The organism is Serratia sp. M24T3, assembly GCF_000257645.1.
In the GTDB taxonomy this organism is placed as follows: Bacteria; Pseudomonadota; Gammaproteobacteria; order Enterobacterales; family Enterobacteriaceae; genus Rouxiella.
The window spans coordinates 1-47,965 of record NZ_AJHJ01000038.1 but is presented as its reverse complement, the minus strand read 5'-3'; the positions used below and the strand labels follow the sequence as shown (position 1 = coordinate 47,965).

General features: G+C 49.0%; 41 protein-coding genes and 1 pseudogene. 21 read left to right on the top strand and 21 right to left on the bottom strand.

The features are described from left to right. Positions 1–160 precede the first annotated feature (160 nt). Together mobB and mobA are read right to left on the bottom strand one after the other, a co-directional pair. Entirely contained in the window at positions 161–676 is a 516-nt protein-coding gene (gene mobB, locus SPM24T3_RS20640) for a molybdopterin-guanine dinucleotide biosynthesis protein MobB (RefSeq protein WP_009638764.1), read from the bottom strand. Next, complete coding sequence (gene mobA, locus SPM24T3_RS20635; protein ID WP_009638763.1) at positions 673–1,257, bottom strand: molybdenum cofactor guanylyltransferase MobA; 585 nt, start codon at positions 1,255–1,257, stop codon at positions 673–675. The genes mobB and mobA overlap by 4 nt, the downstream gene beginning before the upstream one ends. A 180-nt stretch (positions 1,258–1,437) precedes the next feature. Between mobA and SPM24T3_RS20630 the strand changes: the two genes are divergently transcribed. The 4 genes from SPM24T3_RS20630 to polA all read left to right on the top strand — a co-directional run bounded on the left by SPM24T3_RS20630 (position 1,438) and on the right by polA (position 6,782). Then, positions 1,438–1,707: a YihD family protein gene (locus SPM24T3_RS20630; RefSeq protein ID WP_009638762.1), complete on the top strand. Its 270-nt coding sequence runs from the start codon at positions 1,438–1,440 to the stop codon at positions 1,705–1,707. Positions 1,708–1,799: 92 nt separating this feature from the next. After that, the gene (locus SPM24T3_RS20625; protein WP_009638761.1) at positions 1,800–2,786 is read left to right on the top strand and encodes a serine/threonine protein kinase; all 987 of its coding nucleotides are present in this window, start codon (positions 1,800–1,802) and stop codon (positions 2,784–2,786) included. Between the two features lie 47 nt (positions 2,787–2,833). Continuing rightward, the gene (dsbA, locus tag SPM24T3_RS20620) at positions 2,834–3,475 is read left to right on the top strand and encodes a thiol:disulfide interchange protein DsbA (RefSeq protein ID WP_009638760.1); all 642 of its coding nucleotides are present in this window, start codon (positions 2,834–2,836) and stop codon (positions 3,473–3,475) included. Positions 3,476–3,983: 508 nt separating this feature from the next. Next, complete coding sequence (gene polA / locus SPM24T3_RS20615; RefSeq protein WP_009638759.1) at positions 3,984–6,782, top strand: DNA polymerase I; 2,799 nt, start codon at positions 3,984–3,986, stop codon at positions 6,780–6,782. 397 nt (positions 6,783–7,179) lie between these two features. Here the strand turns inward: polA and yihA are convergent, their stop codons facing one another. Continuing rightward, a complete protein-coding gene (gene yihA, locus SPM24T3_RS20610) occupies positions 7,180–7,824 on the bottom strand; it encodes a ribosome biogenesis GTP-binding protein YihA/YsxC (protein ID WP_009638758.1) in 645 nt (214 codons plus the stop codon). Positions 7,825–8,147: 323 nt separating this feature from the next. On the opposite strand from yihA, the gene yihI reads away from it, so the two are divergent. The 3 genes from yihI to hemN all read left to right on the top strand — a co-directional run bounded on the left by yihI (position 8,148) and on the right by hemN (position 11,506). Continuing rightward, positions 8,148–8,678 carry a Der GTPase-activating protein YihI gene (yihI, locus tag SPM24T3_RS20605; protein WP_009638757.1) on the top strand — a complete coding sequence of 177 codons (531 nt, stop codon included), beginning with the start codon at positions 8,148–8,150 and terminating at the stop codon, positions 8,676–8,678. A 525-nt stretch (positions 8,679–9,203) separates the two neighbouring features. Next, positions 9,204–9,887 carry a response regulator transcription factor gene (locus tag SPM24T3_RS20600; protein ID WP_009638756.1) on the top strand — a complete coding sequence of 228 codons (684 nt, stop codon included), beginning with the start codon at positions 9,204–9,206 and terminating at the stop codon, positions 9,885–9,887. 245 nt (positions 9,888–10,132) lie between these two features. Further along, entirely contained in the window at positions 10,133–11,506 is a 1,374-nt protein-coding gene (gene hemN / locus SPM24T3_RS20595; protein WP_009638755.1) for an oxygen-independent coproporphyrinogen III oxidase, read from the top strand. Positions 11,507–11,557: 51 nt separating this feature from the next. Here the strand turns inward: hemN and SPM24T3_RS20590 are convergent, their stop codons facing one another. From SPM24T3_RS20590 to SPM24T3_RS20580, 3 genes are all read right to left on the bottom strand, one after another. Further along, positions 11,558–12,691, bottom strand: a complete 1,134-nt coding sequence (locus SPM24T3_RS20590) for an L-dopachrome tautomerase-related protein (protein ID WP_009638754.1) — start codon at positions 12,689–12,691, stop codon at positions 11,558–11,560. A 168-nt stretch (positions 12,692–12,859) separates the two neighbouring features. Next, positions 12,860–13,552, bottom strand: a complete 693-nt coding sequence (locus SPM24T3_RS20585; RefSeq protein ID WP_009638753.1) for an RraA family protein — start codon at positions 13,550–13,552, stop codon at positions 12,860–12,862. Between the two features lie 16 nt (positions 13,553–13,568). Continuing rightward, entirely contained in the window at positions 13,569–14,537 is a 969-nt protein-coding gene (locus tag SPM24T3_RS20580; RefSeq protein WP_009638752.1) for a hydroxyacid dehydrogenase, read from the bottom strand. Positions 14,538–14,631: 94 nt separating this feature from the next. Here SPM24T3_RS20580 and SPM24T3_RS20575 point away from each other — a divergent pair, with 94 nt between their 5' ends. The 4 genes from SPM24T3_RS20575 to SPM24T3_RS20560 all read left to right on the top strand — a co-directional run bounded on the left by SPM24T3_RS20575 (position 14,632) and on the right by SPM24T3_RS20560 (position 17,543). Further along, positions 14,632–15,522, top strand: a complete 891-nt coding sequence (locus SPM24T3_RS20575; protein WP_009638751.1) for a LysR family transcriptional regulator — start codon at positions 14,632–14,634, stop codon at positions 15,520–15,522. 433 nt (positions 15,523–15,955) lie between these two features. After that, entirely contained in the window at positions 15,956–16,384 is a 429-nt protein-coding gene (locus tag SPM24T3_RS20570; protein ID WP_009638750.1) for a DoxX family protein, read from the top strand. Positions 16,385–16,461: 77 nt separating this feature from the next. Further along, entirely contained in the window at positions 16,462–16,938 is a 477-nt protein-coding gene (locus tag SPM24T3_RS20565) for a heme-binding protein (protein WP_009638749.1), read from the top strand. A gap of 134 nt (positions 16,939–17,072) precedes the next feature. Next, on the top strand, positions 17,073–17,543 hold the full coding sequence (locus SPM24T3_RS20560; protein ID WP_009638748.1) for a heme-binding protein: 471 nt from the start codon (positions 17,073–17,075) through the stop codon (positions 17,541–17,543). An 81-nt stretch (positions 17,544–17,624) separates the two neighbouring features. Here the strand turns inward: SPM24T3_RS20560 and SPM24T3_RS20555 are convergent, their stop codons facing one another. Both SPM24T3_RS20555 and SPM24T3_RS20550 read right to left on the bottom strand, forming a co-directional pair. Then, positions 17,625–18,311 carry a TerC family protein gene (locus tag SPM24T3_RS20555; protein ID WP_009638747.1) on the bottom strand — a complete coding sequence of 229 codons (687 nt, stop codon included), beginning with the start codon at positions 18,309–18,311 and terminating at the stop codon, positions 17,625–17,627. A gap of 8 nt (positions 18,312–18,319) precedes the next feature. Next, complete coding sequence (locus tag SPM24T3_RS20550) at positions 18,320–19,609, bottom strand: CitMHS family transporter (RefSeq protein WP_009638746.1); 1,290 nt, start codon at positions 19,607–19,609, stop codon at positions 18,320–18,322. Between the two features lie 804 nt (positions 19,610–20,413). On the opposite strand from SPM24T3_RS20550, the gene SPM24T3_RS20545 reads away from it, so the two are divergent. After that, the gene (locus tag SPM24T3_RS20545; protein WP_009638745.1) at positions 20,414–21,160 is read left to right on the top strand and encodes a LuxR family transcriptional regulator; all 747 of its coding nucleotides are present in this window, start codon (positions 20,414–20,416) and stop codon (positions 21,158–21,160) included. On the opposite strand, the pseudogene SPM24T3_RS20540 reads toward SPM24T3_RS20545, so the two are convergent. The 4 genes and pseudogenes from SPM24T3_RS20540 to glnA form a co-directional block, all read right to left on the bottom strand. Further along, positions 21,132–21,763, bottom strand: a pseudogene (locus SPM24T3_RS20540) (acyl-homoserine-lactone synthase). The gene SPM24T3_RS20545 and the pseudogene SPM24T3_RS20540 overlap by 29 nt on opposite strands. Positions 21,764–22,063: 300 nt before the next feature. Continuing rightward, positions 22,064–23,476, bottom strand: a complete 1,413-nt coding sequence (glnG, locus tag SPM24T3_RS20535; RefSeq protein ID WP_009638743.1) for a nitrogen regulation protein NR(I) — start codon at positions 23,474–23,476, stop codon at positions 22,064–22,066. Between the two features lie 7 nt (positions 23,477–23,483). After that, entirely contained in the window at positions 23,484–24,533 is a 1,050-nt protein-coding gene (gene glnL / locus SPM24T3_RS20530) for a nitrogen regulation protein NR(II) (protein ID WP_009638742.1), read from the bottom strand. 250 nt (positions 24,534–24,783) lie between these two features. Beyond that, on the bottom strand, positions 24,784–26,193 hold the full coding sequence (gene glnA / locus SPM24T3_RS20525) for a glutamate--ammonia ligase (protein WP_009638741.1): 1,410 nt from the start codon (positions 26,191–26,193) through the stop codon (positions 24,784–24,786). Positions 26,194–26,627: 434 nt separating this feature from the next. On the opposite strand from glnA, the gene typA reads away from it, so the two are divergent. The 5 genes from typA to fabY all read left to right on the top strand — a co-directional run bounded on the left by typA (position 26,628) and on the right by fabY (position 31,570). Next, on the top strand, positions 26,628–28,451 hold the full coding sequence (gene typA / locus SPM24T3_RS20520) for a ribosome-dependent GTPase TypA (RefSeq protein ID WP_009638740.1): 1,824 nt from the start codon (positions 26,628–26,630) through the stop codon (positions 28,449–28,451). A 213-nt stretch (positions 28,452–28,664) separates the two neighbouring features. Further along, complete coding sequence (gene yihX / locus SPM24T3_RS20515; protein ID WP_009638739.1) at positions 28,665–29,267, top strand: glucose-1-phosphatase; 603 nt, start codon at positions 28,665–28,667, stop codon at positions 29,265–29,267. A gap of 18 nt (positions 29,268–29,285) precedes the next feature. Beyond that, positions 29,286–30,158 carry a virulence factor BrkB family protein gene (locus SPM24T3_RS20510; RefSeq protein WP_037379315.1) on the top strand — a complete coding sequence of 291 codons (873 nt, stop codon included), beginning with the start codon at positions 29,286–29,288 and terminating at the stop codon, positions 30,156–30,158. 7 nt (positions 30,159–30,165) lie between these two features. After that, on the top strand, positions 30,166–30,603 hold the full coding sequence (gene dtd, locus SPM24T3_RS20505; protein WP_009638737.1) for a D-aminoacyl-tRNA deacylase: 438 nt from the start codon (positions 30,166–30,168) through the stop codon (positions 30,601–30,603). 34 nt (positions 30,604–30,637) lie between these two features. After that, positions 30,638–31,570: a fatty acid biosynthesis protein FabY gene (fabY, locus tag SPM24T3_RS20500; RefSeq protein WP_009638736.1), complete on the top strand. Its 933-nt coding sequence runs from the start codon at positions 30,638–30,640 to the stop codon at positions 31,568–31,570. Positions 31,571–31,705: 135 nt separating this feature from the next. Here fabY and SPM24T3_RS20495 read toward each other — a convergent pair whose 3' ends face one another. The 7 genes from SPM24T3_RS20495 to gmk form a co-directional block, all read right to left on the bottom strand. Beyond that, complete coding sequence (locus tag SPM24T3_RS20495; RefSeq protein ID WP_009638735.1) at positions 31,706–33,391, bottom strand: AsmA family protein; 1,686 nt, start codon at positions 33,389–33,391, stop codon at positions 31,706–31,708. Between the two features lie 157 nt (positions 33,392–33,548). Then, positions 33,549–34,940 (bottom strand): NCS2 family protein, encoded by a 1,392-nt coding sequence (locus tag SPM24T3_RS20490; protein WP_009638734.1) that lies wholly within the window; start codon positions 34,938–34,940, stop codon positions 33,549–33,551. A 162-nt stretch (positions 34,941–35,102) separates the two neighbouring features. After that, complete coding sequence (gene recG, locus SPM24T3_RS20485) at positions 35,103–37,184, bottom strand: ATP-dependent DNA helicase RecG (protein WP_009638732.1); 2,082 nt, start codon at positions 37,182–37,184, stop codon at positions 35,103–35,105. Further along, positions 37,181–37,876 (bottom strand): tRNA (guanosine(18)-2'-O)-methyltransferase TrmH, encoded by a 696-nt coding sequence (trmH, locus tag SPM24T3_RS20480; protein ID WP_009638731.1) that lies wholly within the window; start codon positions 37,874–37,876, stop codon positions 37,181–37,183. Before trmH ends, recG begins: the two co-directional genes overlap by 4 nt. A gap of 4 nt (positions 37,877–37,880) precedes the next feature. Then, positions 37,881–39,989, bottom strand: a complete 2,109-nt coding sequence (gene spoT, locus SPM24T3_RS20475; RefSeq protein ID WP_009638730.1) for a bifunctional GTP diphosphokinase/guanosine-3',5'-bis pyrophosphate 3'-pyrophosphohydrolase — start codon at positions 39,987–39,989, stop codon at positions 37,881–37,883. Between the two features lie 14 nt (positions 39,990–40,003). Further along, positions 40,004–40,285 carry a DNA-directed RNA polymerase subunit omega gene (rpoZ, locus tag SPM24T3_RS20470; RefSeq protein ID WP_009638729.1) on the bottom strand — a complete coding sequence of 94 codons (282 nt, stop codon included), beginning with the start codon at positions 40,283–40,285 and terminating at the stop codon, positions 40,004–40,006. Between the two features lie 54 nt (positions 40,286–40,339). Next, the gene (gene gmk / locus SPM24T3_RS20465; RefSeq protein ID WP_009638728.1) at positions 40,340–40,963 is read right to left on the bottom strand and encodes a guanylate kinase; all 624 of its coding nucleotides are present in this window, start codon (positions 40,961–40,963) and stop codon (positions 40,340–40,342) included. Positions 40,964–41,242: 279 nt separating this feature from the next. On the opposite strand from gmk, the gene ligB reads away from it, so the two are divergent. Further along, the gene (ligB, locus tag SPM24T3_RS20460) at positions 41,243–42,964 is read left to right on the top strand and encodes an NAD-dependent DNA ligase LigB (RefSeq protein ID WP_009638727.1); all 1,722 of its coding nucleotides are present in this window, start codon (positions 41,243–41,245) and stop codon (positions 42,962–42,964) included. Positions 42,965–42,968: 4 nt separating this feature from the next. On the opposite strand, the gene SPM24T3_RS20455 is transcribed toward ligB, so the two are convergent. Beyond that, positions 42,969–43,586, bottom strand: a complete 618-nt coding sequence (locus SPM24T3_RS20455; RefSeq protein ID WP_009638726.1) for a trimeric intracellular cation channel family protein — start codon at positions 43,584–43,586, stop codon at positions 42,969–42,971. Positions 43,587–43,917: 331 nt separating this feature from the next. On the opposite strand from SPM24T3_RS20455, the gene SPM24T3_RS20450 reads away from it, so the two are divergent. The 3 genes from SPM24T3_RS20450 to SPM24T3_RS20440 all read left to right on the top strand — a co-directional run bounded on the left by SPM24T3_RS20450 (position 43,918) and on the right by SPM24T3_RS20440 (position 47,191). After that, positions 43,918–44,538 (top strand): TetR/AcrR family transcriptional regulator, encoded by a 621-nt coding sequence (locus SPM24T3_RS20450; protein ID WP_009638724.1) that lies wholly within the window; start codon positions 43,918–43,920, stop codon positions 44,536–44,538. Positions 44,539–44,606: 68 nt separating this feature from the next. Next, complete coding sequence (fabF, locus tag SPM24T3_RS20445) at positions 44,607–45,881, top strand: beta-ketoacyl-ACP synthase II (protein WP_009638723.1); 1,275 nt, start codon at positions 44,607–44,609, stop codon at positions 45,879–45,881. A gap of 134 nt (positions 45,882–46,015) precedes the next feature. Continuing rightward, complete coding sequence (locus tag SPM24T3_RS20440) at positions 46,016–47,191, top strand: L-dopachrome tautomerase-related protein (RefSeq protein WP_009638722.1); 1,176 nt, start codon at positions 46,016–46,018, stop codon at positions 47,189–47,191. Between the two features lie 64 nt (positions 47,192–47,255). Here SPM24T3_RS20440 and SPM24T3_RS20435 read toward each other — a convergent pair whose 3' ends face one another. After that, positions 47,256–47,681: a hypothetical protein gene (locus SPM24T3_RS20435; protein ID WP_009638721.1), complete on the bottom strand. Its 426-nt coding sequence runs from the start codon at positions 47,679–47,681 to the stop codon at positions 47,256–47,258. Positions 47,682–47,965 lie beyond the last annotated feature (284 nt).

The window sequence follows — 47,965 nt, the reverse complement described above, 5'->3', positions numbered from 1 at the left end:
TGACGACAGGGGCCCTTTTGCTGTTGCGGAGGGCACAAATTCCGGTCAGCGGCTTCCCGCAGGGTGATAAAAAGCGCTGAAAACAGTCGCGTCAGCCATTATCGCTAAGCAAGCGGGCCGCTATGGAAGCTATTTCACCTGGAGAACAGAGGATTAGAAGCTAGCTTGATGACCGATCACTCAACCAGTTAACGATAAACTCGCCTATTTCGGCAATATTATTAAGATCCAACAGCGGCACGGACCACTTGAAAAATGTATCAGTGGCGATAGCAATGACAAAATCGTCTAAGATATCGTCTATTTCTCTGCCGCTTGCTGCTCTGAATAACGCGATTTTAGCTATCTTCTCACGCTTAAAGCCCTCAACCAGAATTAGATCCAATGTTGAATCATCGAATCTGCTGGCTAAAAAGTGCAAATCTAACTCTTCAGCCTCTGGTGTTTCCGTCATAAGCGCCCATCGATTACTGCTTGCCACCATAGTTTGATCGGCTCCGGCTTTTCTCAGCTCATAGCTGTCTTTTCCTGGCGTGTCGATATCTACAGAGTGATGACTATGTTTAATCAAACCTACACGAATCTGGCGATCGCGCAGATAAGGAATCAACTGCTTTAGTAGAGTGGTTTTCCCACTGCCGCTGTGTGCTACGATCCCCAATATTGGCGTCGTCATGGTGTTTTCCCTAAAGCACTTTGCCACTGAGCAAGGTCCTCGGGCGTATTCAGATTGGCAAAGTCTGCAGGATTAGCAAATATCGCCTTACTAGCTCTGCACTGGGTCAGGAAAAGCATCACTTTTCTCTCACCTTGTTCAAGATATTCCCGAAGGCTGGGTATTAGGCTTTTGTTAAGCAAACATACTGCAGGATGTGCGCGGTCTGTATCGCAGGCGTAGACCGCTTGGGCCTGATCTCTGGCTTGCCACAACCGCGCGACCAAATCATCAGGCAAACTTGGCTCGTCGCAGGGAACACATACGACCCATTCAGTTTCACTGGAGACTAGCGCAGAAAGCATCCCCGCTAACGGACCGGCAAAGCCGGGAATAAGGTCACCGATCACCGGATAATGCTCAGCGTATTGTTGCTGATTCTGGTTACTGTTCACCAAGATAGTACTGACCTGCGGGGCTAACCGCCGGGCAATGTGAACAAACAGTGGCAAGCCATCAGAATTCAGCAATCCCTTATCCTGCCCCATTCTTGAAGAGCGCCCTCCCGCAAGGATGACCCCCGTTATTGCATCCGCAATCATGTTATTCGACCTTAATTTGCATGACTTTATTATAGTGTGAAGGTTTAAGGGATAAAGCGGAAGCAAGACTGATGAAAGTTGTTCTAGATCATGCTCTGTTTTATTTCCCTGAGCCACTGCTGTTCAGCAACAAATAACCCTGTTAGCTTGAAGGATACTTCATAACTTCGAGACTTTACTATGGAAGATCATCGGGTCAATGAGCTGATAGAACTGTTGCATCCAGCCTGGAAACAGCAGCCTGATTTAAGCTTGTTACAGTTTCTCAAACAACTGGCTGGGGAGTGTGGCTTTAAGGATAAACTCGAAAATCTAAGTGATGACGCCTTGATTTATCAGCTTAAAATGCGAGACAGTGCCAGTACGGATGAAATTCCCGGTTTAAAAAAAGACTATGAAGAGGATTTTAAAACCGCGCTTTTGCGAGCCAGGGGCGTTATTAACGATTGATGTAAACTTATGTGAACTTCATGCGTCAGGCCAAAAATTGATGGTACTATTTCAGACTATCGTTTTGCTTTCTGGCCAATCTGAATGAAGTTATGAATAATTCTGCTTTTAATTTTCAGGCACTGTCTCCAGACCTTATCCTTGATGCGCTGGAAAGTGTTGGCTTGATTGCTGAGTCAGGGTTAACTGCGCTCAATAGCTACGAAAATCGGGTGTATCAGTTTCTTGATGAAAATCGCCAGCGTTACGTCGTTAAGTTTTATCGCCCTGAGCGTTGGAGCGCCGAGCAAATAGAAGAAGAGCATCGTTTCTCCTTCGATCTCTCTGCTGCTGAAATTCCCGCAGTGGCTCCCGTTTCTATTATGGGGAACACCTTGCATCACCATCAGGGATATATGTTTACCGTTTTCCCAAGCATCGGTGGCAGGCAGTACGAAATTGATAATCTGGATCAGATGGAATGGGTTGGCCGTTTTCTTGGCAGGATCCATCAGGTCGGCAGTGAAAACTTGTTTACTCATCGTCCTACGATAGATCTATTAGAATATCTTACTGAACCAAGATCGGTACTGGCCAATAGTGAATTAATTCCTGCCAAACAACGCAGCACATTTATATCTGTTCTAGATGATTTAATCGCCACTATTACAGAATATTGGCACCACGATTGGCAACCGCGTCGTTTACACGGTGATTGTCACCCAGGAAATATTCTTTGGCGCGATGGTCCTATATTTGTTGATTTAGACGATGCGCGAAATGGTCCTGCTGTTCAGGATTTATGGATGTTATTGCATGGCGATCGTTCTGAGCAACTCATTCAATTAGATATTTTACTTGAGGCTTATGGCGAGTTTGCGGATTTTGACAGCCGCGAACTGGCGCTTATTGAGCCTCTGCGCGCGATGCGTATGGTCTATTATTTGGCCTGGGTAACACGCCGCTGGCAGGATCCCGCTTTCCCTAATAGCTTCCCCTGGATGAAGGATGAAGATTTTTGGCTGGGACAGGCAGCGGCATTTAAAGAGCAAATTAATAAACTGAGGGCACCTCCTTTACAGTTGATGCCAATGTACTGAGAAATAAATAAGCTTTATATAATTATTTAAACGGAGATGGATGAGTTATGAAGAACCTTTTTTCTGCCAGAAAGATAATGTTAGCCGTGTTTGGCATGGTGTTGGCGTTCAGCGCTTCTGCTGCCCAATTCTCTGACGGCACCCAGTACACGACATTAGACAAGCCGCTGGCAAATGAACCGCAGGTTGTAGAGTTTTTTTCTTTCTACTGCCCACACTGCTACGAGTTTGAACGCGTCTGGCATGTTTCCGATAACGTGCGTAAAAACCTGCCACAGGGTGTAAAATATGTGAAGTATCACGTCGAATTCCTGGGTCCATTAGGCAAGCAGTTAACTCAGGCGTGGGCTGTTGCCATGGCGCTGGGTATTGAAGATAAAATTAGCCCACTGATGTTTGATGCTGTTCAGAAATCTCAGACAGTAAAAACTGAAGCAGATATTCGTGACGTATTTATTAAAGCCGGCGTTAGCGGGCAAGATTACGACGCTGCAATGAATAGCTTCGTGGTTAAATCGTTAGTTGTTCAAGAAGAGAAGGCCGCCGCTGACTTTGGCCTGCAAGGTGTGCCATCTGTTTTCGTTAATGGCAAATATCAGGTTAAAAATGACGGACTTGATACCAGCTCTATGGACGCTTACGTAAAACAATTCTCAGACGTAGTTAATTTCCTGACTACCCAGAAATAAGATTCGAGTAGGTCGTTAATGAAACGTCAGCGTGATGCTGGCGTTTTTTTTTGCCTCAGATCTAAACAGCTATAAAACGTTCCGGCTATTAACATTGTCAATTACCTATTACTGCAATTGGTTTGGCTGCGTTTTAAGCTTTGTAATTTTACTTTTCCACAATTCATTTAGATTAAATTTTTACTGCTGTTAATTTGATAACGAATGACAAAAATCCTAAATAATGAGTAAGCATTCTATTTATATCCACAACGATGATTAAATTAACATGACAGCTCGATTGCAGTTAACACACCTATAACTTGATGATTAAACATCGTATATCGATCTGTTCTGCTATATGCAACTCAGATTCACGATCTGGCTGTAAAACTATTCACAAACTTATCCACAGGGACGATCCTGCGAGAAACCTCGCAGGATCAACATCAAATTCCCTTTCGAGGTTCGACTTTACCCTCAGCTATGGCATGCTTAGGGGATGACATGCCACGAATAAAGATGAGTTATGGCCAAGATAGCTGAAAACCCCCTGATCCTGGTAGACGGATCGTCTTACCTTTACCGCGCTTACCACGCCTTCCCACCGCTGACCAACGCAGCCGGGGAGCCGACAGGCGCAATGTACGGCGTGCTGAACATGCTGCGTAGCCTGCTATTGCAGTATCAGCCAAGCCACGTCGCTGTGGTATTTGATGCCAAAGGGAAAACTTTCCGCGACGAACTGTTTACCGAGTATAAATCCCATCGCCCTCCGATGCCTGATGACCTGCGTGCGCAAATTGAGCCGTTGCATCAGATGGTAAAGTCTATGGGGTTGCCGTTGCTGGTCGTGCCTGGCGTTGAGGCCGATGATGTGATCGGCACATTGGCGCTTGAAGCGGAAAAAGCGGGCCACTCTGTACTTATCAGCACCGGTGATAAAGACATGGCGCAGCTAGTCACGCCGGGTGTGACGTTAATTAACACCATGAACAACTCGATTCTTGGTCCTGACGAAGTCGTGACTAAATACGGCGTACCGCCTGAATTGATCATTGATTTCCTTGCACTAATGGGTGACTCCTCGGACAACATTCCTGGCGTGCCGGGTGTGGGTGAAAAAACTGCTCAGGCCTTGCTACAGGGCATCGGCGGATTAGACGCGCTTTACGGCGATCTTGACAAGATTGCAACGCTGAGTTTCCGTGGAGCCAAAACCATGGGCGTAAAATTAGCTGAAAATAAAGAGGTGGCTTACCTCTCCTATAAACTGGCTACGATCAAGACCGACGTTGAGCTGGATATCACCTGCGCAGAGCTGACCGTCAGTGAACCAGACGATAGCGACCTGAAAACGATGTTTGAGCGTTACGAGTTTAAACGCTGGCTGGCCGACGTGGATCAGGGTGGCTGGTTAAACGGTAAGAAAGGTACTCCTGCGGTTAGCAAGAAAGGGGCAACGTCTCAGGCCGAAACCAGTACGCAAACCGCCGTAGACCGCGCTCAGCTCTCTCAGGACGGTTATGTGACTATCCTCGACCAGGCTACGTTTGATGAATGGAAGGTCTTACTCGAAAATGCCGAGGTGTTTGCCTTTGACACCGAGACAGATGGCCTAGACACGCTGACTGCTAATTTGATTGGTTTGTCGTTTGCAGTCGAGCCTGGCAAAGCCGCGTATCTACCGGTTGCCCACGATTATCTCGACTCACCGACGCAGCTTGATCGCAATGAGGTGATCAAACAGCTTAAACCGCTGCTGGAAAACCCTAAAAAAGCTAAAGTCGGGCAGAACCTCAAGTTTGATCGCGGCGTGCTGCTGAAGTATGACATCGACCTTAAAGGCATCGACTTCGATACTATGGTTGAGTCCTATGTACTCGACAGCGTGTCGGGGCGCCACGACATGGACAGCATGGCCGACAGGCTGCTGGGCCACAAAACCGTGACCTTCGAAGAGATTGCAGGTAAAGGTAAAAATCAGCTGACCTTTAACCAGATTGCGCTGGAGCAAGCGGGGCCGTATGCCGCAGAAGATGCCGACGTAACTTTACAGCTGCATCAGGCAATGTGGCCAAAAATAGCCAAAGAGCCGGGACTGAAGACAGTATTTACCGATATCGATATGCCGTTGGTTGCCGTGCTTTCGCACATTGAGCGCACCGGCGTGTTAATCGATCAGAACATTTTGGCCGCGCACTCTAAAGAGCTGACCATTCGTTTGAATGAGCTTGAGACACAGGCCCACGAGCTGGCAGAAGAGCCCTTTAATCTATCTTCAACCAAGCAGCTACAGGCAATTCTGTATGAAAAACAGAAACTGCCGATCCTCAAGAAAACGCCGGGTGGCGCACCTTCAACCAACGAAGAAGTGTTGGCCGAGCTGGCGCTGGATTATCCGTTGCCAAAAGTCATTCTTGAATATCGCGGTTTGGCCAAGCTGAAATCGACCTATACCGATAAGCTGCCGCTGATGATAAGCCCGGTCGATGGACGGGTGCATACTTCGTACCATCAGGCGGTAACGGCGACCGGCCGCCTGTCTTCCAGTGATCCTAACCTGCAAAACATTCCGGTGCGAAATGATGAAGGGCGTCGTATTCGTCAGGCATTTATTGCTCCTGAAGATTATTGCATCGTTGCAGCCGACTATTCACAAATCGAACTGCGTATCATGGCGCATCTGTCGAAAGATGCAGGCCTGTTGAAAGCCTTCTCCGAGGGGCAGGATATCCACCGCGCAACGGCATCCGAAGTGTTCAGCACCGCTCTTGAAAAAGTATCCAATGAGCAGCGTCGTAGCGCCAAAGCGATTAACTTTGGTTTGATCTACGGTATGAGCGCCTTTGGATTGTCGCGTCAGCTAAATATTCCGCGTAAAGAGTCTCAGCGTTATATGGACTTGTACTTTGAGCGTTACCCTGGCGTGCTCGAATATATGGAGCGTACGCGTTTACAGGCTTCCGAGCAGGGGTATGTTGAAACGTTGGATGGCCGTCGTCTGTATCTGCCAGATATTAAATCCAGCAACGCCATGCGTCGTAAGGGAGCTGAGCGTGCGGCGATCAACGCACCAATGCAGGGAACCGCTGCCGATATCATCAAACGTGCCATGATCAAGGTTGCAGGCTGGTTAGAACAGGCCGATGCACCGCGTGCCCGCATTATTATGCAGGTACACGATGAACTGGTCTTTGAGGTGCATAAAGATGACGTCGAGCAGGCAACTGAAACGATTCGTCAATTAATGGAAGAAGCGATGACATTAGAAGTTCCATTAAAAGTAGATGTGGGAGTGGGCAAAAATTGGGATCAAGCTCACTAAGTGACGATAAAATAAGCTGATTTTGTAATTAAGCAACATCATTCGCGGGAAAAAGGATGAGGCTGATCGCATATCCCTCAACTTTTGTGTAAGTAAACTACAAAAAATACTTTTTCCCCGGAAAAAAATGAGGTAAAGTCTGAGTCGTAGGGTACAGAGGTAAGATGTTCTATCTTTCAGACCTTTTACTTCACGTAATCGGATTTGGCTGAATATTTTAGCCGCCCCAGGCATTTATGTCTGGGGCGTTTTTTATTGTATTTTTGGCAGAAAGTTACTGAAATTTGCTCTTTTTCTGAAACAAAAAAGGGCAGCCGAAGCTACCCTGTTTCATTGTGCAAAACTCGTGCTCTGCCAATGCCTTTAATAAAGTTCGAGGCAAATAGCGGCTGATGGCTTATTCCCCGGAGATAATATCTTCCAAGACTTCCGGTGGGATCTCGCTAAACCAGGTATTCAGTTTGGCTGTCAGTTTATCGACACCGATTTTCTTCAGTGAAGAAAAGGCTTCGACCTGAATATCGCCCATAAAGGACTCGACTTCATTGCGAACCATAGTGGTCTGCGCCTTACGCGCACCAGAAGCCAGTTTGTCGGCTTTGGTCAGCAACACCAGCACTGGTGTGCCAACGTCTACGGCCCACTGGATCATCTGTTGGTCGAGATCTTTTAGCGGGTGGCGGATATCCATCAACACTACCAGGCCCTTAAGACAGTTACGCATCTGCAGGTATTCACCCAGTGCGCGCTGCCATTTACGCTTCATTTCTTCAGGAACCTGCGCATAGCCATAACCCGGTAAGTCGACCAGACGAATACCTTCTTCTACCTGAAAGAGGTTGATTAACTGGGTACGGCCCGGCGTCTTACTGGTACGGGCCAGGCTTTTTTGCCCGGTCAGCGTATTGAGCGCACTGGATTTTCCGGCGTTTGAACGACCAGCAAATGCGACCTCAATGCCCTCATCACTCGGTAGATGCCGGATATCAGGGGCACTGATGACGAAATGGGTCATATGATAGTTGTAAGTTTGGCTGGTCAAAACGTGTGTCTCCGTGGGGCTTCAGTAACTGGCTGGCGATTATAGCTGTAAGAGAGGCGAGATGTGGTTCTGTTTTACATAACGCATTCACTGCGGGCGTATATTGAGCCTTTAGCGCGTTAGGGTAAAGTTTTATTACTCGATGAACGAAAGCAGTAAAATAAGAGTATTATTGGCGCATAAGCACAGTAGTGTACAAAAAATCTTCCATGAAGATAAAGAAAAAGGTGCCAAGGTTAGCTTGCTGCCTTTTTTCTTTGCCCGCTTTCTGCTAGATTCCGCCGCAATTCTATACTAAATGAACACACCTAAGAGTACATGCTATGAACCAGTCAGCGAAAGCACCGCGTGCCAAAGCCGCGACGTCTAAAACGAAGAAAAAAAGTCGCGTTGAGCTTGATATCGAAGCGCGCGAACGTAAGCGTGACAACAAACGTCGTGGCCACAAGCCGGGCTCACGCGCCAATCCTGATGCAGATAAGAACCAGTCTGCATCAGCCAAAAAATCTGACCCACGTATCGGCAGCAAAAAAGCCGTTCCGTTGATCGTAGAAACTGTTTTCAACAATGCTCCAAAAGTTGAGAAAGCGCCTAAGCCGAAAATAGAAGCCAAGCCGGTTCTGCCGCCAGAAGAAGAATTGACTCTTCTTGAAAACGATGCGCGCCTGGATTCATTGCTGGATTTGATCGATGACGGCAAAACGCTGAGTGCTGAAGATCAAAGCTATGTTGATCAGACGCTGGATCGTATCGACGTGCTGATGGAGCTGCTTGGTATCGAGCTGGGTGATGAAGATGACGAAGACGAAGAGCAGGGCGAAAATATGTATCGTCTGCTGAAAGGCGGTAACTGATTTTCGTCGCGCCGTAATTATAAAAATTACGGCCAGTAAAATGGCAGTCAGCAATAGTTGCTGGCTGTTTTTTTTCCTAATTTAATCAATTTTAACGCAATCTATCCTTTATACTGCTCGCTTAATAAATCACTATTAATAAACTTCGCTAAGTAGTTCAGTCCTAAATCACTGCAGTCCAAAATATTAACCACTAATAAGTTAAATTATTTAAAATACATCGCTATTTAATTTTAGTGTTTTTAACGTACAACGATTGTAATAAGGCTGATGATTTTTATTGTTGATAATCAAAGTTGATACATTTATAAAAGAAATAGTTTACACTGAATATATATAATTATGATGATCGTTGCTGGTTTTTAAATATTTAATTAATGTGATTACTCTCGCAGATAACTCATTAAGTTGCTAAAACCAATGCAGCCCTGAGCTTTACCTAGTTGGACAACTCGGCTTTGAGAGCTCAGGTGAGATGCCGACAACTGTATGTCTTAAATAAATTTAACCCTATTAAGGGAAACCATGCATATCAATATTGTGGTGGCTGACGAATTCCAACTTGTGCGTAAAGGCGTCATTTCTCTAATCAGCACTATGCGTAGCATTGAGCGGCTAGAAAATACGTCATCATTCAATATTGTTGCTGATGTCTCAACGCCAAATGAATTAATCACTGTTCTGTCTGGCAAACCTGTTGATTTACTTATTCTTGGATATTCGCTAGAGACTTTTCAGAATAATAGCCCGATTGCGGCTCTTGATGGTTACGCATTAATAAAATGGTTGGCTCGGAAGTATCCTGAATTAAAAATAATAGTCATCTCACCGTACAGGCACCCACAATTAATACGCATGGTGCTCGAAATGGGCGTTTTGGGTTATATCAGTTTAAACGTAAGTGAAAAGATCCTCGAGCGGGCGATTGTTTCAGTCATCAATAATGAAGTTTATATTGAAAAAGGTATGATGAAGACCCTGTTCCAAGGCGGAGACCTCAATGGAAAACCTATCTCGTTAAAAGAGTTGGAAGTCCTGCGTTTGCTCTGTAAAGGGCATAATCTCACCAGTATCGCTGGCCGAATGAACTTGAGTATCAAAACCGTCAGCGCTCATAAGTTGCGCGCCATGAGTAAACTTGACGTTAACTCCGACTGTCAGCTGTTTTGCCTACTGGCAGAAACTCGGCTTTTTAATCTCTCTTTTTAATTATTTTTCAGGTCTTCTTGATGAATATCATTGTATTGGTCATAAGCTCTTTCTTCGTGTGTTTTGTCGCCTGCTTGTTATGTAGACTGAAGCGCCTGTCGAGACAGAAGTCACGCCTGCGCAGGGCGAGCCTGGCTCAACCTCTCAGAAAACCTCTTCCATTGCGACGGTCAGCCCGGCATCGTAAAAACGATAGCCGATAACTGCTCGTATCTGCGGGCTTTTTATCCGCAATGGAGACAAGCATGGCGGCACAGCTTATCGAATGGGACAGAGCCCTGATTCAAAAGTACAATTATTCCGGACCGCGCTATACCTCTTATCCTACTGCGTTAGAATTCAGCCCAAGATATCAAAACGACGCTTTTATTCTGGCCACTGCGCGCTATCCTGAGCGCCCGCTTTCCCTGTACGTGCATATTCCTTTTTGCCACAAGCTTTGTTATTTCTGCGGCTGCAATAAGTTAGTCACGCGTCAGCTGCATAAGGCTGAAGAATATCTGAACTGGTTGGAACAGGAGATTATCCAGCGCGCCGAGTTATTCAAAAATCGGCAAGTCAGCCAGTTGCACTGGGGCGGCGGCACACCGACCTATCTTAATAAATCGCAGATCAGTCGATTGGTTAGTGTACTGCGCAATAATTTTGATTTTCTTCCCGACGTAGAGATGTCGCTTGAGATCGATCCTCGAGAAATAGAGTTGGATGTACTGGATCATTTACGCCATGAAGGATTCAATCGCCTAAGCATGGGAGTGCAGGATTTTAATAAACAGGTTCAGCAATTGGTTAACCGTGAACAGGATGAGGAGTTTATCTTCTCGCTGGTTGAACGCGCCAGGGCGCTGGGATTTAGCTCGACTAATATCGACCTAATCTATGGCCTGCCGAAACAAACTCCAGAAAGTTTTGCCCTCACGCTGCAACGTGTTGCACAGCTAAATCCTGATCGCCTGAGCGTATTCAATTATGCCCACATGCCACAGCTTTTTGCCGCTCAGCGTAAGATTAAAGAGGCGGATTTACCCAGCGCCGAAGACAAGCTCAACATCTTGCAGGGCAGCATCGCCTGTCTGACCGATGCCGGATATCGATTAATCGGCATGGACCATTTTGCTCGTCCTGAAGATGAGCTGGCTATCGCGCAGCAGAATGGTGAGTTGCATCGCAATTTCCAAGGCTACACCACTCAGGGCGACACCGACCTGCTTGGGCTTGGGGTCTCGGCCATTAGCATGATCGGGGATACCTATGCCCAGAATGAAAAAGACCTCAAGTCCTATTACTCCAAAATTGAGGACCAGGGCCATGCTCTTTGGCGCGGTCTCACCATGACGCGTGACGATTGTCTACGTCGTGACGTGATTAAAGCGCTGATTTGTCATTTTAAGCTGGATTTCGCGACGATTGAACGCGAGCACGGCGTGATTTTTAAAGACTATTTTGCCGAAGACTTAGCGTTGCTCGAGCCATTGATTGAGGATGAGCTGGTGGAATTAACCGGTCATCAAATAATGGTAACGCCTAAAGGCCGTTTGCTGATCCGCAATATCTGCATGTGTTTTGATAGTTATCTGCGGCAGCAGGTTCGTCAGCGGCAGTTTTCCCGAGTGATCTAAATAAAAACAGCCGCAATGCGGCTGTTGTCAGATTCAAGTCATCAAAGCTTATTAAGGATGATCAATCGGTGAAGGTTTAATTGGCAGAGACAACTTGTAGATTTTGACCGGATATTCAACCGTTGATGGTTTGCCGCCAGTCGTGGCCGGAGTACGGTTAATTTGGCCTGAAGGCATATATAACGCGCCGTCACTGACCCACATCGCATCAATCCAAACCAGTCGCGGATCGGAAACTACGGTCGAAACCTTGCCTTCTGGAGTAATGCGTTTGATGGAACGAGTGTTGATATCCGAAGCGTAGATATTGCCCTCGCTATCAATTGCCGTACCGCCTGTGCTCCAGGTATCAAGGAATTTTTTGGCGTGTTTGTTCACTTCGCCGGCTGGCAGTGAAGCGTCATTCAGATAGCGAGTTTCGATACGTGCAAGAGGGCCAGGAATTGCCTGGTAATACAACCATTTGCCGTCTGGAGAAACCTCCAGTTGGTCGAGACCTACGCGTTTCTCTTTACCATTCGGCAAAATAAGCTTTTTGCCGTCAGCGTAGATAGGTGTGTGGTCAATCGACAGCGGCTGATTATCCAGCACGCGGTGCGCTTTGCCGGTATCAAGATCCAATACCACCAGACCCACGGCACCCGGATCGGTCATGTAAGCGTAATGGCCGTTGAAACGTACGTCATCAATATAGCTGGCAGGTTTAAGGACCGGCGGTTTGATGAGGTAAGTCTTGATGACCTTGTTGGTGGCTAAATCGATTTTCACCAATTTGGCAGCACCGTCGACAGATTTTGCACCAGTGCCGATCCCCGTGTTACCGGAATCCATCGCCCAAAGATTACCATCGGGACCAATGCGCAGTGCGTTGACATGCAGAAAATGGTGTTCAGGATCAGAAGGTTTCCACTGATTCCATTCATTGTCAGGATAAGGCGTGATTTTGCCGTTTTCGCCAACTTCACCCAATTCCAGGCCCGGGCCTTCAGACTGAGTAAATGATGCGAAAATGCGTCCGTCTTTGGTGACCGTGACGCCGTTCCAAACGTGTGAGGAAGTTGCAACTTGCTGTAAGCGCGCATCCTGCTGCGTGGGTAATGTTGGCGGCAAGGTATCCTTTGCCTGTGCTCCTGCAGCCAGTAACAGGCCGATAGTTAAACTTAACGTTTTTACCACGTGTTTCATGCCAGCTCCTTTCAAGAAAATACCCAGAGATTGAGGGGAGTTCGCGTGTAGACAGGGGAATAAGCATCCGTTGCCCAAGCCGCGTTCTTACCGTGCCACATTGCGTAAGTTGTGCGGCAAAATGGGGTGTTGCCACCCCCAAAGATAGTCTAAATTTCAACAGGTTGATTAGAGCGGACAACCTTTTGCACGCAGCAGGCTATTGAAACGCTCTGGATCAGTCGTACCCGAAGCGTTGTGCGCGCGGATTTCTTCTTCGCGCTGGGCATGTTTTTGCACTTTCGGCAGCAGGTGTTCCAGCTCTTCGTAAGGGATAGCAATCACGCCGTCCGCGTCGCCTATAATCAGATCACCCGGATTTACCAGCAGACCTGCGCAAGAGATTGGAATATTAACCTGGCCCGGACCGTCCTTGCTTGGCCCACGCAGCGTATTGCCGCGAGCAAATACGGCAATCCCGCCTTCTGCCCATTCGTTCAAATCGCGAATCGCGCCATCAATCACGAAGCCCGCGATTTTTTTGGTTAAAGCAGAGGTACGCATCAGTCCGCCGATCAGTGCCTGAGTGAGGTCGCCTGAACCGTCCACAACGATAACGTCGCCGGGATTAGCCATCTCAATCGCTTTATGAATCATCAAGTTGTCGCCAGGGCGGACTTTAACGGTAATGGCTGGTCCGCAGAGTACGACTTTGTTGTCAGCATGATAAGGCTGTAATCCTAGCGCGCCCACGCTGCGGCCCATGGTGTCGCCAATGTTTGGTACTGGCAGGCGGCTAAATGCTTCAATAGTGGCTGCATCAGGAACGTTGTCACGTTGACCGATAAAATAGCCAGCTGGCCATTCGCTGCGAGATGTCATTCGTTATTCTCCTTTCTTAAAGAATTTCAGGATTTACGCAGGCACGCGCGTTGATACGCTGCTGTTGCAGGAAATCCAGACACTGTTGAGCGGCCGAACGCGATACGGCATCCAGTGCTTCAGGGGTGGTACCGCCTATGTGCGGAGTCATGACAATATTGCTGAATTGACGGAATGGATGGTCAAGGGGTAACGGCTCTACGGCCACGGTGTCCAGACCGGCAGCGGCGAGTTTTCCGTCAGTCAGAGCTTGCGCAAGTGCAGGTTCATCAATCAGCTCACCGCGAGAGGTATTAATGACGATAGCCCGATCGGGCAGCTGCGCCAGGGTGTCGGCATTCAGCATCTTTTCGGTTGCCTTGTTAACTGGGCAGTGCAGGCTCAGCACGTTACTGTTTTTCAACAGTTCTTGCAGAGAAGCGTACTGCACGGCATCGGTTGAGTCGGTTCCTAATGGAATAGCAGGGTCAAAAAAGGCGGCGCGCATGCCAATGGCTTTGGCAATGTGAGCAACGCGGCGACCAATTTCTCCGTACCCAACCAAGCCTAAGGTTTTGCCAAACAGCTCAATCCCTTCGCTGCTGCGGGTCCAACGTCCTTCGGCAATTTCGTGTTGGAAGAAAGGCAACTGGCGTGCGGCGCTGAGCATCAGGCCTATAGCAAGTTCTGCAACGGACTGAGCATTGGTTGCCGGGGTCGTCAATACTGGAATACCGCGCGCCGTAGCCGCCGCAACATCAATATTGGTGACGCCAACCCCATGTTTGCAGATGATTTTTAGCGAAGGGCAAGACTCGATGGCTTTGGCTGACAAAGTCACGGTACGAGAAATGACGGCATCATAGGCGCGGGTGGACATCAACTGTTCGACTTCCTCAAAATCATTGGCATTTTGCAGGTAATCTAGCTCGCAACCCGCGTCCGCCAATACTTTGCGCCCAGCTGCACCCAAGGCCGGTGCGGTCATTAAAAACTTATAGGTCATACGCTACTCCAGTGCTATTTTTACCCATATTGGCACTGTTAAAAGATAAATCATAACGCCTGAATTTTATTTATTGATTCCTACGAGGAATGGAATGGAACTGAAATACCTACGCTATTTCCTGGCTATTCAGGACACCGGGCATCTGGGACGTGCCGCGATAACCCTTGGTATCACTCAACCTGCGCTTACAAAATGTATTCAGCGACTGGAGAAAATTTATAAAACCAGACTGATATTAAAGGTGGGGAGAGGGATCCGTTTGACCGAAGCGGGATTGCTACTTTGTGAGCGGGCTCAAAAAATCGTGCAGGATATGGAAGTCACTCAGCGCGACATGAGCGCTTTGGCCGATGGCACTGCGGGTTATATTCGTCTCGGTGCTGCGGCTACGGCTGCAGAGTTTATGTTGCCGCAGTTGGCAAAACGCTTATTGGAGGAAGCCCCGAGCGTGCGCCTGGATGTAAAAGTCGGGATGAACGACCTGCTGCAAAATACTCTGCGCGAGAAGCAGCTGGATATTATTCTCGGCTTTTTACCCGACAAGAGTAATGAATTTATTGCCCGGCCTTTACTCGACGATCCGGTGGTGCTGGTAGCGAGCAAAGACCATCCTTTGGCCGGTATTCACCCGACTTCAGAGCAGCTCGATCAATATAACTGGCTGCTGCCTTCAAGAAAGGTCGCGACCCGACAATGGCTTGAGCAGCGCTTGCAGACCGGTGGTTATCCACCCCCGCGTATTCAAATCGAAGCCAATTCAATTGCGACACTGCATTCAGTGATTGTCGAGACCAACCTGTTAAGCTTTATTTCGCGCCGTGCTCTGCAAGAGATCCAACATGCTATTCCGCTGGTGGAGATCCCAATGCCGCTGTTAGTCATGCCGCGTACCTTTGGTTTACAGTTCCACTCCTGGAGCGAGCTATCACCAGTCGCGCGGCAGTTTGTGCTGATCGCCGAGAAGATCTGGAATTATCACTAATCAGCACTGTTTATTAAAAGAGTAATTGTTGATTAATTAATCTATTGATACCTGTCTACTCAAAAAATAAACAACCAGCGCTCTGATCTCTGAATATACCTCTTATATACCTTCTCAAAATTCAAGCCAATACGACTTATTGTTCTCTGGGTTTTATGCCAGAGAACAATAGGCGTGATTATCCTGCTATATTTTTACTTAAGTAATTTCGTCCGGTGATAAATAACCAAACTTACTACTAACTATAACCAATAGGCACTTTTTTTAATGATAATGGCGTGATAGAAATGTATATCAAATGTTATCAATTAGTGAGTAATCGTTTTAGTCAGTATATTTTTATCCTGCGAAACTTCTGATTGCAGCCAAATATACTGTCTTCAGAAAGGGCGAAAGGGTAGCTCAAATTAATTATCACCACGGCGAAACAATTATGAATAAATCTTTAGATCTTGCTTATGTTGTTGCGCGTATTCTGGCGGTTGGATTGTTCTTTACGTCAGGCGCAGAAAAGATATTTCAATACTCGGAAAACGTCTCTGTGATGGCACAGAATGGCGTGCCGAGCTTCTTTCTGCCACTGGTTATCTTGCTTGAAGTCGGTGGCAGCATTGCTATCGCTTTCGGCTTTTTGACCCGTTTTACCTCAGTGTTTATGGCGGCGTTCTCTATCATTGCCGGTTTTCTTTTTTATCAAGGCTTTACCATGCCGCACCTGATTGTATGGTTAAAAAATGCCTCTTGTGCTGCAGGATTCATTTTACTGGTTATCAATGGCCCGGGCCGCTGGAGCATTGACCACCTGATTAGCCTGAAGCTGGGTAACAAGAAAACCGCTGGTGTACAGAAGAGCGTGGCCTGACGTTCAGAATTAAATCTGTAACTGCGGTTCCACGTTTATCGTGTCCGCGTAATGTGTCAAATAAAGTGAGATTTATTATGAAGAAAGTAAGTTGTGCATTATTGGTTTCTGGCCTGCTGGTGGGTTTTGCAGCACAGGCGGCGGACGACGGTATTACTCGCGTTCCAGTCATTACCCACGATCAGGCCAACGAATTAGTTAAAAAGGCCGAAGAAACCATTAAATCGCACCACATTGGTGGCGCAGTGGCTATTGTTGATGCTGCTGGTCAATTAATTACCTTCGATCGTTTAGACGGTTCTACACCTGCTAATATTGCATTAGCTCCTGAGAAAGCAAAAACCTCGGCTTATTTCGGACAGCCGACAGAGGCTTATCAAGACAAAGTTGCTAAAGGAAATATGCTTATTTTGGGTAACCCAAAAATTCTGCCTTTCGCAGGAGGGATCCCAATCAAATTAGACGGCCAGGTCGTTGGCGCTATTGGTGTGAGCACGCCTGATGGCAGCGTTGATGCAGAAGCAGCTAAAGCGGCTCTGACAGTACTGAAATAATAAAATAATAATAAGATTTAACTTTAGGCCGACCTGCCTGATATTGGGTCGGCCCGTATTTGGTGAGTAATGTTAACTATTCATAGTTCCAGCTATCAACAATGCTATTCATTAATCAATACGGGAATATAACAGTGAAAAAAATTCTGATGTTAGCGGCCTTATGTTCACTCGGCAGCCTGAGTGCATTTTCAGCCAATGCCACAATCACGCAAACTATTCTTTCAGCAGAAGATGCAGCAAAACTTATTACAGTGGCAACAGAAAAAGCGCAGAGCCTGCATGCCAATGTTTGTATTGCCATAGTTGACCAGGCTGGCCAGCTGATGTCATTCAAGCGTATGGATAACGCACCGGTAGGCTGCATTGATTCCTCAATTTTAAAAGCACGCGCAGGCGCGCTTTATCATACCCCGACTGACAAATATATGGGGCGTGCCAACGGCGCAGAGCCTGCTATTGCTACATTGCCTGGTATGGTGCCATTGGGTGGCGGTAACCCGATTGTGTACCGCGATGCAGTTATTGGCTCTGTAGGCGTCAGTGGTTCTGCCAATCCGAATGAAATAGAGATTGCCAAGGCAGCCGCCGAAAGCCTGAAGTAAGCGGTAAGTCGGCAGTAAAAAAGCCTCAGGGATGAACTCCACTGAGGCTTTTTTTGATGACGGGATTCGAGTTATCGCAGTTTAGTGGCTGTTCTTCTCGGCCAGTTTGCTTTTACCCATTCCCACAGCCAAAACCAGCAATGCACCCACAATACCGGCAATGGTTGGCAGATGATTAATCGCCGTAATTTGCAGATGGGCTATTGCCGGGTCAGTCACGAACATGCTGCCGGCAATCCAGCCAATTAGCGCGCCACCGAGCATGATAACCACCGGGAACCGGTTGATGATTGCCAACACCAGTTTACTGCCGGCGATAATGATTGGAATGCTGATAACAACGCCGAGTGCAACCAACAGGTAATTTCCCTTACCCGCTGCGGCTACTGCCAATACGTTGTCCAGAGACATCACCACGTCAGCGACCACAATGGTCATCGCGGTTTTCCACAGGCTGGAACCGCCCTTGATATCGCTTTCTTCATCTTCATTGGCAACCAGTTTGATACCGATCCACAGTAGCAATAGCCCGCCGACTAACTTCAGATATGGCAGGTCCAGCAGCTTGACCGCAATGATCAACAAGACCACGCGCGCGACAATCGCCCCAATGGTGCCAATAATAATGGCTTTGTTGCGTTGATGCGGCGGCAATTTCCGGCAGGCCATCGCAATGACTACCGCATTATCACCGCCTAACAGCAGGTCAATTACGATGATTTGTAGCAGGATGACGATGAAGTCCCATTGATCAAATAACCAGGTCATAAAACACTCTATGCAGCGTAAAAAGGGAAAATCCCGGTCAGCAGCGAAACCGCTATCAAAATTAAACTACTGACCAAAGACCATTTAAAGGTGAAGTACTGATTCTCTGAATAATCGAGTTTCAGCATACTGACCACCAAATAAGTTGAAGCAACCAGCGGGCTCAGAATATGAACTGGCTGGCCCATCAACGCGGCTCGCGCCATTTCGATACCACTAATGCCGTGATGTTTTGCGGTATCTGCCAACACGGGCAGCACACCAAAATAGAACACATCGTTGGACACCAGCCAGGTCATCGGAATACTCAGCAAGGCTGTTACAACGGCCATGTATGGCCCTAGCGCGTCAGGGATGACATCCAGCAGCGCGCTACCAACCGCATTGACCATGCCTGTGCCGGTAAACACGCCGGTAAAGACTCCCGCAGCAAAAATTAGGCTGGACACGGCGAGAATCGGTGGCGCGTGTTGTTCCAGCTGTTCTTTTTGGGCTTGCAGGTCCGGGAAGTTAACGATGAGCGCCAGACAGGCGGCAATCATAAACAGATAGCTTAACGGTAACACTTCGACACATAAACCGATAATCAATAAAATGGTCAGTGCCCAGTTAAAATAGAAGGTTTTCGGGCCACGACAACGATGTTGCTCGTCGATTGCGTTCTCGAAATTTAGGTTCAAGTCTGATCCTAAGCGCGCTCGCTCGCGGCGGCCAAAGATATAGGCAAGAACAAAGGTCCATATCGCACTGGCCACCAAGGCAGGTAGCATCGGCACAAACATGGTACCAATATCAACGTGCATTGAAGTGGCCGCACGCGCCGTTGGGCCGCCCCATGGCACCATGTTGCCGAGACCGGATACCTGCAGCAGCAGGCAGCAAACCATCGGCAGAGACAGGCCCAGACGTTTATAAATCGGCAGGAAAGCTGAGAGTACAATGATATAAATAGTTGCCCCATCGCCATCCAGCGCGACAATAAACGCCAGCAGCACTGTGCCGAGAAAGATTTTTACCGGATCGCCTTTTACCGCCTTAATTACCCGTTTAACCAGCGGGTCAAACATGCCTGCTTCGGTCATTACCATAAAATAAAGCATGGCAAAGATAATCATCACCCCATTGGGTGCGACGGTTTTTATCCCATCCATCATAAATTTGCCGATGTGGGCATAGAAACCACCTATCAGCGCGAAAATGGTGGGAATAAGGATCAAGGCGGTCAGGGCTGACAGTCGCTTGGTCATCAAACAAAATATAAAGAAGATGAGCATCAAAACACTCAATATCACCAGCATCGCTTCATTCCTCGGTAGGGTAGAGATAAGTTGTAGGGTGTTGCAACAGTCTGTTAGCTGCTTGTTTCTTTTGGGTTATTTTCAAGGATTATGTCAGTAACAAGAGGTTAATAATGTCATCTGGTTTTATGAATTGATTCCTGTAGGGAATGAGAGGCGCTTAAAATTATGTTGATAAATTAAACTAATAATGTACCAAAGGGTTCGAAATTTGCTGTCGACCTTGATAATAGTGACTTTTAAGAAAATACGAAGCAGTCATTGTGGAGTATTTCAAAGGCAGCTTTAGGGCAAAAGCTTGAGCTGTGCGGGTAAAATGGTGTTTCGAGTTTGTGAGCAAGGACAAATATTTCTATTGGCTTTCTGAAAGAGTTATTGCCAATGAGTATGGAATTAGGCTGTTTCAAGCCTGTTTTCAGTCGCAATCGTCAATTTTTTTGAGCCGAATATCAGCATTGGCCGAGGAGAGTCTCTCCTGGGAATTGAGATTTAGGAAAAGTGATTAAAAAATGGACTTAATGATTTGGCAAACGCGGGTTTGATAGGAAATATAAGCGGTGTTAAAGTAAAAAGATCGGCCAGCAGAGACTTTATCAACGTCCTGTCTGACCGGTATAATTTTTCCCTGGTGTCGGCCAAATCGGCTACCTGACTGAGTCGTCGGGAGTTTTTTCGATTCGCCTAACGAGGTTTATTATATGTTGATCTTCCTAATTTGTAAGTTGTACTTAAGTATGATGCGCACCTGTACTTAAGTGCAGGTTGTCACGCTAAAAGGGAAAGTCTGACTGTAACGGAGCCTGCATGTTTTCTGCATTCAATGAAAATAAGACCATCACGGAAACACTCCGGGATCACATCGATAGAAAATTGTCCTCACTCGGCTGTGTGGAATACGCTTACACGGTCCTCAGCAAGAAAAAACCTTCAGATATGCTTATTATTTCGAGCTATCCTGACGAATGGGTGAATTTATATCGCACCAACAATTTTCAACTGACCGATCCGGTAATATTGACGGCGTTTAAACGCACATCGCCTTTTGCCTGGGATGAAAATATTACCCTGATGTCCGATCTGAAGTTTACCAAGATTTTTTCTCTCTCCAGGAAGTACAACATCGTCAATGGCTTCACCTTTGTGTTGCATGACCATATGAATAATCTGGCGTTGCTGTCGATCATTATTGCCAGCAACCAACAAGAGGAACTAGAAGCCCGGCTCTCTTCCGAGCGGGGAGCCATGCAGATGCTGCTCATCGATATCAATGAGCAGATGTATCACTTGGCTAGCGCTGCTTCATCGGGAAGGCAAAAAAATGCCGATACCAACAAAGCTATTTTCACCCCTCGTGAGAACGAGGTGCTTTATTGGGCAAGCATGGGGAAAACCTATGGCGAGATTGTCGGCATCGTGGGTATTTCCGTGAGCACGGTAAAGTTTCACATGGGTAATATTGTCAGCAAGCTGGGGGTCAGCAACGCCCGCCAGGCAATCCGGCTGGGCGTTGAACTAGAACTCATTACACCGGCAGCGACAGCGGCCAGGTAATCACCGAAGATTCAGCATGGCCAAGGTCGTTAACAAGCCCTGAGGCCATCTGTGACTGGTCTTCGGCAGTGGTTGGCAGATATACAAGATAGATTCGCTCCCGCTCGCTGAGGTAAGCCTCTTTAAGTGGCTCTATCTGCCATCCTGAGCGTTTCAGGATAGTCAGCATCGGTCGGCTTACAATAGTATGGATCCCATCGCGGTTGTTTTGTCGTGCCCAGTTAATCATGGCAACAAACAGAATCTGACTAATCGGGAAGCGTTCGCCAAGCAGTTGTCGCGCACGCGTTTTATCGACAAAAAAACGGCTCGATTCCATGCCACCGAGTGGCAGCGGAACAGAATCAAAACATTCACGAAAAGTGTGAGTAATCATGTTGGGTTGATCGAGATCGGTAAAACGCACGCTACAAATCAGCTGGCCTTTACACAGACCCAGAATATAACGAGTGCTGGGGTTATCGAACTCATCGAACTCCATGTCGACGTTGCAAACCACATCCCATCCCAGCCGATCGCTAAAGGTTTTTTTCTTAGTCGATAAAGCTCATTCGAGTGCGTCATCTTCAGCTCTTCATAGCTGACGTCAAACAGTTCAAGCATCCCGTCGAAAGTGTCTTCTTCCAATACTGTTTTATTCATTTTTTATTGAGCCTCAGTTCCCCATAATCGTGGTGTTAATGATTAATATTATACGCAGGCTATGAATGCTCTCCAAGGCCGGTGAAATTCTCACTACACGGTTACCTAGAAAGAACATAGACTTGAACCCTATTTTGCCAGCAAAAAGGCAAAAAAAAGCCCGGCTTCAAGGGCCGGGACTATTTTGTTCGGGCTTCGCGACACTGCCTGAAACTTTAACATCTCTTAAGTTAACTTACCTTAAATCAAGATGCAGCGAATTTATTCCATGCCCAATTCTTTAAGCTTGCGGGTAAGCGTGTTACGTCCCCAGCCCAGCAGTCTTGCAGCTTCTTGCTTGTGACCTTGCGTATGGCGCAGCGCGGTGGTCAGTAGAGTGCGTTCCATTTCTGGCTGTGCTTCTGAAAGAAGGTTTTGATGACCGGAGCGCAGCGCGCGATCGGCCCACTGTGCCAGCAGGGTTGCCCAGCTGTCAGGCAGACTTTGCCCACCGGTCTCCGGCGCGCTGCTTTCAAACAACTCAGAAGGCAAGTCCTGAATCAATACTTCCTGACCGGCCGCCATCACTGTCAACCAGCGACAGGTGTTCTCTAGCTGGCGCACGTTGCCCTGCCACGGTAAACGCGTCAGTGCCGTTTCAGTCTCTGGATGAAGATTCTTGGCTTCAACACCCAACTCTTTAGCGGCAACTTGCAGGAAATAACGCGCCAGACGTGGAATATCTTCACGGCGTTCACGCAGCGGTGGCAAATGTACGCGAATTACGTTCAGGCGGTGGAACAAGTCCTCACGGAATTTGCCTTCCTGTACGCGCAGCTCCAGGTTCTGGTGGGTTGCGGCAATGATACGCACGTCCACTTTCACTGGCGCATAGCCGCCTACGCGATAGAACTGACCATCAGCCAAAACGCGCAGCAAACGGGTCTGAACATCCATCGGCATATCGCCGATTTCATCCAGAAATAAGGTGCCGTTATCGGCCTGTTCAAAACGTCCCTGGCGGATCTGATTAGCGCCGGTAAAGGCCCCTTTCTCATGACCAAACAGTTCTGACTCGATCAAGTCTTTGGGAATAGCCGCCATGTTCAATGCGATAAACGGCGCTTTGGCTCGTGGACTGTGACGATGCAGGGCGTGAGCGACCAGCTCTTTACCCGTTCCTGATTCGCCGTTGATCAACACACTTATTGATGACCGGGAAAGACGACCAATGATGCGAAACACGTCCTGCATCGCTGGCGCTTCACCGATAATATCCGCCGTTGGGCCACTGGCAGGCTGGCTCCGCGCCGGCTGCTGTTGTTCCTGATAATGGCTGATAGCACGTTCAACCAGGGCAACCGCTTCGTCGATATCAAAAGGTTTCGGCAAATAATCAAATGCGCCCTGTTGGTATGCGCTGACCGCCGCGTCCAAATCAGAATGCGCGGTCATGATAATCACCGGCAACATCGGATGACGTTGTTTGATTTGTTTTAACAGCGCCAACCCATCCATTCCGGGCATGCGAATATCTGATAACAAAACGTCAGGGGTTTGAGTCGCAATGGCTTCCAGCACTTCATTGCCGCTGTCGAACGTGGTGCAGTTTAAACCCGCCCCAGTGAGCGCGCGTTCAAGAACCCAGCGGATGGAGCTATCGTCATCGACGATCCAGACTATCCCTCGTTGCATAAGAACCTCACTGGCGAATAGGCAGGAAGACCGAGAATTCGGTGTGTCCTGGCCAACTGTTAAATTCAACTTTACCCGAATGCTGGTCAATCAAACTGCGCGCGATGGACAGGCCCAGACCTGTTCCCCCTTCGCGGCCACTGACCATAGGGTAAAAAAGTGTATCCTGCAGATGCGCAGGTACGCCGGGACCGTCATCTTCAATATCAATGCGAGCCACCAGGCGATAACGCACACCGTGCAAGGTAATCTGGAAAGCGGTACGCGTTCTTAGCGTAATTGTGCCGCCTTCTTCTCCCAATGCCTGCAAGGCATTCCGGGTAATGTTGAGCAGAATCTGCTCTATTTGATCCGGGTCGTGGGCCAGTTCCGGCAAGCTTGGATCGTAATCACGAACCAGTTGGACGTTGTCAGGTTTTTCCATCGACACCAGTTGGCAAACACGCTCGGCAACCTGATGGATGCTTTGTGTGATGTGCTGACTCGGGCGCTGCGGGCCTAACAGGCGGTCCACCAGATTACGTAATCTGTCGGCCTGCTCGATAATGACCTTGGTATATTCCAGCAGGGCAGGATCGGGAAGCGCTTTTGACAGCAGCTGCGCCGCGCCGCGTAAACCACCCAGCGGATTTTTAATTTCATGTGCCAGTCCGCGGATCAGATCCCTTGCGGCAACCTGCTGCGCGTGCTGAAGCTGTTCCTGACTCAAGCGACGCTGGTTATCCATCGGCGCCAGTTCAATCAAGATAAAACCTTCCGGCAAAGACTGTGCGGTCAGCGACATAATATGCGCACGACCGTCGACCACCAGGGTGACTTCGCTGTCGGTAAACCCTTGCCCAGCCTCGATACTTTCACGCATAAGCTCGATATTGAGCGAAAAGTAGCCCACCAGATCGGGCAGTGGTGTCCCGAAAAGCTTGCGTGAACTCTGCGCTAATAATTGCTGAGCCGCCGGATTGGCGTAATGCACGGCCAATTCGTCGTCCAACAGCAGAACGCTGTTGATAAGAGAATTGAGGATCTGCCCAGCATCGGGCAGCTTGCCAGTTGCCATACAGCAGTCTCCCGCACCTGATTGGTGCATTTAAACCGCTACCCGCCAAACAGTCGGGTCAGAGGTGTCAAACAGGAAAGTAGCGTGGAGAAAAAAGCCCATCCGGAGATGGGCTAGAAATTTCCACGGCAACAAAAATATCTCGATATTTTTTGTTCTGCGCCGTCGTTGCCAGCAAAGGGCGGCGGCGCAGAGTAAAGCTCGGCTCAGGGAGCGAACCCATCCACTCCCGTTGCGCTACAACGTTAAATTAAACGCTGTAGTACAGTTCGAACTCTACTGGGTGTGGCGTCATGCGAATACGATCGTTTTCTTCAACACGCAGTGCGATGTAAGCATCGATAGCGTCGTTGGTGAATACGCCACCACGAGTCAGGAACTCACGGTCTGCATCCAGACAGTTCAATGCTTCTTCCAGAGAGCCTGCAACCTGTGGGATCTCTGCCGCTTCTTCTGGTGGCAGGTGGTACAGGTCTTTGTCCATCGCATCGCCAGGATGGATTTTGTTGATGATGCCGTCGAGGCCAGCCATCAGCAGTGCAGCAAACGCCAGGTATGGGTTAGCCGCTGGATCAGGGAAGCGAGCTTCGATACGCATGGCTTTAGGGCTGGAAACGTGTGGAATACGGATAGAAGCAGAACGGTTACGCGCTGAGTAAGCCAGCATAACAGGGGCTTCGTAGCCTGGGACCAGACGTTTGTAGGAGTTGGTAGTCGGGTTGGCGTACGCGTTGATTGCTTTTGCGTGCTTGATGATACCACCGATGTAGTACAGCGCAGTTTCAGACAGGCCGCCGTATTTGTCGCCAGAGAACAGGTTATTACCGTCTTTGGACAGAGACATGTGGCAGTGCATGCCTGAACCGTTATCGCCAAACATTGGTTTTGGCATAAAGGTCGCAGTTTTGCCAAATGCGTGAGCCACGTTGTGAACCACGTATTTGTAGATTTGGATTTCGTCAGCTTTTTTGGTCAGGGTGTTGAAGCGGGTTGCCACTTCGTTCTGGCCAGCGGTAGCAACTTCATGGTGGTGAGCTTCAACAACCAGGCCCATTTCTTCCATGGTCAGACACATGGTAGAACGCAGATCCTGAGCTGAGTCGACAGGAGGAACCGGGAAGTAACCGCCTTTAACTGCTGGACGGTGGCCTTTGTTGCCGCCTTCGTATTTGGTGCTTGAGTTCCATGCGCCTTCGATATCGTCGATAGCAACATGAGAACCAGAGATGCTGCTGCCGAAGCGAACGTCATCAAACAGGAAGAACTCTGGCTCAGGTCCGAACAGAACGGTGTCCGCGATGCCTGAAGATTTCAGGAAGTCTTCAGCACGTTTTGCAGTTGAACGCGGGTCACGGTCATAACCTTGCAGCGTGTTTGGTTCAACGATGTCGCAACGGATGATCAAGGTTGATTCTTCAAAGAACGGGTCAAGAACCGCAGTGCTTGGATCTGGCATCAGAACCATGTCTGAGTCGTTGATAGTTTTCCAGCCGCCGATAGATGAACCATCGAACATTTTACCATCTTCGAAGAAATCAGGGCTTACCTGATGAGATGGAATGGTTACGTGCTGTTCTTTACCCTTGGTGTCAGTGAAGCGAAGGTCAATGAATTTGACTTCATTTTCCTTGATAATCGCAAAAACGTGTTCAGCGGACATACTAGTTCTCCCGAATTTCTCATTATGTCATCGTCGTGTAACGAAACGAATAAACAAACATTGTTGAAAATGGCGTGTGGCTTAAACAGCTTTTCTAATTGCTCTGATAAGTCTCTTTTCACCCTTGGTTAACGGTTGCGAAATCTGTGCCAACTTTGACAAAGAGGTGTGAAAGCCATTCTATGCGGGTTGCATGGATAGTTAGTATGCACCATAACGGGATTTATGCACCATTTTGGTTCATCGTCACGCCAGTAGTGACCCAAATTGGTGCGCCATTTTGGGTCAGAGAGACTTTTGCACCGTGAAAGGGATCGTTAATTAACCAGACAGAACTTGTTTCGAAGAGAATCTTGTGAACTTGTTTAGAACCTAGCCTAATACGTGTACAATAGCGCGCTATTTCTATATTTCTAAATGCCTGAGGCAAAGCTGTGATCGAAAATTTGCGTAACATCGCCATTATTGCCCACGTTGACCATGGTAAAACTACCCTGGTTGATAAACTGCTGCAGCAATCCGGAACTTTCGGAGAGCGTGTAGAAGCCACCGAGCGCGTAATGGACTCCAACGATTTGGAGAAAGAGCGTGGGATTACCATCCTCGCAAAAAACACCGCCATTAATTGGAAAGACTATCGCATCAACATCGTTGATACCCCAGGACACGCCGACTTCGGCGGTGAGGTAGAGCGTGTGATGTCAATGGTTGACTCGGTGCTGCTGGTTGTGGATGCAATGGATGGCCCTATGCCGCAAACCCGCTTCGTGACCAAGAAAGCATTTGCTAACGGTCTGAAGCCGATCGTGGTAATCAACAAGGTCGACCGCCCTGGCGCGCGTCCTGACTGGGTTGTAGACCAGGTATTCGACCTGTTCGTAAACCTTGATGCTACCGATGAGCAACTTGATTTCCCTATCATCTATGCTTCTGCACTGATGGGTATCGCGGGTACCGACCATAACGATATGGCCGAAGACATGACTCCGCTGTACCAGGCAATCGTTGACCACGTATCTGCTCCACAGGTTGACAGCAATGGCCCACTGCAGATGCAAATCTCCCAGCTGGACTATAACAACTACGTTGGCGTTATCGGCATCGGCCGTATCAAACGCGGTGTAGCTAAAGTTAACCAGCAAGTCACTATCATTGATAGCGAAGGCAAAACTCGCAACGGTAAAGTCGGTAAAGTTCTGACCCACATGGGTCTTGAGCGTATCGAAGCTGCTACCGCCGAAGCGGGCGATATCATCGCAATCACCGGTCTGGGCGAACTGAACATCTCCGACACCATCTGTGATCCACAGAATGTCGAAGCGCTGCCAGCTCTGAGCGTTGATGAACCAACCGTTACCATGTACTTCAACGTAAACACCTCTCCGTTCTGTGGTAAAGAAGGTAAGTATGTGACTTCACGTCAGATCCTTGACCGTCTGAACAAAGAGCTGGTGCACAACGTTGCACTGCGTGTTGAAGAAACCGAAGACTCCGACGCATTCCGCGTTTCAGGCCGTGGTGAACTTCACCTGTCGGTTCTGATCGAAAACATGCGTCGTGAAGGTTTCGAGCTGGCTGTTTCTCGTCCTAAAGTTATCAACCGTAAAATCGATGGCCGCATGCAAGAGCCGTTCGAAAACGTGACTTTGGATATCGAAGAGCAACACCAGGGTTCAGTCATGCAAGCCATGGGTGAGCGTAAAGGCGACGTTAAGGACATGATCCCTGACGGCAAAGGTCGTATTCGTCTCGATTACCTGATCCCGGCTCGTGGCCTGATCGGTTTCCGTACCGAATTCATGACCATGACTTCTGGTACCGGTCTGCTGTACTCAACATTCAGCCACTACGACGACGTTCGTCAGGGTGACATCGGCCAGCGTCAGAACGGCGTGCTTATCTCTAACGGCCAGGGTAAAGCAGTTGCATTTGCTCTGTTCGGTCTGCAAGATCGCGGCAAACTGTTCCTGGGTCACGGTGCGGAAGTGTATGAAGGCCAGGTTATCGGTATTCACTCACGTTCCAACGACCTGACTGTTAACTGCCTGACTGGTAAGAAATTGACCAACATGCGTGCTTCAGGTACTGACGAAGCAACAACTTTGGTTCCTGCTATCAAAATGTCTCTGGAACAAGCCATCGAGTTCCTGGATGATGACGAATTGGTAGAAGTTACTCCTCTGTCTGTGCGTATCCGTAAACGCCACCTGACCGAGAACGACCGTAAACGTGCTAGCCGTGGTCCTAAAGAAGCTTAATCTTCTTCCCGGTTAAACGTTTGTTGTCATAAGGGCACCTTTGGGTGCTCTTTTTTTTACCTATTTTTTCATTAAACAAGCATCAAGCTTCTATCCGTGTCACTGTTCAGAGCCAAGATTTACCGCTAACCTCTATTTACCCATAACCTACTATTTACCAATGAAGTAAGTTATCAATAAAGTAAGCTTCATCTTTGAAATCAGGAGCGTGCAATGCTGTATATATTTGATATGGGCAACGTGTTAATTGATATAGATTTCAAACGTGTGCTGGGCGTATGGAGCAATCTCAGTGGAGCCCCGCTGGCACATCTAATGGAACGATTCACTATGGGTGAGGTGTTTCAGCAGCACGAGCGTGGCGAAATCAGCGATGAACAGTTTGCCGAATCGCTGTGCAACGAGATGGGGATCGCCCTGAGCTTTGAGCAGTTCAGTGCCGGATGGCAATCGATTTTTGTTAGCCTGCGTCCCGATGCTATCGCTGTGATGAAAGACCTTCGCGAGCAGGGTCATCGCGTGGTGGTTTTATCCAACACCAATAACCTGCATCTTGAGCACTGGCCAACTCACTACCCAGAAGTTGAGCAAAATGCCGATGCGTTATACTTGTCTCAAGAGATCGGCCTGCGTAAACCTGATCCGGCAATCTTCCAATATGTGTTGGATAAAGAAGGATTCAGCGCACAGGAAGCCGTGTTCTTTGATGATGTAGCCGAAAACGTCAATGCTGCCAGCTCTCTTGGCATCCAGGCCATTCTGGTTTCAGATGACCAGACACTGCCGCGTCATTTTTCTGGAAACCAAATCACCTAAGTTTGAAAGGATGTAAGAATGCCGAGGCTCCATCCGAGACTGAAGTGTGCTGCCCGTTTTAGTCATATGCTGATCAAGCGCGCCGACAACGATGGACTAACCTTGTTGGCGGGCCATCTGGCCTATGTCTCTTTGCTTTCGCTGGTGCCGCTGATAGCCGTGGTATTCTCGCTATTTGCGCTTTTTCCGGTGTTCTCCGACATCAGTACTCAGCTGAAAGATTTTATCTTTGCCAATTTTTTGCCAGCAACCGGCAATATTATTCAGCACTATCTTGAACAGTTCGTTGCCAACTCAAGCAGAATGACGGCGGTGGGGACTTGCGGACTGATAGTCACCTCGCTGCTGTTGATTGCCTCGGTAGACAGCGTGCTGAACAAAATTTGGAACAGCCACACCAAACGGCCCATCGTTTATTCTTTTGCGGTGTACTGGATGGTGCTGACTTTGGGGCCTATCCTGCTGGTGGCCAGCGTGGCAGTCAGTTCTTACCTTTTATCGCTTAACTGGCTGAGCCTCAACGGCGTTCATTCCCTCGTTGACTGGATGTTGCGTGCACTGCCGCTGTTAATCTCGTGGATAACATTCTTCCTGCTGTATTCGATTGTGCCCAAAGCTCGAGTTCCTTATCACGACGCGCTAATTGGCGCGTTGGTGGCGGGTGCGTTGTTCGAGTTAGGTAAGAAAATTTTTGCCCTTTATGTTCAGCTATTCCCTTCTTATCAGCTGATTTATGGTGTATTGGCGGTGATCCCGATATTATTTTTATGGGTCTACGTGAGCTGGTGTATCGTATTGTTAGGGGCAGAAATCACCATCACACTGGGCGAGTACAGAGCTAAAGAACTCGAGGCGGCCGAAGCACAACAGGCCGCGACGCAGGAGAAATAAGGCAGTTATGATTGCACTAATTCAACGTGTTTTAGAAGCCAGCGTGACGATAGATGGCGAAGTCTGCGGAAAAATTGGCTCGGGATTACTGGTATTGCTGGGCGTTGAACAGGGAGACGACGAGCAAAAAGCCAAAAAGCTGTGTGAAAAAGTGGCGGCCTATCGCGTGTTTGCCGACAGCGACGACAAGATGAATTTAAATGTGACCCAGGCGGGAGGGAGTCTGCTGGTGGTTTCACAGTTTACCCTGGTTGCGGACACCCAGAAGGGCACGCGTCCCGGCTTTTCGCGTGGCGCAGCCCCTGCAGATGCCGACAGGCTTTATCAATATTTTTATGGTCAGTGCCGCGAGAAGGGCATCCATACCGAAACCGGACGTTTTGCAGCGGACATGAAGGTGGCCTTAGTCAATGACGGGCCAGTAACCTTCTGGTTGCAGGTTTAAAGCAACGCCGCACTGCCTGAGAGAGAAAGCATCTATGTATCACCTTAGAGTTCCCGTTACCGAATCAGAATTAGCTGCATATTATAAATTTCGTTGGGAAATGCTGCGCAAGCCTCTTCATCAACCAGAGGGATCGGAGCGTGATGCTTATGATGCCATGGCCCATCACCAGATGGTGGTCGATGAGCAAGGAAGAACAGTCGCCGTAGGGCGCTTGTATATCAATGCTGACAATGAAGCCTCTATTCGCTTTCTGGCGGTAGATCCCGACGTACAGGCGAAAGGGCTTGGAACGCTGGTCGCAATGACGCTGGAATCCGTCGCGCGTCAGGAAGGGGTTAAACGTGTAGTGTGTAGCGCCCGTGAAGATGCCGTCGAGTTCTTTGCTACCTTGGGATTCATTAATCAGGGCGAAATCACTACGCCGCAGACCACGCCGGTGCGTCACTTTTTGATGATCAAACCGGTCGAAACGCTGGATGATATTTTGCATCGCCCAGACTGGTGCGGGCAGCTTCAGCAGGCCTGGTATGATCACATTCCTCTGAGCGAGAAGATGGGCGTGCGGATTAGCCAGTACACCGGCCAGCGTTTTGTGACGACTATGCCGGAAACGGGTAACCAAAATCCGCACCATACACTGTTTGCCGGAAGCCTGTTTTCACTGGCAACCTTAACCGGTTGGGGCCTGATTTGGCTGCTACTGCGCGAACGTCATCTTGGCGGCACCATCGTGCTGGCCGATGCACACATCCGCTATAGTTCGCCGGTCACTGGGCGTCCAAGAGCGATAGCCGATCTCAGTTCAATTAGCGGAGATTTGGATCGTCTGGCGAAAGGGCGCAAGGCGCGGGTGCAATTAGATGTGCAACTGATGGGGGATGAAGGCGAGGGTGCGATATTTGAGGGGACTTATCTGGTTCTCCCGGCCTCCGCCGATGCTCCTCTTGAACCGGCTATAAACTGAAAGCCCCGTCGTACTTGAAGCTGTAGCTACACAGGCGCACCCCAGTTACTTACCTGAGTAAGCTTCTGGGGACTTGCCGCCTTGCTACAACTCCAATGACTTAGGGCGTTTAGCTGTTTAAAGAATAAATTTTATCTACTGAGCCGGGCCAGTCACACCTTGGCTCATCTGCTGCTGTATCTGCTTGCCCTCGTTTGCCGTGGCGTGCAGCGTGCCACTCAACGTTGGTTTGAAATCGACGTTGGCGGGCATCTGCCCTTGCAGAGTCAATTGCATGTTCACATTGCCCTGCAACGGGATCTGCGGCCAGCCCCAGTTTTGCAGTTCATTGGCAGGCACCGCGCGGCCGTTTAGATTCACGGTAAAATTACGCTGCGGCTGCTGGCTAACGGTAGCTGTGGCCTCAAGTAAACCTTCTTTGGTGTACGCGCTAAGCCCGGTAATGTTGAGCTTGTCGGCACTGGCTTCCAGCGCCAGAGAAGGGCGTCGAACGTCATTCTTGTTAAAGGTTGCGTCACCGGCATTAAGATTCAGTTTGCCCGACCAAATCCCCCACTGATGGTTTTCTGCCAGCTTAAGGTCAGTACCATAACCTTCAACACCGGTAATCTGCCACGGGAATTCCGGGGAAATATCGATGATCAGGTTACGGTTGGCCGTGAATTTGCTGACTGTGACGTCTGAAAGCCAATCCGGCAAAGCATCGAGCCACAGCTGACGCCAGTTTTGCGGCAGCGTGTACTCCAAGGCAGCAATGCTTAACTCATCAAGATTCAGATTGTGACTGGCACGCTCCCAGTTGCCCGAGGTGCGCAGTAAACCGCCTTCCCATCGAGTCGAAAACTGCCTGATATTAATGCCTTGCGGCGTCAGGTCGAGATTAATATTAGGATCGTTGAAATGCAGATTACCGTCGATCAAGTCTGTAGCATTCAACGAGAGCTGACCATCAGTGCTTTGCCAGTCTCCTTTTTCGAGAGTCAAATCGGTTACCGTCAAATCCAAATCGTTAAATGCCCAATTATTGCCCTGCAAACGGGCGTCAATAAGGTCAAAGCGTTTGATATCTACTTTCGGCAGTTTGATGAATTCCTGCCAAAAAGCGGAGAGCGGTTGCGAGCTTTGCAGTCGGACGTGGCTCAGGCGCAGGTTGTCCAGAGTCCAGCTACCGTCACTGCCGCGGCTGGCCTTGCCGGTCAGTTGCCCGCGTGACATATCGGCACCAAAATTGCTAAGTGTCAGCTGCTGGTTATCAATTCGCCCTTGAATCAATACGTTGCTGGCCGGAATAGTGTCCAGCGCCAGCGTGTCAGCACTGAGTTGGAATTGCGCGTTATTGCCCAAAACTGCGGTTTTCGTTGGCTGCCAAGGCGTGATGCCGGCATTAACGTTGGTGCCAACGACTTTCCATTGCTCGATGTCACCGTCCAGCGAAATATTATTCAGCTGCAAGGTATTTGCCTGCAACGGAAGAGTCAGCGGATCGGGGGAGAGATTCAGCCTGCCGTTAACTAGCACCACGCGGTCAAAATAGTATGGATTTGTAATTTGACGCCAGCTCAGGTCTAAATCGACCTCACCTGCATCAAGAACATCAGGTTTATTTTTCTCGGCGAATTTCACACCGTTAAGCGTGATGCGCGAAGGAGCAGACCAGGAGTGATCGACTTCATCTATGGACAGGCGATATTGGCTGTTCTCGGTTACCCAACGGCTAATCGAGCCAGCGGCCCAGCGTGTTTGCAATAATAAGTACAGTATGACGATTGCCAGAACCAACAACATAACGAGTGTCAGCAGCAATTTACCGAGAAATTTCATCGTCGCAATCCATATCCGTTGGGTAAGTCGGAAAAACGTACAATTGTTTATGCCGTAATCAGCAATCTTTCTCAATAGGTTACCATGTTACAGGCAAAAAAAACGGCGGGAGGGATAACCCTGCCGCCGTGGTGGTATTTGCGTTAAGTTTTGAATCTCAAGGTTCGCGCGGGAAGATCAAATTCAGCACGATAGCGGTAATACCGCCAGCAGCGATACCGGAAGAGAGCAGCGTTTTCAGCCAGTCAGGAGCGAATTGCAAGATTAATGGCTGCTGCGATACGCCCATGCCGACGGCCAACGACAGCGCCATAATCATGATCGCGCGGCGATTGAGGCGTTCGCGTGAAACGATGCGCACACCCGAGGCTGCGATAGTGCCGAACATTACGATGGTTGCGCCGCCCAGAACCGGCTCAGGAATGTGCTGCACAAAACCCGCCACCGCCGGGAACAAACCGAGCACGATCAGCATCAATGCAACTACGAATCCGACATAACGGCTGGCAACGCCGGTCAGTTGGATCACGCCATTGTTCTGGCCAAAACAGGAGTTGGGGAATGTGTTGAACACGGCGGAAAGCATCGAATTAAGGCCATTGGCCAGCACGCCGCCCTTGATGCGCTTCATATAAATCGGGCCGCTGACCGGTTGCTCCGAAACGTCGGAGGTCGCGGTAATATCGCCAATGGTTTCCAGCGAGGTCACCATAAAGATAAGCATCAACGGAACCAGCAGATTCCAGTCAAACCCGAGTCCGTAATACAGCGGAGTTGGAATGGTGATCAGATGCGTGGCTACGGCTGGTGCAGACACAGGCAACATGCCCATTGCCCAGGCAACGATATAACCGACGGCCATGGCAATCACCAAAGAAGCCACTCGCAGGTAAGCATTACGCTGGCGGTTCAGCAGGATAATCACCACCAAAACGATGGCTGCCAGAATCAGGTTTTTCGGTGAACCAAAGGTGTGGTCACTCATTGCCGAGTAACCACCGCCAATTGAGGTCAGGCCAACTTGAATGAGTGACAGGCCGATGATCATCACCACGATGCCGGATACCAACGGGGTGATGATACGGCGAGCGAGGTGTAACACCCGTGAAAGCAGGATCTCGGTACAGGAGGCGACCATCAGTGTGCCGAACAGCGCCGCCATCATGACAGGAACGGTGGCACCGCCATTTTTCAGCGCCATACCGCCCATGATCAAAGGAGAAACAAAGTTGAAGCTGGTGCCTTGAATCGACAGCAGGCCCGAACCGACGGGTCCCCAGGTTTTAATTTGCAGGATTGACGCTAAACCAGAGGCGAACAGCGACATGCTGATGATGTGCTGAGTATCCTGCGCTGGCAGGCCTAAAGCCTGGCAAATCAACAATGCCGGAGTAATCACCGCAACAAACATGGCCAGTAAATGCTGGCAGGCCGCAAACACTGTCTGTGGCAACGGCGGACGGTCTTCTAAACGATAAATTAATTCACTGCTGCGCGGCGTTTCTGCCGTCTGGCGCTGAGCTTCTGGCTCGGCTGGTTGTGTAGTCACGTTGGGCATTTCCCCGGTTAGCCGCAAAGCGGGCATTTTTCATGATATCGAGGATAAAAGCAATCGGTTGCTATCAGCATTTTTAGTGGATAATTAGAGATAAGCCAGCATGAAGAGGTTCAAAATTATCGCGCTGTGAAGATGTTTGCTATTGAGAGAAGATCAGGCGTTGGTATAGCGGGCACGTTCCGGGAGCCAGCGCTCGATCAACGCTTTGGCATGTTCAGGATACTGTTGCTGAATATGGCGGGCGATACGCTGAACTTCAGGGATCATTGCCTGGTCACGAAGCAGATCGGCAACTTTGAATTCAGCACTGCCGGTTTGGCGTGTGCCAAGCAGTTCACCTGGGCCGCGGATCTCCAAATCCTGCTGAGCAATCACAAAGCCGTCATTACTGTCACGTAAAACTTGCAGCCGCTTTTGTGCCGTTTTGCTTAAAGGCGTTTTATACAACAGCACACAGTGAGAGGCGATAGCACCACGGCCAACGCGGCCGCGAAGCTGGTGCAGCTGTGCTAGTCCGAGTCGCTCGGGGTTTTCAATAATCATCAGACTGGCGTTTGGCACGTCAACACCAACTTCAATTACCGTGGTGGCGACCAGCAGTTGAATTTCACCCTGCTTAAAAGCCTGCATCACTGCCTGCTTTTCCTGAGCTTTCATACGGCCATGAACCAGACCGATTTTCAGCTCCGGCAGGGCGACTTTCAGACCTTCCCAGGTAGCTTCCGCGGCCTGAGCTTCGAGCATTTCTGACTCTTCAATTAGCGTGCAGACCCAATAAGCTTGACGATTTTCTTCCACGCAGGCACTTTTCACCCGCTGGATAATGTCGCTGCGACGGGTGTCAGGAATAGCAACGGTAGTGACCGGCGTTCGCCCTGGCGGTAGTTCGTCGATAACTGAGGTGTCAAGATCTGCATAGGCGGTCATCGCCAGCGTGCGCGGGATTGGAGTGGCGGTCATGATCAGCTGATGCGGATGAAAACCCTGCTGCTTGCCCTTTTCCCAAAGAGCCAGACGTTGGTGTACGCCGAAACGGTGCTGTTCATCGATAATAACCAAGGCCAGCGCCGAAAACTGAATTTGTTCCTGGAAGATGGCGTGCGTGCCGACAACCATTGAAACTTGTCCGCTGGCAATCGCCTCTTGCTGTGCGATACGCGCTTTGCCCTTTTGCTTTCCTGCCAGCCAACCGACCTGAATGCCGAGCGGCTCAAACCATTGACGAAAATTGTTGGCGTGCTGTTCTGCCAGCAGCTCCGTTGGAGCCATTAATCCAACCTGCTTGCCCTGAGCAATTGCGCAAAGTGCGGCGAGAGCGGCAACCAGCGTTTTTCCCGAGCCAACATCGCCCTGTACCAGACGCATCATTGGATAACCTAAAGCTAAGTCATGCTCGATTTCGGCGACCACGCGACTCTGAGCGTTGGTTGGTTTAAACGGCAGAGATGCCAGAAATGCGTCCATCAGCTTGTGGTCTTTGACCAGCGGCAGAGCTTTGTAACTCTGTGTTCCGGCGCGAACCGCCAACATGCTGAGATTATGTGCCAGGAGTTCTTCCATAATCAGCCGACGTTGGGCAGGATGCTGGCCTTTTTCAAGATCGGCAAGCTGCATATCGGGCGGTGGTCGGTGCAGCAGATGCAATGCCTGCGATAGCGGCATCAGCGAACGGCTTAGCTCTTGTGGCAGAAGTTCGGCAATAGGTTGGGTATCAAGCAGTGATAACGCCTGATCGGTCAGTTTACGCAAGGTTGCCTGACGAATGCCTTCAGTAGTCGGATACACCGGCGTCAGCGATTCTTGCAACACTACTTCACTGTTCTCGCCCTGAACGCGATATTCAGGATGAATGATTTCTGCGCCAATCGTTCCGCGTTTGATTTCACCATAAGCAGTTACGCGTCGGCCAGGTGCCAGACTGTTTTTCATAGCTGCGTTAAAATTGAAAAAACGTAGTGTAAGCAGCCCCGTACCGTCGCTAATTTGACAGGTCAGCATGCGGCGACGACCAAAACTAATGTCGGTACGCAACACTTCACCTTCAACGGTGGCGTAAATCGCGGGCAGTAAATCATTGATAGCATAAAGACGTGTGCGATCTTCATAGCGCAAAGGCAGGTGAAGCAGCAGATCCTGAATAGTTTCGAGGCCGATTTTAGCGAGCTTTTCTGCCTGACTTGCGCCAACGCCGGTCAGGGACGTAAGCGGGACGGCATCGAGCAGGCGGCCCTTCATCTGGCAACCGTCATTTGCATAGCGGCCCACCAGGCATCGTCAGCGACAATACTGCCAGTCTCGTCAATAAACGGGCGAGGCAGTTTTTTTCGCTTGGCAACATTGGCCAGCACCGGATAACCCCCTTCGAACAGCAGGCGTTGCTGTTCTTTTTCTTTTAACAGGCTGGTTTCGCGCTGATACATCCCGGCATTTTCCCGTTGGCGCTGGGCCTCATAGAGAATCAGCGCCGAGGCCACCGAAACGTTGAGTGATTGCACCATGCCGACCATAGGGATGATGATATCGCTGTCTGCCAGAGCTAAAGCTTCGGGGGTGATACCCGTTTTTTCCTGACCGAGGAGAATACAGGTCGGGCGGGTATAGTCTATGGCGCGGAAATCTACGGCTTTCTCTGACAAGTTGGTCGCTAAAATCTGCATACCCATTGCCTTCATTTTGGCAACGGCTTCCTGAATTGTTTTATGCGTTTTAACCTGCACCCAGCTATTGGCCCCGGCAGCAAAAGAGCCTTGGGTTTTCATTCTGCTGGTGGGCCAAACGGCGTGGACTTCATTGACGCCTACGGCATCGGCGGTGCGAATCACGGCTGAAACGTTATGCGGTTTATGTACCTGTTCCATACAAACGGTCAGATCAGGTTGTCGGGCTGCCAGCATTTCGCGTATGCGCGCATAACGTTCAGGAGTCATCAGGTCAGTTTCTATTACGGGTAACTTTAATCACATCCGGCATGATACGAATTTTACGCATAATGTTGGCCAGATGTACGCGGTCACGAGTACTCAGGCGAATAATCGCGCTGTAGACGCGACCGTCTTTTTCTTCGCTGCTCAGGCTCTGAATATTTGACTGTGCGGCATTAATCGCGGCGGTCAGATTCGCTAATCCACCCTGATGATTGAACATATCGACTTTAATTTCGGCGATAAATTCTTGCTCAGTTTCCTGGTCATCCCATTCCACGGCCATAAATTTCTCAGGCTCTTTCTGGTAGCCACGGATGTTACGGCACGATTCATGGTGTACTACCAAACCTTTGCCTGGACTGACGTGAGCAATAATCGGGTCACCCGGAATCGGACGGCAACACTTGGCGAAGGTGATAAGTACGCCTTCTGCACCCTTGATTGGCAGATTGCGAGAACCCGAGGTCGCCATTGATGACTGGTCGCCCATTAGGTTTTTAGCCACCACCAGACTCATGGCGTTGCCCAGACCGATTTCGGCCAGCAGGTCGTCCATCTCGCCGAGCTTCATGCGATCAAGCTCTTTGCGGATGTTTTCTGGCGGCAGATCGCTGATTTTACGACCGCTACCAAATGCGTGATTCAACAAACGGCGACCCAGTGAAACGGAATCGTCACGTTTAAGATTTTTCAGCATCTGGCGAATTTTTGCTCGCGCTCTGGAACTGACCACAAAGTTTAGCCACGCCGCATTCGGACGCGCGCCCGGAGCAGTAATGATCTCTATGGTCTGGCCGCTGGTCAGCGGCTGCGAAAGCGGATAAGGCTGTCTGTCGACGCGCGCACCTACACAGGCATGACCTATATCGGTGTGTACTGCATAAGCAAAGTCGACCGGTGTTGCGCCAGCAGGCAGCTCGACAATGCGGCCTTCCGGAGTAAAGACATAGATTTCATCAGGGAAGAGGTCAGATTTAACGCTCTCGATGAATTCAAAGGAGTTACCCGCACTCTGCTGTAACTCAAGCAGGCTCTGCAACCAGCGCTGTGCGCGGATTTGTGCCGTTGTGCCGTTGCTTTCGCCGTTCTCTTTATAAGCCCAGTGCGCTGCCACACCCATTTCTGCCATCTGATCCATATCTTCAGTACGGATCTGTACCTCAACAGGCACGCCGTGCGGGCCTATCAAAGAAGTATGCAGCGATTGATAGCCGTTGGCTTTTGGAATGGCAATATAATCTTTGACTCTGCCCGGACGAGGCTTATAGAGGCTATGGGCCTGTCCGAGAACGCGATAGCAGGTATCGACTTCCTTTACGATCACTCGAAAAGCATAGATATCCATAATGGAATGGAAACGCTGCTCTTTCAGGTGCATCTTGAGGTAAATCGAGTAGAGGTGCTTTTCACGCCCGCTAACACGACATTGAATGCCGGCTTCGGTCAGGCGTCCCTCAATCTCGGAGAGGATTTTCTGGATCATCTCTTTACGGTTACCACGCGCGGCTTTCACCACTTCTTTGATAACGCGATAGCGATTGGGGTAAAGCGCCTCAAAACCTAGCTCTTCAAGCTCGGTTTTAAGGTGATGTATACCCAGCCTGTGCGCCAGAGGACTGTATATCTCCAGCGTTTCACGGGCAATGCGGCGACGTTTGTCCGGGCGAAGAGAACCCAGCGTGCGCATATTATGGGTGCGGTCAGCCAGTTTGATCAAAATGACGCGGATATCTTGCACCATCGCCATGATCATCTTGCGGAAGTTCTCCGCCTGGGCTTCCTTTTTGTCGCGGAATTTCAGCTTGTCTAGCTTTGAAACACCTTCAACCAGTTCGGCCACGCTTTTACCAAATAACTGCTCCATGTCTTGGTAAGTCGCAGGCGTGTCTTCAATGACGTCATGTAATAGCGCCGCCATCAAGGTCTCATGGTCGAGTCTCATTTCAGCTAAGATACAGGCCACGGCTACCGGGTGAGTAATGTACGGCTCACCGCTCGAGCGTGTCTGACCCTCGTGCGCGTCCCGCGCGACGAGGTATGCCTGCACGAGGCGCTTGATCTGGTCCTCTGGCAGGTATTTTTGAATCAGCTGATTCAGGCTTTCAAAGATGTACAAGATAGACCCGCTGATTAGGTTGGACGGCGACCTTCGGCGATAGCAGTAACCGCTTGAATCTCAGTGGCTTCTTGGTCTTTTTGCTCCTGACGATCGCGAGCGTCGAGGATCTGATTGGTGATCAGACCTTCTTCGATTTCACGCAGGGCAATAACGGTGAATTTGTCGTTTTCTTCAGCGACCAGTGGATCTTTACCACCAGATTGCAGCTGGCGAGCGCGACGAGCAGCCACCAACACCAGGTCAAAACGGTTACCAATTTTTTCTACAGCGTCTTGAACAGTTACGCGTGCCATATATGTGCTACTCCACAGGGTGACGAAAGACTGGGCATAATACTGAAAGTGTCTTCAGTCTGCCAATAGTTTGGTGATTAATCCGTCATGACGGAGCTTTTGACGGCTCAGACGAAGACGTTCTGCACGAATAATGGTTTTAAGATCGGATAAAGCCAAATCAAAATCATCATTCACAATTAAATAGTCATATTCAGCAAAGTGCGTCATTTCAGCAACGGCTTGAGCCATGCGTTTAGCGATAACTTCTTCACTGTCTTGATTGCGGCCACGAAGGCGGCGATCGAGTTCATCTTTCGACGGAGGCAGCACGAAAATACTGCGCGCCTGAGGCATGCGCTGGCGAATCTGCTGCGCGCCCTGCCAGTCGATATCTAAAAATACATCAACGCCAGAAGCTAAAACCTGCTCAATGGCTTTGCGGGAAGTGCCGTAATAATTATCGAACACTTGCGCATGTTCTAAAAACTCATCTCTCTCGATCATCTCGCAGAATTCGTCTTTGGAGACAAAATAATAATGCTCGCCGTGATTCTCGCCCGGCCTGACTTGACGGGTTGTGTGAGAAATCGAGACCTGCGTATCGTAGAGCGGTTGAGTTTTTAGGTAAGCCTGAATCAGACTTGATTTACCTGCTCCACTGGGGGCGGAGACAATATATAAAGTGCCTTGGACCATGTTGACGTTTCAGCTGATTGGGTTGAAATGAAAATACAGAAGAGTGATCTTCGGCACAGTATACACGTTCACCGCTTAGGGTGCAGCGTTCCGACACATTTGAACGCAAGTAATCGGCATAAAACAGCCCTGACTCATCTTTTTGCGAGGCTTATTCCATTAATAAATGGCAATTATGTAATTCTGAAATAAGTTTCCGCGACCTCTCGAAAGAATGTTCAATGCCGCTGGTTATGGCAAAGGTAAAGGCATTGAATAAGCGCAACAAGGAGAGTCGCCATGCGCTATTTGAATTTCACTGCTTTGTTTTTGGGATTAATTATTATTCGGAGCGCCTGTGGCGCTTCTGAATCTGCTTGCCCTTCGTGGTCCGAATCAAGATGGGCAAAAGAAATAAACCAACTGTCGGTGCAACTGAAAAACTGGGATGTTCAATATCACCAGCTTGGCGTTAGTGCGGTTGATGATGCTACCTACGATAGCCTGAGTGAGAAGCATCAATTTTGGCTGCACTGTGCAAGCCAGCCTTCTGAGCCACCGTCTTTGCCCAGAGGCACTGCAAAAATAAGTCATCCGTTTGCCCATACGGGTCTCAAGAAACTCCCTGATGCCGCGGCTGTTAGTCGTTGGATGAACAACAGAAACAACCTCTGGGTGCAGCCTAAGGTGGATGGTGTAGCGGTTACCCTCGTTTATGAGCAGGGAAACTTGGTTTCGTTGCTGAGCCGGGGTGATGGCCTTTATGGCCAGGATTGGACTCATAAGGCGATGGACATAGCCGCAATCCCCCAAAAAATTCCTGCTACTTCTGAGCGGCTGGTTTTACAGGGCGAGCTATTTCTGATGATGAGCGGTCATCATCAGAATGCGTCAGGAGGGCTAAATGCCCGTTCGAAAGTTGCAGGAGCGATGATGCGCCGTTCTTCGTCACAGCAAATGCCGCAGATCGGAATTTTTATCTGGGAATGGCCGGACGGCCCGTTGGAAATGCAATCACGATTTCAGCGACTAAAAGAAATGGGGTTTCCATTAACTGCCGAGTTTACGCACCCGGTTGAAAATTTTGAGCAGGCTAAGCAATGGCGAGAAAATTGGTATCAGGCGCCGCTGCCTTTCACCACTGACGGAATAGTTATCCGCCAGCAGGATGAGCCGGAAGGGCGTTTTTGGCGCAACCGCCCCGCCAATTGGGCCGTAGCGTGGAAGTATCCAGTGGTGCGCAAGCTGACGGACGTAACGGGAATTGAAATGACAGTGGGTAGAAGCGGGAAGAGATCGGTAGTTCTGCATTTAAACCCGATCATGCTGGATGATAAACAGGTCTCCAGAGTCAGTTTGGGTTCACCTGCGAGGCTTAAAAAGTGGGACATTATTATTGGTGACCGGGTGGCTATCAGTTTGGCAGGCCAGGGCATTCCGCGTATTGACGAGGTAGTCTGGCGGGTCGCTGTACGAGATGAAAAAAACCTTTCTAAATTCATTCCAGATTCGAAACTCGATGCCTTCACGTGCTTTACACCTTATAACCAGTGCCGCGAGCAGTTCCTGTCACGACTTGCCTGGCTCAGTGGACCACAGGGATTAAATATCACGGGGCTGGGCTTGGCGACCTGGAGTAAATTATTGGATGCTAATCTGTTGCCTGGCTTAGTGAGTTGGCTTGAATTGACACATCGACAGCTGGTAGCCGTTCCGGGTATTAGTGAGAAACAGGCAGGTAAGTTATTGGCTCAAATAGAACTTGCGCGGCAAAAAAGCTTTAAAAAATGGATGGCTGCACTGGGGTTTCCTGCCGCGGGGCTAAATACAGGCAATGCAACGAATTGGCCTGAATTAAGAGCAATCACGCCAGAACAGTGGCAGGCGATGCAGGGTATTGGTGTAAAAAGTACTTCGCTGATCCGTCGGTTTATCGAGCATCCCGAGGTAGTCGCGATGGTTGAAAAACTGATGCAAGAAGGAATACCGGCCTTTAGCCAGGCCAGTAGCCTTGTAGAATAAACTGCTAGTGTTCAGAATCCGGGTAGTTAAACACAGGTAAGCCAAGCTTAAAGCGCAGCGCCAGCAGGCGGGCGGCAAAGCCAATTAACAGCGTTGCGATAACTACCAGATTTTGTGGCACGGACAGATATTGCAAGAAAATGTAGATCCAGGCTGAAGCAAAGGAGATGCCGCCGTAAATCTCTTTTTGAAACACTAAAGGAATTTGATTGCACAGCATGTCGCGAAGCACGCCACCAAAAACGCCTGTGATGACAGCGGCGATAGAGGCAATCAGCGGGCCATGACCGGTATCCAGTGCGATTTGTGTACCTATGATAGAAAACACCACCAAGCCCAGAGCATCGAGCACCAGAAACAGTTTGCGCAGATGCTTCATCAAAGGTGCTAGCCAAGTGGTCACAATAGCTGCAGCAGCAACAATCAGAACATATTGTGGATGTTTCACCCAGCCTAGAGGGTAGTGCCCTAATACCATATCGCGCACAGTACCACCGCCTATTGCTGTGGCGCAGGCAATGATAATGACGCCGAAAACATCCATCTTTCTACGGCCAGCCGCAAGCGCGCCAGTCATCGCTTCGGCAGTTATGCCAATGATATAAAGAACAGTGAGCAACATAGATTTCGCCAGTCAAATACGCGGAAGATTACTCACTATAGAGTAATTAGCTTTGAGGGGAGCCTCGACTGAGTTTTTTTAAAACAGCCACTTCAAATTATTTAATCTAATGTATAAGTATAATAAGATGCTTATTTAATTGGATTTTTTAACAATTAATTTTATATTGGCATTACTTTTTATTGCATAAAAATCCTCTTGAATATCTATTAATCCCTCGCAGTAAATCTCCTTGAATAAAACTTCTAGGGGTTATGGTGACGAATGTGTATATTTATCACCTGTAAACTCAAACTAAACATCTAGCTTTTATAATGCCCTGGAGTGCTGCATGAAACATGAAATCCCGGTTGTGTTGCCGCAGCGTGGTCCTGCGTTGCATGAACGCCGAGAGCAGATAATTCAGGCTGCGCTGGATCATTTTCGCCACTATGGTTATTCGAAGACTTCAGTGGCAGATTTGGCGAAGGCTATTGGTGTTTCAAGCGCTTACGTTTACAAATTTTTTGAATCTAAACAGGCTATTGGTGAGGCCGTTTGCACTCATTGCCTGGGACAAATCGACGATGCACTCAGAGAGATTGCGCAGAGCAAACAATCTGCATCGGACCGGTTGCGAGAGCTATTTGCCTCACTGTTAATCAAGAGTTTGGCGTTGTTTTTCGAAGAGCGGAAACTGCATGATATCGCTGCTGTAGCGGCAGCAAACCATTGGGATTCGGCTAATAATCACCGCGCTGCGCTTTATAGTATTTTGAAACAGGTAATTTTCGAAGGGCGTGAATCAGGCGAATTCGAATCTGAAACGCCGCTGGATGAAGTCTGTATGGCGATTGCCAGCGTGATGACACCATTTTCGCATCCGCTAATGCTTGAGGAAAAGACCCCTGAGCAGTTGGAAGAGCGAGTTGTAGTAATTACAAATTTAGTTTTACGAAGTTTGGTGAAATGACCAGACTTATAAAAACGTGTGCTACTCACATCTAAACTTTTAATGGAATGATCCGTAGAGGAATATTTATGACTCATCGTCGCGTAGTAATTACTGGCATGGGGGCGGTGAGCCCGCTCGGCTGTGATATCGAAACCATTTGGAAACGACTGCTTGCCGGTCAGTCAGGCGTTGGTGTTCTGCCTGCTGAAATTTGCGAGACCCTGACTGTTAAAATTGGTGGCCAGGTATTATCGCTTGAGCAAGACCCTGAGTCTGGGTTCGATCCTGACTTACACGTTTTGCCAAAAGACCAGAAGAAGATGGACCGTTTTATTCTTTTCGCTATGGCTGCTGCAGACAAAGCGCTCGCGCAGTCTGGTTTTAAAGCTGAAACTCCTGAGCAGCAAGAGCGCGCAGCTACAGTTATTGGCTCAGGTATCGGTGGTTTCCCGGCAATTACCAATGCAGTAAGAACCAACGACCAGCGCGGTCCTAAGCGTCTGTCTCCATTTACTATTCCTTCATTCTTGGTCAATCTCGCTGCGGGTCAGGTTTCCATTAAACATCAGTTCAAGGGGCCAATTGGCGCTCCGGTAACTGCGTGTGCGGCTGGCGTGCAGGCAATTGGCGATGCTGTTCGTTTGATTCGCAATGATGAAGCCGACGTTGCCCTGTGTGGCGGCGCTGAAGCGACTATCGATACTGTGACCCTGGGCAGCTTTGCCGCGGCAAAAGCCATGTCTACTGGTCATGAAGATCATCCTGAAAAAGCGTCGCGTCCGTTTGACAGCGCGCGTGATGGTTTCGTGATGGGTGAAGGTGCGGGCATTTTGGTGATTGAAGAGCTGGAACATGCTTTGGCGCGTGGTGCAAAACCATTGGCCGAAATCATCGGTTACGGCACCAGCGGTGATGCTTATCACATGACTTCCGGTGCAGAAGACGGCAACGGTGCAGGCCGTGCAATGAAAATCGCTTTGCGTCAGGGTGGACTTAAGCCTGAGCAGGTCGATCACTTGAACGCTCACGCGACTTCAACTCCAGTTGGCGATCTCGGCGAAATCAATGCCATCAAAAATCTGTTCGGCACTGGTGACAAGCTGGCCATTACTTCTACCAAGTCAGCGACCGGTCATTTGCTGGGCGCGGCAGGTGGTCTGGAAACTATCTTCACCGTTTTGGCCGTCCGCGACCAAATCGTGCCACCAACGCTGAACCTGGATAACAAAGATCCAGCAGCAGAAGGCCTGAATATCATAGGTAATACCGCTCAGCCGCATGAAATTAACTATGCATTATCTAACGGTTTCGGCTTCGGTGGTGTTAATGCCTGCGTACTGTTGAAACGCTGGGAAGCTTGATTTTTTTCATTTAGTGCCATAAAGCCCGATAACTCGGGCTTTTTTATACAAAATTTTCATCTGTACATATAATTATTTCCGTTCGTTAAACTTTTGAAATAAAAATTCGAATTTTTTAACTCAGAGGAAATGGTATGAACAGAAGAGATTTCTTTAAAGCTTCTTTGCTCACAACGGGTTCCATGGCATTACTTGGTACTAATTTGGCGCAGGCATTTGCAGCAACGGATTATGGCCTAAGCAAGGGGCTTGGTTCTGAGCTAAAGCAGGTTGCCAGTCTGCGTTGGCTATCAAATGCTATAGCCGTAACCAGCACCGGTCGCAATTTTGTTGGCTTACCTCGCTGGCCAACCAATGAAAAAACCCCCTCAGTCGCTGAATTACTTCCTGATGGCACTCTCAAACCTTTCCCTGGCGGAAGCTGGAATGAATGGCAGCCCGGCCAACCTGGTGACGACGCTTTTGTTTTAATCAATACGGTTCATATTTTCGATGACGATACACTTTGGGTGGTCGATCAGGGCGATCCAAAACTCGACCGTAAGGCGCAAAAAATCCTGCAATTTGATACCAAAACAGGGAAATTGCTGAAAAAAATCACCTTCGACGAACACGTCCTTCCCAAGGGCGGTAACATCAATGATCTGCGTCTTGATTCTAAATATGCTTATTTCACTGATTCCGGACTGGGCGGTATTATTTATACCGATCTCGAGAGCGGTAAATCATGGCGTCGATTAGGAAATCACCCCTCGATAAAAGCCAAACTGGAACGTCCGGCGATGGATGAGACCGGAACAGTGCTTCAGAAAGATGATGGCAGCCCGAAGGTGGTGAATTCCGATCCCATCGAGCTTAGCCCGGATGGTAAATGGCTCTATTATCAAACATTGTCAGGCCCAATGTATCGGGTTCCCACTGCGTCCCTACGTGATGAAAAGCTTTCTGAACAGGCGTTAGGACAACAGGTTGAGTTTGTTTACGATACTCCGGCACTTTCTGGCACAGCGATTGATAACAAAGGCAATATTTACATGGCTGAGGCCCAGCGACCAAGGGTGATCATGCTGACCCCAGACGGGGATTTAAAAGTAATTGTCGAGGATGACAGGATTTGGGGGCCGGACGCGCTGTTTATTAGCCATCAGCGTGAGCTATATATTCCGTGTCCGCAGACTGCCAGACTTGCTTATAACCGTGGGCCGGGAGGTAAAGATCTGGTGCAGCGGCCTTACAAGATTTATAAAGTTAAACTACCCGACTATGCCGGGGACCGTGAGCCAGTACCGCCGGTTTCTCACAAAGCTTAATCGCAGACGCTTTAGCAGCTAAAAACAGCAGGCCTAGGCCTGCTATTGTTGTTTTTGAAAAACGTTATAGTCCGTCTGGGCGAGGGATTTCAAAATACTGGCCAGATGGATCACGTTTGTAATAATGCCCGTGGCTGACATAGAAACGCTCGCCGTGGAAGTCGATAGGAGAAAGGTCTGGTGGCGCAGAGTCGTACTCTTCTTCCTCTTGAGGTGGCGGCGGGGTGTCATCCTGAGGAGCGGCTTCATCTTGAGAGGGCTCGTAATCCTGAGGAGCAGCTTCACTCTGTGGTGGAGCTTGAACCTGAACATACTGATCACCATTTTTCTGATAATAGTTTCCGTTCAATGCCCAGTAAGTTAAACCGCCAATCACCACGGCCGCTGCGGCATCAGGCAAAATGTTGAATCCATGTCCACCCGGATGCGCCATCGCGAGCGTAGGTGAGAGCAGGCTCAGGGTTAATAGTGATGCAGCAAGCTTTTTCATTTCAGTCCCCTCAGGGGTCAACTACAGACGATTACAAACTTCTTCCGACTGATATAAGACCTAAACCTATCGCCGTCAATCTTGTTACCGTTATTTACATACATGGTTACAACTACCTACGCGATCCTAACGACGCTGCGCCATGCTGACAGAGGTTAACGGAAATTGATCTCGGATAAAGGATAACGAACTCAAGTGACTAGTCGGTTGTAAAAGGACTTAAAGTGAATAAGATGATTATCATTTAGATTTTCTGATTAAGATATCAAAAGAAGCCATCGAAC

Coding starts and splice junctions, on each gene's coding strand:
- mobB (WP_009638764.1), bottom strand. CDS start 676: ATGACGACGCCAATATTGGGGATCGTAGCACACAGCGGCAGTGGGAAA.
- mobA (WP_009638763.1), bottom strand. CDS start 1,257: ATGATTGCGGATGCAATAACGGGGGTCATCCTTGCGGGAGGGCGCTCT.
- SPM24T3_RS20630 (WP_009638762.1), top strand. CDS start 1,438: ATGGAAGATCATCGGGTCAATGAGCTGATAGAACTGTTGCATCCAGCC.
- SPM24T3_RS20625 (WP_009638761.1), top strand. CDS start 1,800: ATGAATAATTCTGCTTTTAATTTTCAGGCACTGTCTCCAGACCTTATC.
- dsbA (WP_009638760.1), top strand. CDS start 2,834: ATGAAGAACCTTTTTTCTGCCAGAAAGATAATGTTAGCCGTGTTTGGC.
- polA (WP_009638759.1), top strand. CDS start 3,984: ATGGCCAAGATAGCTGAAAACCCCCTGATCCTGGTAGACGGATCGTCT.
- yihI (WP_009638757.1), top strand. CDS start 8,148: ATGAACCAGTCAGCGAAAGCACCGCGTGCCAAAGCCGCGACGTCTAAA.
- SPM24T3_RS20600 (WP_009638756.1), top strand. CDS start 9,204: ATGCATATCAATATTGTGGTGGCTGACGAATTCCAACTTGTGCGTAAA.
- hemN (WP_009638755.1), top strand. CDS start 10,133: ATGGCGGCACAGCTTATCGAATGGGACAGAGCCCTGATTCAAAAGTAC.
- SPM24T3_RS20590 (WP_009638754.1), bottom strand. CDS start 12,691: ATGAAACACGTGGTAAAAACGTTAAGTTTAACTATCGGCCTGTTACTG.
- SPM24T3_RS20585 (WP_009638753.1), bottom strand. CDS start 13,552: ATGACATCTCGCAGCGAATGGCCAGCTGGCTATTTTATCGGTCAACGT.
- SPM24T3_RS20580 (WP_009638752.1), bottom strand. CDS start 14,537: ATGACCTATAAGTTTTTAATGACCGCACCGGCCTTGGGTGCAGCTGGG.
- SPM24T3_RS20575 (WP_009638751.1), top strand. CDS start 14,632: ATGGAACTGAAATACCTACGCTATTTCCTGGCTATTCAGGACACCGGG.
- SPM24T3_RS20570 (WP_009638750.1), top strand. CDS start 15,956: ATGAATAAATCTTTAGATCTTGCTTATGTTGTTGCGCGTATTCTGGCG.
- SPM24T3_RS20565 (WP_009638749.1), top strand. CDS start 16,462: ATGAAGAAAGTAAGTTGTGCATTATTGGTTTCTGGCCTGCTGGTGGGT.
- SPM24T3_RS20555 (WP_009638747.1), bottom strand. CDS start 18,311: ATGACCTGGTTATTTGATCAATGGGACTTCATCGTCATCCTGCTACAA.
- SPM24T3_RS20550 (WP_009638746.1), bottom strand. CDS start 19,609: ATGCTGGTGATATTGAGTGTTTTGATGCTCATCTTCTTTATATTTTGT.
- SPM24T3_RS20545 (WP_009638745.1), top strand. CDS start 20,414: ATGTTTTCTGCATTCAATGAAAATAAGACCATCACGGAAACACTCCGG.
- glnG (WP_009638743.1), bottom strand. CDS start 23,476: ATGCAACGAGGGATAGTCTGGATCGTCGATGACGATAGCTCCATCCGC.
- glnL (WP_009638742.1), bottom strand. CDS start 24,533: ATGGCAACTGGCAAGCTGCCCGATGCTGGGCAGATCCTCAATTCTCTT.
- glnA (WP_009638741.1), bottom strand. CDS start 26,193: ATGTCCGCTGAACACGTTTTTGCGATTATCAAGGAAAATGAAGTCAAA.
- yihX (WP_009638739.1), top strand. CDS start 28,665: ATGCTGTATATATTTGATATGGGCAACGTGTTAATTGATATAGATTTC.
- SPM24T3_RS20510 (WP_037379315.1), top strand. CDS start 29,286: ATGCCGAGGCTCCATCCGAGACTGAAGTGTGCTGCCCGTTTTAGTCAT.
- dtd (WP_009638737.1), top strand. CDS start 30,166: ATGATTGCACTAATTCAACGTGTTTTAGAAGCCAGCGTGACGATAGAT.
- fabY (WP_009638736.1), top strand. CDS start 30,638: ATGTATCACCTTAGAGTTCCCGTTACCGAATCAGAATTAGCTGCATAT.
- SPM24T3_RS20495 (WP_009638735.1), bottom strand. CDS start 33,391: ATGAAATTTCTCGGTAAATTGCTGCTGACACTCGTTATGTTGTTGGTT.
- recG (WP_009638732.1), bottom strand. CDS start 37,184: ATGAAGGGCCGCCTGCTCGATGCCGTCCCGCTTACGTCCCTGACCGGC.
- trmH (WP_009638731.1), bottom strand. CDS start 37,876: ATGACTCCTGAACGTTATGCGCGCATACGCGAAATGCTGGCAGCCCGA.
- rpoZ (WP_009638729.1), bottom strand. CDS start 40,285: ATGGCACGCGTAACTGTTCAAGACGCTGTAGAAAAAATTGGTAACCGT.
- gmk (WP_009638728.1), bottom strand. CDS start 40,963: ATGGTCCAAGGCACTTTATATATTGTCTCCGCCCCCAGTGGAGCAGGT.
- ligB (WP_009638727.1), top strand. CDS start 41,243: ATGCGCTATTTGAATTTCACTGCTTTGTTTTTGGGATTAATTATTATT.
- SPM24T3_RS20455 (WP_009638726.1), bottom strand. CDS start 43,586: ATGTTGCTCACTGTTCTTTATATCATTGGCATAACTGCCGAAGCGATG.
- SPM24T3_RS20450 (WP_009638724.1), top strand. CDS start 43,918: ATGAAACATGAAATCCCGGTTGTGTTGCCGCAGCGTGGTCCTGCGTTG.
- fabF (WP_009638723.1), top strand. CDS start 44,607: ATGACTCATCGTCGCGTAGTAATTACTGGCATGGGGGCGGTGAGCCCG.
- SPM24T3_RS20440 (WP_009638722.1), top strand. CDS start 46,016: ATGAACAGAAGAGATTTCTTTAAAGCTTCTTTGCTCACAACGGGTTCC.
- SPM24T3_RS20435 (WP_009638721.1), bottom strand. CDS start 47,681: ATGAAAAAGCTTGCTGCATCACTATTAACCCTGAGCCTGCTCTCACCT.